The organism is Mesorhizobium sp. ISC15 (assembly GCF_037162615.1).
Lineage (GTDB): Bacteria > Pseudomonadota > Alphaproteobacteria > Rhizobiales > Rhizobiaceae > Mesorhizobium > Mesorhizobium mediterraneum.
On sequence record NZ_JAVSPX010000001.1, the window covers coordinates 4,839,580 to 4,896,050 of the forward strand.

Genomic DNA, 56,471 nt, shown 5'->3' on the forward strand with positions numbered 1-56,471 from the left:
ATTGCCCTCATCGCTTATATCGTGCTTGCCGGTGGCTGCTTGATGCGCGGCGCTTAAGCACTCAGATCTCAGGCAACTCGGAGCGCCCGGCCACAAGCCGGGCGCTTTTGATTTTGAGGGATGGTCTGTTAGACTCCATGGGCGGAAGGAAAGCTCATGCCCGCCGAGAGCGAAGACGGCAGCCGCCATGAAAATCCCGGCCTCGACCGGTTCGAGATGGTGCGGCGCGCGCCCGGCCCTCGGCTCCGGTGCGCGGTCACCGACATCTGCGGCTACCGCGAAACAATGCCCGGCCATTTCCGCAACGTCGAATATGCGTCGCTGACCGTCCCACTGGTTATCAGCTTTGCCGAACCCTTCGCCATCGGGCTCGGCAAGAACCCCGGCGACAATGATCGCTTCGCCAGTTTCGCCGCCGGCCTTTTTGCCGGTCCGGTGGTGATCGAGTCCTTCGGCGGCGCCTGCTGTGTACAGGTCAATTTCACACCGCTCGGCGCCCGCCGCTTCTTCGGCCTTCCGATGAGCGAACTGACCGACCGCATGGTCGGCCTCGACGATGTGCTTGGCCTCGAAGGCATCGCGCTGCGCGAAAGACTTGGCAATGCGCACGACTGGAGCGCACGCTTTGCCATCGTCGAGGCGTTCGTCGCCGCGCGACTGACTGAGGCGCGGGAAACGCAGTCCGAAATCGCCTGGGCCTATGAACGGATCATCGTCTCGGGCGGCCGCATTCGCGTGTCGTCGCTCGCCGACAGGATAGGCTGGAGCCGCAAGCATCTCGCAGGAAAGTTTTCCAACGCGATCGGCGTCGGCCCCAAGACGCTGTCGCGCATCGTCCGCTTCAACCGGGCGCTCGGGCTCTCAAGGCAGGACCAATCCGATTGGGCCGATATCGCCGCCGATTGCGGCTATGCAGACCAGGCGCATCTGGTTCGCGAATTCCGCGATCTTGCCGGCGAAACGCCGACGACGCTTGCCGCCCAGGCATAAACCACCCAGGTCCTTTGCAGGACACTCAGGTAACATTTCTTCAAGACGCCGCAACAGGCTTCGCCCAGACTGGGTTATCACCAACCCAACTGAAGGAAATCGCCATGACCATGTCCGTCGAACCGCCCAGACTCTATCCCACCTTGCGCTACCGCAATGCCGCGAAGATGATCGATTGGCTGGGCGAGGCCTTCGGCTTTGTCGTTCATGCCCGCTACGGCGAAGGCGATATCGTCCAACACGCCGAACTGACTTTAGGCTCCTCGATGATCATGCTGGGCACTGCACGCGACGACAAGTTCGGCCAGATAATCGGCGCACCGGGGCCAGGTGGCGGCAGATCGATCTATGTTGCCGTCGACGATGCCGATGCCGCCTATGCCAAAGCCAAGAAGGCCGGCGCCGAAATACTGGAAGAGCTGACTGACCGCGACTATGGCAGCCGCGAGTTCATCTGCCGCGATCCGGAGGGCAATGTCTGGTCCTTCGGCACCTACTGGCCGAAGGCCGCCGAGCCCGCCAGCTAACGGGCGAGGCCAAAAATCGCGTCGCAGTCGAGGTGGATCTCCAGCTCGGCTGCGACCTCGTCCAATGCCCGTTCTACCTCGGCGCGATAGTCGATGCCGCCGCCTTTGACGCCGAGGTTTTCCAGGAATTTCGCCCGAAAAGCGTCGGCGGAAAACAGCCCGTGCAGATAGGTGCCTGACACCTTGCCGTCGGCCGAGATGGCGCCGTCGTCAACGCCGTTGATCACCGCGGATGGACGCAGCGTGTCCGGACCGGTGGTGCGGCCGAGATGGATCTCGTAGCCTTCGAGCGGCAGGTCGAATTGCACCGAGCGCGCGCTGACATTGCGCACCGTCTTTTCCGGCTCCATCACCGTTTCGACGTCGAGCAGGCCAAGCCCTTCGGTCTCGGTAACGCTGCCCTCGATGCCGTCGGGGTCGCGCACGATACGGCCGAGCATCTGAAAGCCGCCGCAGATGCCGACCACATGCCCGCCGCGCTTGCGATGGGCGGCAAGATCACGGTCCCAGCCATTCTCGCGAAATCTCAGGAGATCGCCGATCGTCGACTTCGAGCCGGGAATGACCACCAGCCCAGAGTCCTCCGGCAAGCGCTGGCCGGGCGGCACGAAGACCACCTCGACTTCGCGTTCGGCCTTGAGCGGGTCGAGATCGTCGAAATTGGCGATACGCGAAAGCATCGGCACGGCGACCTTCAGCGCGCGCTTCTCGCCGGACGCGAGGCGCTCAAGCACAACCGAATCCTCCGAGGGCAACCGCGCCGCCGCCTTCAGCCACGGCACGACGCCAAAACAGTGCCAGCCGGTGAACCTCTCGATCGCCTTGATGCCGTCATCGAACAGCGAGACATCGCCGCGGAACTTGTTGATGAGGTAGCCGACGATCATGCGCCGGTCCTCTTCCGGCAGGATCAGATGGGTGCCGGCGATCGAGGCGATGACGCCGCCGCGGTCGATGTCGCCGACGAGGATCACCGGCACGTTGGCGCGCGTGGCAAAGCCCATATTGGCAATGTCGCGGCTCCTGAGATTGATCTCGGCCGGCGAGCCGGCGCCCTCGACGATGACGAGATCGGCGCCTTCGCCGACCTTCGCCCAGGAGTCCAGCACCGCATCCATCAGTTGGCCCTTCAGCGCCTGGTAGTCGCGCGCCCGCGCCTCGCCGAACACCTTGCCCTGCACCACCACTTGCGCACCGGTATCGGTCTGCGGCTTGAGCAGCACCGGGTTCATGTGGACGGAGGGCGCCGCGCCACAGGCGATCGCCTGCAGCCATTGGGCGCGGCCGATCTCGCCGCCGCCGGCACCCGGAATGTCGGCGACGGCTGCGTTGTTCGACATGTTCTGCGGCTTGAACGGCCGCACTTTCAGCCCACGTTTTTTCGCTGCGCGGCAGAGGCCCGCGACCAGCACCGTCTTGCCGACATCGGAGCCCGTGCCCTGCAGCATGATCGCCTTGGCCATCAGTCCCTGCCCCACGTCGTCGTTCCGGTGATCGTCGACTTGGCCGCCAGCGGCCCGCCGCGCCAGATGTAGAGCGCCAGCAGCGGCTCCTTGCCGGTGCGCATGGCGTGGCTGACGTCGGAGGCATGGTGGATCACCTCACCCGCCTCGCGCCTGCGAAATTCGCCTCCGCCCATGCGCCATTCGGCGCCGCCGGTCAGCGGAATGTAGATCTCCTCGGCGACGTGATGATGGTCGGGGTAGACGATATCAGGCCCGAGGATCAGCAGGCCGGCCGCAACCTCGTCGTTGACGAAATGGCCGCGCGTGCCGAATACTTCCAGCCACCCGTAATTGTCGATGAACGTCTTGCCGAAATCCGCCTCGCCGTAGGTCTGCCCCCAGTGCAGCTCCCCGCGACGCTCGGCGACCAGCCGCACCAATGGCTGGGCGTTCGCTGCAGCGAGCTCGACGATTCGGTCGAGCTGGCGCAGGCAAGCGAGCGGATGCGGCTCGAGCGGACGCGCCGGCATGGCCCAGCCGATCCGAGCCACGGCATCGCGCACCAGCGCATTATCGAACGTCTCGAGATAGGCATGGAAACGTTTGAGCAGCTCATCGAAATTTGTCGTCACGCCTTGCTCCAGACACGCATTAGCGCACACCCGCTTCACAGATGGTCGGCTTGCGCGGCGGCATCATTGGTCTAGATTGAGCGGCGCGCAAAGCCAAAAACGACAGGCCAGCAGGCCGGAAACATCAGGGAGCACGCTATGGACGCCGCTGTCGATGCGAGCACCAGCCAGTTCGAGCTCAACGAGGACCAGCGCGCCATCCAGGAGATGGCCGAGGCCTTCGCCGCCGACCGGGTCGCGCCGAATGCGCTCGACTGGGACCGCAACAAGCATTTTCCGGCAGATGTGATCCGCGAGACGGGCCCGCTCGGCCTTGGCGGCATCTATATCAGCGACGATGTCGGCGGCTCGGCCCTCGGCCGGCTCGACGCCGTGCTGATCTTCGAGGCGCTCTCGCGCGCCGATCCGGCATTTTCGTCCTTCATCTCGATCCACAACATGGTGGCGTCGATGATCGACCGCTTCGGCAGCAACGAGCAGCGCCAGCGCTTCCTGCCGAAGCTGACCTCGATGGAATGGCTGGCCAGCTATTGCCTGACCGAGCCGGGCTCGGGGTCGGATGCCGCGGCGCTGAAGACGCGCGCGGTGAAGGGCGGCGACTATGTGCTGAACGGCGTCAAGCAGTTCATCTCGGGCGCCGGCGACAGCGACATCTACATCGTCATGGCGCGCACCGGCGCCGACGGGCCGAAGGGCATTTCCACCTTCGTCGTGCCGAAGGATGCGCCCGGCCTGTCCTTCGGCGCCAACGAGCACAAGATGGGCTGGCACATGCAGTCGACCCGCCAGGTCATCTTCGAGGACTGCAAGGTGCCTGCGCAAAACCTGCTGTCAGTCGAAGGCGCCGGCTTCGGCATTGCCATGGCCGGGCTCGACGGCGGCCGGCTCAACATCGCCGCCTGTTCGCTGGGCGGCGCCCAATCGGCGCTCGACAAGGCGCTGGCCTACACCGCCGAGCGCAAGGCCTTCGGATCCAAGATCAACCAGTTCCAGGCGCTGCAATTCAAGCTCGCCGACATGGAGACCGAGCTGCAAGCAGCGCGCATCTTTCTCTACGCCGCCGCCTCGAAGCTCGACCGCAACGCGCCCGATGCCTCGAAATGGTCGGCGATGGCCAAGCGCTTCGTCACCGACATCGGCTTCAACGTCGCCAATGACGCCCTGCAACTGCATGGCGGTTATGGCTATTTGCACGATTATGGCATCGAGAAACTGGTCCGCGACCTGCGTGTCCACCAGATCCTCGAAGGCACCAACGAAATCATGCGCGTCATCATCGCGCGCGCCCTGATCGGCCGCTGAGCATTTTGCAGCCAAGTGGAATCACTTGGCGTCGCAGAAATGCGGCTAAACAAACAGATAGAGCGGGATATCTCTTCAATCCTGAACATCCCGCTCTGGCAAAACCGGGAGAAAAACGATGACCACCATCGCCTTTATCGGCCTCGGCAACATGGGCAATCCGATGGCCGCCAACCTCGTCAAGGCAGGACATACCGTGCACGGCTTCGATCTGATGCCGGAAAACCTCGTCATCGCCAGGGATCATGGCGTCGTCGTCATGGCCAATGCCATTGCCGCGGTGAAGGGCGCCGATGTGGTCATCACCATGCTGCCGGCCGGCAAGCACGTCCTGTCGGTCTACGAAGACATCGCGCCCAAGGCGAAAAAAGGCGCGCTGCTCATCGATTCCTCGACCATCGACGTCGAATCGGCGCGAAAGGCCCACGCGATCGCCGCAAGACATGAGCTTCTGTCGATCGACGCGCCGGTTTCCGGCGGCACCGGCGGCGCCACCGCCGGCACGCTGACCTTCATGGCCGGTGGCTCGAAGGACGCCTTCGCCAAAGCCGAGCCCGTCCTCAAGCCAATGGCCGGCCGTATCGTCCATTGCGGCGATGACGGCGCCGGACAGGCGGCAAAGATCTGCAACAACATGATGTTAGGCATTTCGATGATCGGCGTCGCCGAAGCCTTCGTTCTGGCGGAAAAGCTCGGTCTGTCGCATCAGGCGCTGTTCGACGTCGCCTCGACCTCCTCCGGCCAATGCTGGTCGCTGACCACCTACTGCCCGGTGCCTGGTCCGGTGCCGACATCGCCGGCCAACAATGGCTACAGGCCTGGGTTTGCCGCAGCATTGATGCTGAAGGACCTGAAATTGTCACAGGAAGCCGCGCAAAGCGTCGGCGCGGTGACGCCGCTGGGCGCCGAGGCCGCCCAGCTTTACGCGCTGTTCAACGCCCAGGGGCATGCCGGCGCCGATTTTTCCGGCATCATAAACTTTTTGCGCGGCACCCCGGAGTAAGCCTCGAACTCGACAGGGCTTTTTGATTTCCCGGCAAAAGAAACACCGCAAATTTAGATTTGCTTAAACTCTCGATAACCCCCCGGTAACGATGTGCCTGTAAAACGGAATGCGAGGCGGCATATCGCATCCGCCCGGCGCTCCGGATCAGGTCTCGCGTACCGGAGCCCGTACGTTTCGCAAGTGTTCCGTTAGCGAAGCGCCATGCGTATCTGGCAAAGCCGCGTTCCCGAGGGAGCGCGGTTTTTGCGTTTCGCATTCTTCAAGGACAGTGACACGATCGCCCCGGCGCGCCTCCAGATGATCGTCGGCCTGGTGGCGGCGATCCTGAGCTACGTCGACCCACAGGTGGAGCGCGAGGGTTCCGGTCGCTCGTCATGTTCGTTCCATGGCCTCGCGATCGAATCCCCCCGCCGCCGTGAGCACGATCTGAGATGACCTAGCTCCTGAAGCTCATTGGATCGAACATCATGAAACCTTCTCATTTTTAAGCCGTTATCGCCGGTATGTCCGAGGCTAAATTCAAGCCGAAATCGATCTCCAAATCGCGCGATGCCGAGAAGTCGCGCCAGGAGAAGCAATCGACTGTCGAAGTCGCGTCTGAGGTCGCCGGCGCGGCCCCGCCGCCGGACTTCATCGAACCCGATCCAGAGCTCACTCCTGAGGAGGCCGAGCAGGCACGCAAGAGATACTTGCTGAGGCGTTTCTGGATCAGCGCGCGCGGTTATTGGGGCCGCGGAGGCGATAGGCTCGCATGGCCGTTCACGATCGGGCTCTTGGTCCTGATCATCATCAATGTCGGCTTCCAGTATGGGATCAATGTCTGGAACCGCGCAATTTTCGACGCCCTTGAGCAACGCAATGCCCGCACCGTTTATATCCTGAGCGCCGTTTTCGTGCCGCTCGTGCTCGGAAGCGGCAGCCTTGTCGTTGCGCAAGTCTTCCTTCGCATGACGATTCAGCGCCGCTGGCGTTCCTGGCTCGCCACCGCGGTCATCGCGCGTTGGCTTGCAAGCGGCCGCTACTTTCAGTTGAACCTCGTCGGCGGCGATCACCAGAACCCCGAAGCCCGCATCACCGAGGATTTGCGGATTGCCACCGAATCTCCGGTCGATTTCATCGCCGGCGTCATCAACGCGTTTCTGTCGGCCTCGACCTTCATCGTGGTGCTCTGGACGATCGGTGGGGCCTTGACCCTGACGATCGCAGGTTCGACCGTGACCATTCCCGGCTTTCTCGTCATCACCGCGGTAACCTATGCCGCGATCACATCCACCTCGATGGCGGTCATTGGCCGCCACTTCGTCCGCCTCTCCGAGGAAAAAAATCAGGCGGAAGCCGAATTCCGCTACACGCTGACGCGGGTGCGGGAAAACGGCGAGAGTATAGCATTGCTCGGTGGCGAGGAGGAGGAGCGTAGCGGCATCGACAAGACGTTCGCCCATGTGCTCAAGCAATGGGCGCTTCTTACAGGCCAGCACATGCGCACAGCGCTGGTGTCGCAGGGGGCAAGTTTGTTTGCGCCTGTCGTGCCCGTTTTGCTTTGCGCTCCAAAGTTTCTCGAAGGCAGCATGACACTTGGACAGGTAATGCAGGCTGCCTCTGCCTTTGCCATCGTGCAGGGCGCGTTCGGATGGCTGGTCGACAACTACCCCCGTCTCGCCGATTGGAACGCCTGCGCACGGCGCATCGCCTCACTGATGATGTCACTCGACGGACTCGAGCGCGCGGAACAGAGCAACACACTGGGACGCATAAAGCGCGGCGAAACTGCAGGCGATGCGATGCTCAGCCTGAACAATCTGTCCGTGTCGCTCGACGACGGCACCGCCGTGGTCAAGGAAACTAGGGTCGTGATCGAACCAGGCGAGCGGGTGCTCGTTTCCGGCGAATCCGGCTCAGGCAAGAGTACGTTGGTGCGGGCCATCGCAGGTCTGTGGCCGTGGGGTGGCGGCAGCGTCAACATCCGCGCCGACAGACGGCTGTTCATGCTGCCGCAAAGGCCTTACGTACCTACCGGGACGCTTCGCCGCGCAGTCGCCTATCCAGGCGCCGCCGATCGCTGGACGCTGGGTAAGATCAAGGCTGCCCTCAACAAGGTCGGACTCGATTATCTGAACGACAAGATCGAGGACGACGCGCCATGGGACCAAACCTTGTCGGGTGGCGAAAAGCAGCGGCTCGCCTTCGCACGTCTTCTGCTGCACAGCCCCGATATCATCGTGCTGGATGAAGCAACGTCAGCACTCGATGAAAAGAGTCAGGACAAGATGATGGAGATGATCATTCACGAATTGCCGAAGGTCACCATCATAAGCGTAGCGCATCGCGCCGAGTTGGAAGCCTTCCATAGCCGCAAGATCACATTGGAGCGGCGCGAGGGCGGCGCAAAGCTTGTCAGCGACGTCGATCTTGTCCAGCGTAAGAGCAGACGGAACTTGCTTGTGCGATTTCTCGGGCGCCGGCGCGCCTACCGAAACGCAGCACGACATTGAGCAAAGCGGCGCTGCCCGAGACAAAAAGTGAAGTCCGCCGGGCGGGCCTGGGTCAAGGGCAGCAAGAAAGCAGCCCGCGCCGCGCGCACTGCGAACTAAGTCCGACGTCTGCTCGATGGCTTGGCGATGGCGGCTTGGCCGACAACTTCGGGCGCATCGCCGGCCCCGATGGCAGATGATCGTCGGCCTGGTGGCGGCGGTCCTGACCTACGTCGACGACCACCGCGTCAGCTGCACTATTTGCGTGCGAGCACGACGTGAGCCTCTTGGGGGAATGTCAGCTCCCCTCCAGTTGAATAGATTGCCAGCGAGGAACTTACATCCCCCATGATCGCTGCGATGACTACGTCCCGTTGTCCGGCATCCATTCCGCTGACCAGCCCAGCCTGCGGAGTCGCTGCCAGCTGTAGTCGCACATATTCCTTTGACGAGGGGAATCGAATGTTCTGTGTCGTCGTGTGGATGGTCACCTGACGAAATCCCGCCCCGGTCACCAATCGGTAAAGCTCGTCCGCGTCGGCGAGTGAATGCTCGGACCGTTTCGTCGCCGAAGCGCCTGGACCGAGATGCCGATCCAGGGCATCCGCCAGCGCCTTTGCCGCAGGAGTATGCTCAATAGCGCTGAAAACGCTTAAGGCCAGTCGGCCGTCAGCCACCAGAACCCGGAACATCCCACGCAGCGCACTCGATCGATCCGGAAAAAACTGCAGCCCGAGCTGGCAAAGAACCAGATCGAAGGTGGAGTCAGGGAACGGCATTTCGAGCGCGCTTCCCTCGTGCCAGTCAATACGCGGTCCAGCGCCGCTCGGGAGCGACCGAGCAACGACAAGCATGCCCGTGTTGATGTCGAGGCCGACGACATGCCCACTTCCCATACGCTCGGCCGCCGAGCGTGCCACCACGCCGGTGCCGCAAGCTACGTCCAGAACCCGCTCACCAGATCGAGGCGCAGCACGATCCACCAGGTCGGCAGCCCACAGGGCTGTGATTGCCGGAACCAGGTAGCGCTCGTAGAGTTCCGCGGCGCTACCTTCCAGCTGCCATTGCTCCTGCCGGGCCATAGCGTCCCTCCCGCACAATGAGCCGCTCCGACAACGGGCCCGATCGGCGCTTCAAGCAGCCATCATAAAGCGCCTATCTGTCACAGAGCAACCGGGCGATAGAAACAAGGATACCGAGCAGATCGTTAGGACGGTCCGCACACATTGCGAGCGTCGCTTGCTGGAGCTGCGTTAGTCAGTCGGAGGCTAATGGCGTTTTTAACGGAACGCTAATATAAATGGACGTTCGAACGAGCAGCGCCTGCCAAATCCCTGAGGGAATGCCATGCGAAGGTTCATCTTCACGGCAATGTGTATCGCCGCCGCAACGGCCGCTAACGCCCATGATTGGTACGAAGACAAGATTGATCCACAGACGAAATTCAGGTGTTGCGGTGGTTCTGATTGCCGCGCCATACCTCGGTCTTCGGTGCGGTCCAGGATAGACGGTGGTTACACTTATTTGCCGCATAATTTCACCATCCCACGGGACCGTGTACAGGAATCCCCGGACGGCCAATACCATATCTGTGAGAATACCTACGTCGTAACCAATCAGCTGTATTGGCGTTGCTTTTTCGCGCCTCGTGTCGATGTCTCTCTACTTCTCGCACGTTAAGGTAAATACGGCGCGTCGCGGCCGGAATCCTCGTAGTGACCCTTGGTGAGCGGCTGCTCCGGCTGGTACTCCTAAGACAAGGTGTCAGCCTGGGCAGGACCGACACGGCGCGCATCAGATTGATGTTGCGGTCGATGACCCTTCGAATGTTTCTGCAAGCTGACCTTCTTGGGGTTGTATTTCAGGGCGTAGGAGACCTGATTGCCGACCTCACGGCCGATCCTCGCCTGGCGAGATCTTCGGCAGATTGCGGTATTCAAACGCCGGGCGTCTGGCTGCAGGACGCCCGGCGATCGTTTTACCCTACCGCTTGCGCAAATCCGCTTGGGCCAGATCAAGCGCCTTGGCGATGCGGCCGCAAGCCATGTCGATTGTCTCGCGCGTCCAGATCAGCGGCGGCGACAGGATCATCGTGTCGCCGGTGGCGCGCAGCATCATGCCTTGGGCAATTGCGTGATCGCGGACAAGCACGGCCGCACTCCCGGCCGGCAGGAAGCGCTCCTTGGTCGCCTTGTCCCTAACAATCTCGATCGCCCCCATCAGCCCGATCGAGCGCACCTCGCCGACCAGATCGTGACCGCCGATGTGCTCCTGCAGCGCCTTGGCGAAATAGGGTCCGGTGTCGTTCTTGACCCGATCGACCAAACCTTCCCGCTCCATGATCTCGAGGTTCTTCAGCGCCACGGCGCAGGCCACGGGGTGGCCGGCATAAGTATAGCCGTGATTGAACTCGCCGCCCTTCTCGACAAGCGTCGCGGCGATGCGGTCACCAACCAGCAGTGCCGACAGCGGCTGATAACCGGAGGTCAGCGCTTTGGCGGTGGTGATGGTATCGGGCTCGATGTCGAAGGTCTGAGCTGCGAACCACTCGCCGGTGCGGCCATAGCCGGTGATGACCTCGTCCAACATCAGGAGGACATCGTATTTGCGGCAGATGCGCTGCACTTCCGGCCAATAGCTCATCGGCGGTATCTTCACGCCGCCTGCCCCCATCACCGGCTCGCCGATGAAGGCGGCGACCTTGTCGGCACCGGCTTCGAGTATGGCGTCCTCGACGGCCTTGGCCGCGCGCAGGCCGAAATCATGGTCGCTTTCACCGGGCAGAGCCAGCTCGTAGGCATACGGCATCATCACATGGACGATGTTGGGAACCGCGCCGTTGAGCTGCTTGTGCATCGGCTCCATGCCGCCCAGCGAAGCGCCGGCGATGGTCGAGCCGTGATAGGCGGTCTTGCGCGAGATGATGCGGTTCTTCTCCGGCTTGCCTTCCAATGCCCAATAGTGGCGGACAAGGCGCAGCGCCGTGTCATTGGCCTCCGAACCGGACGAGCCGTAGATGACCTGGTTGACGTGCTTCGGCGCCAGTTCCGCCAGCTTCTTGGCCAGCAGCACTGGCGTCGGTGTCGAGCATTTGAAGAAGGAATTGTAGTAGGGCAATTCCTTCATCTGGGCGTAAGCCGCGTCGGCCAGTTCGTCGCGGCCGTAACCGATGTTGACGCACCACAGCCCGGCCATGCCGTCGAGGATTTCCGTGCCTTCGGAATCGTAGATGAACGGACCGTTGGCGTGAGTGATGATGCGTGAGCCGGCCTCGCGCATCTCCTTGTGATCGGTGAACGGATGAAGGTGATGCGCAGCATCGATCTGCTGAAGCTGCTTCAGCGAATAATTCTGGTAAGTCATGTCTGATCTTTCCTCTTGAACCAATCCGGCGTTTTGCAGCCGGGGCGGATTCGTCAGAGGATGGCGGGCGGCGAATAGCCGATGCGGGCGCAAAGCCGCAAAAGCTCGGCGCGAAGCGTGCGCGGCGACGGCGTCACCGCCGCCCCGAATGCGCGACATGTCTTCATCCGAGCCATGCAGCACCTTATGCCGCCTGATGCGATCAGTTCAAGCCGTTCCGTTCAAGCGATGCTGGTCAGCGCACGTTGCAGGAAAACATACTTCATTGCGGCCTGTGCCGCTTGCGGCCGGCGATCACCGCGCCCGCCATGGCCGCCCTCGGTCTCCTCGAAGAACAGCGTCTTCGCATGGCCGGCAGCCTGCAGCCGCCCGGCCATCTTGCGCGCGTGGCCGGGGTGGACGCGGTCGTCGGCGGTCGACGTCGTCAGCAGCACCGGCGGATAGACCGCGTCGGTCTTCACATGCTGATAGGGTGAGTAAGCCGCCAGCCACGCGGCGTCTTCCGGCTTAGCCGGATCGCCATACTCGGCCATCCAGGATGCGCCAGGCGGCAGCTCGGTGTAGCGCAGCATGTCGAGCAGCGGCACGTCGATGATCACCGCACCGAAAAGCTCGGGATGCTGGGTCAGCGAAACGCCGGTCAGCAGGCCGCCATTCGAGCCGCCTTGGATGCCGAGCGTCGCCGGCGTGGCGATGCCGCGTTTCACGATGTCTTGCGCGACCGCGGCGAAGTCGTCGAAGGCCTTCTGGCGATTGGCCTTGAGCGCGGCCTGATGCCAGTTCGGGCCGAACTCGCCGCCGCCGCGGATATTGGCCTGAACATAGGCATTGCCCTTCTCCAGCCACAGCCTGCCGCGCACGCCGGCATAGCCGGGCAGCAGCGGCACTTCAAAGCCGCCATAGCCATAAAGCAATGTCGGCACCGGACCGTCCTGGTCGCGTTGCCTGACGACGAAGTAAGGGATCATGGTGCCGTCTTTCGAGCGGGCCTCGAACTGTTCCGACACAAGGGACGAAGCATCGAAACGCGCCGGCTGCGATTTCACTGTTGTCAGCGTCGCAGCATCGTCGTCCGACCAGATGATCGAGCTCGGCGTCAGGAAATCGGTGAAGGAGAAGGAGACGCTGGAGCCGAAATGTTCGGCATGGGCGATGCCGACATTGCCATTCTCCGGCAGCGCGACAGGCTTCATCGACCAGCGGCCGTCATCGCGCTCGCAGACGACGACCTTGCCGCGCACATTATCCATCAGGTTGATGAACAACCGGTCCTGCGTGCGGGCAATGCCCGCGATCGAAACCCGATGCGCCGGCTCGAGCACGGTATCGATGGATCCCAACGCATCGGTTTCGATCCAGCGCGCGAAATCCAGCGAATAGAGGCCGTCAGGCTGGCACAGCGTGCCATCCGGCGCCGTCCACGGGCTGCGCACCCCGAAGACGAACTGATCCCGGAACAGCGCCGTGTCGGTGACGTCGTCCGGCAGCGGGAAGCGCCTGTTCTCGCCGAAAGGCAGACGCAGAAAACTGTGCGAGGCAAAGAAGTCGAGCGTCCGGGTCAGGAACAGATGCCGCTTGTCGCCGTCGAACTCGAGGGAACCGCCGGCGGCGAGATCCTGCTTCTGCGCCTCGAAGATCGGCGTCGCATCCTCCAGCCTGGTGCCGCGCTGCCAAAGCTTGACCACGCGTGGATAACCGGACTGGGTTTTTTCGTCCTCCTCGAAGGCAGCCGAGACGATGACGGTGTCCTTGTCCAGCCAGGTGAAGCCCGACTTCGAGGCGGGCGCGCGAAAGCCGCCCTCGACAAAGGACTTGGTGTCGATGTCGAATTCACGCATCTCACTGGCGTCGCCACCATCCGGCGACAGGCTGAGCAGGCAGCGGCTGAAGTCGGGGTAAAGCCGGCTGGCGCCGCTGAACACCCATTTCACGCCCTCTTTGGCGGACAGATTATCGAAGTCGATGATCGTCTCCCAATCCGGCTTCTCGGTCTTGTAGGAAGCGACCGTCGTGCGCCGCCAGAGGCCGAGCACATTGGTCTTGTCCTGCCAGAAATTGTAGACATGGCCGCTGAGTGCAGACCCGACCGCAATGTTGTCTTCGGCCGTCATCAGGTCGAGCGCGGTCTGGAACGCGTCCTGGTAGGACGGATCGCCCTGCAATTCACCTGTTGTAACCGCGTTCTGACGGTGGACCCAGTCGAGTGCTTCCTTGCCTGTCCTGTCCTCCAGCCAGAGAAAGGGATCCTCGGTCTCGCCAACTGGACCCTGCTGCTTCTGTGCGATCGACTTTGTCATGTGGTCTCCGAAAAATTCGTCAAGTTCGGTGCCACAAACATCGGCGTGGCGCTATCGAGATTCAATTCAAACACGTAAAATGAACGGCCTCCGTATAGCTAGGCCTTCTGCGTGGGGTGAAGGAAACTTCATGCAACGTCTCTACATTGCGAATGAGAAGTTTGATCCGGTCAACGGCACAGGGTGGAAGGAGTACATTCAGTGGTCGGGCCTTACCCAGTTGACCGAGGTTGTCACGCTCGACGGGATGCTCTGCGCATTCGCACTACCAGAGACGAAGGACAGCCACTGGCCCCACATTGTTAACGAAGACAACATGCTCAACTTCTTTGTGGACCTGGACTTCCTTCTTTCGGAGTTGGCCGATACGAGCAATCTCAACGTCCTTGGCGTGATCCGAAGGCCATCAACGGACGTGCGCCACCTTGATTGGAATGGATTCACGTTCCTCGGCTATGACTTGCTGGACCAGGACGTTTCAACAAGCGCACTAACCAATTGCGGCGGCTTTCCGGAAGCATTCGCGAACTCGGAACTCTCCAGCGTCGGACTGATCCCAGACTTTAATCGCGCTGTTGAAATTCAAGGAACGCTGCGAAGCAAATACTATCCACCTGAACACCACGCCGATTGTGACCTCTGGGCTATTTTCAGACAGCAAGGCAATTAAGGCTACTCCGATACGTAGCTCACACGATCCGCCGCCGCATGACGGTTGTAACCGCCAGCGCCAGGCAAATCGCGCCGAGCGTGATCGGCAGGCCGCCTGCACCGAGAATATCCATGGCGCCGCCCGCCAGCGGCGGTACAGCGATGCCGCCAACGCCCCACATCAGCGAGAAGGCGGCGTTGCCGGCGACCAGCTCCGAGCCGGTGAAGCGCTCGCCGAGCTCGATGATCGACATCGTATAGATGCCGTAGGAAACCGCGCCCCAGATAAAGACGCACGGCCAGATCAGCGGCGTCTCGATGAGAACCGGCAACAGCACGCATCCGAGCACGGTCAGCGACACGCAGATAAACCGCACCAGACGCGCCGTCAGTCGTTCCGCCAGCAGGCCGAGCGGCACCTGCATGGCGATGTTGCCGGCGATCATCACCGACAGCAGCGCCGACATGCGGGCTTCGGCGATGCCGTAATAGGTCCCGTAGACCGGCAGCAGCGCCAGCACCGCCTGCTCAAAGCCGGCGGCGACGACGACCGCCGACAACAGCAGCCATGCCATCGGCATGAACCCCATCACCGAAACCCGGTGCCCGGCCTCATCGACCTTCGGCAGCCGTTGCAGCACCAGCGCCAGGCAGGCGCCGCAAAAAACGAATGCGGCGATGCCGACGAGAAACGGCGGCCATCCTTCGGTGCCGACGGCAAGCAGGCACAGCGGGCCGGCCGCGAAACCTGCCGAAATGACTGTGGAATAGATCCCCATCACGCGACCGCGGCGCGCCGGCGGCGCCAGTGCGATCACCCAGATCTCGCTCAGCACGTAGAGCGGATTGGTTACCACGCCGATCAGAAAGCGCAGCGGAAACCACAGATAGACATTCTGCGTCCAGCCGATCAGCGCCAGCATGATCGCGGAAAGTGCAGCGCAGGTGAGCGCCGTGCGCCCTGCCCCGAACCGGCGCGCCAGCGCTGGGATGAGCGGCGACGAGACGATGAAGCCGACCGGCGTCATCGCCGCAGACAGCCCGATCATCGCCGGCGAAATGCCTTGTCGCTGCAGGATGAAGCTCAGCAGCGGATAGGAGAGCCCTTGCGCGATGGCGAACACCGAGACGGTCGCGATTACCCCGGTGAGCGCCGCCCACTGCATTCTCGTTTCGTTGCCGCTGGCGCCGGTCGCAATCATTCTGCCATCCCTGCATTGGAGATCTGCTCGGCGAGTCACCCAGCTACCGGTCCGGTTCCGCGAAAGAAAGGGCCGGCCAGCAAAAACCATTTGCGCCAACGGATCGCCGGCTCAACGGTTCCGGCGTCCGGACGACCTGTAGAGCGCGAACGCGATCAGCAGCGCATCGAGGCCTGCGATCACCGCCGGCAGGCCGAGCGGACCGATCCCCTGCATCAGCGCGCCGGCGCCGGGCGGGCCGACAATGCCGCCAGCGCCCCACATCAGCGCGAAGGCTGCATTGCCGGCGACGAGTGCGGTTCCCTTGAACCGGCTGCCTAGCTCGACCAGCGCCATTGTATAGACGCCGTAGCCGACTGCGCCCATCACCACCAGCACGGGCCAGACCAACGGCGTCGTGATCAGGAGCGGCAGCGAGAGCGCGCAAGCGGCCGTCGCCAGCGCGCAAAAGACGATCATCGCCCGGCCGCCGAAGCGCTCGGCCATCAGCCCAAGCGGAATCTGCAGCAGGATATTGCCGGCCGACAGCGCCGTCACCAGAGCCGCCAGCGTCGCTTCCGGCAAGCCGTAGCCGGTGCCGAAGACTGGCATCAGCGCATAGGTGCTCTGCTGGACCGCGGCCGCAACCAGGACCGCCAGCAGCAGCGCCGGCGCCAGCTTGGCGAAGCCTACGATGCCGCCCGAGACCTGGCCGTCATCCTCGAAACCGGTCAATTTGGACGAGACGGCGCGCAGGATCAGCGCACAGAGCGCAAAGCCTGATATCGCCGCGACGAAGGGAGGCCATCCCGATGTGCCGACCGTGATCAGGATCAGCGGCCCCGCCGCGTAGCCGGCGCCCAGCAGCGTATTGAACACCCCCATCACCCGGCCGCGGCGCGTCGGCGGCGCCAGCGACAGCGCCCACACCTCACCAAGCACATAGAGCGGATTGATGACCACGCCGACGAGAAAGCGGATGATGAACCACGCCACCCAATCCTGCAGATAGCCGATCGTCAGGAAGCAGAGCGCGCCGGCCAGCGAACAGCCGACGGCGAGGTTGCGCGCGCCGACCAGGCGGACGGCCGCCGGCACGAACGCAGCCGACAGGATGAGGCCAACCGGCATCATCGCCGCGGAAAGACCGATCAGCGCCGGAGACATGCCTTGCCGCTGCATCAACAGCGTAAACAGCGGATAGCTAAGCCCCTGCGCGGCGCCGAACATGGCCAAAGCGGCAGTGACGCCGGCAAGCGCTGCCCACTGCGTTGCCGCCTCGCCATCGCTCGAACCGGTCGCGACCATCCGCCATCCCTGTGAATCGCCCACCCTCGGGGGGTCGGCAAGCTAACCGGCTAGCGGTTCGGTTTGGGAAAAGGAAGGGCCGCCCGGGCAAATCTGCTGCGCCACGTCATCCGCTCCGTGCGTGTGCCCAACGATCGGTCAGCTGCCCTTCCGACATGTCGCTTCCCTCGTCCTAGTGGTCGCCGCCTCCGCAATGGCGGGACAGCCGGCGGTCCATTATGCCGCCGCACTGTCGCAGCGTACGAGGCTTGTCATGACCGCCGCCCTTCATCCCGCCGAACCGGCATTGGCAAACGATCGCGCCCGTCGCGGCGGCCGCGCGGGCAAACGTGCCGGCGCAGCGGCGGCGTTCGAGCAGCCGCCTTTCCGTCAGCTGAAAATCCCGCTGACGCCGACGAAGCTGGTCTCGGACGACGAGTTGGAATCGATCCACCTCGCCTCGTTGCGCGTGCTGCGGGAAATCGGCGTCGACGTGCTGCACGACGAAGCAAGGCGCATCATGAAGGCACATGGCGCGGATGTCCGCGAAGGCAGCGAGCGAGTGCGCTTCGACAGCGACATGATCCTCGAACTGGTTTCGCATTGTCCGTCGGAGTTCACCATCCACGCCCGCAATCCGGCGCACAATGTCCGCTTCGGCGGCGACAATCTGATCATCTCGATGATGGCGTCGGCGCCCAATTGTTCCGACGTCGACCGCGGCCGCCGGCCGGGCAACCAGCAGGACTACCGCAACTTCCTCAAGCTCGCGCAGATGCACAACATCCTGAACTGCACAGGCGGTTATCCGGTCGAGCCGATCGACATCCATCCGTCCGTCCGGCACCTCGAATGCATCCGCGATCTGAGCGTGCTCACCGACAAGGTGTTCCACATCTATTCGCTCGGCAAGGAGCGCAATGTCGACGGCATCGAGATCACCAGGATCGCGCGCGGCATCAGCCACGAGCAACTGCTCGAAGAGCCGTCGGTGTTCACCATCATCAACACCAATTCGCCGCTCAAGCTCGATGTGCCGATGATGGAAGGCATTATCCAGATGTCGAGCAAGGGCCAGGTCGTCATCGTGACGCCGTTCACCCTGTCGGGCGCCATGGCGCCGGTGACGATAGCCGGCGCGCTGGTGCAGCAGAATGCCGAAGCGCTGTCCGGCATTGCATTCGCCCAGATGGTGCGCAAAGGCGCGCCCGTCGGCTATGGCGGCTTCACCTCGAATGTCGACATGAAGTCCGGCGCGCCGGCCTTCGGCACGCCGGAATACATGAAGGCGCAATTGGTCGGCGGCCAGCTCGCCCGCCGCTACAACATCCCCTACCGCACCTCCAACACCTGCGCCGCCAACACGGTCGACGCGCAGGCCGCCTATGAGAGCGTGTTTTCGCTATGGGGCGCCATCCAGGGCGGCGGCAATCTGATTATGCATGCGGCCGGCTGGCTGGAAGGCGGCCTGCGCTGCTCCTACGAGAAGACCATTCTGGACATCGATCTGCTGCAGATGATGGCGGAATTCCTGACCCCGCTCGACCTCTCCGAGGAGGCTCTCGGCTTCGACGCTATCCAGTCCGTCGGTCCGGGCGGCCATTTCTTCGGCACCCAGCACACCCAGGACCGCTACAAGACCGCCTTCTATTCGCCTATCATCTCCGACTGGCGCAATTTCGAGACCTGGGCGGAAGCCGGATCGCCGACGGCTATCGAAAAAGCCAATCGGGTCTGGAAGGAGCGGCTGGCCTCTTATGAAGAGCCGTATATGGATCCGGCTATCCGAGAGGAACTCAACGCCTTCGTCGAGAAACGCCGGTCCGAAGGCGGCGCGCCGACCGATTTTTGATGATTGTGTCGTTGATGAACTGATCATTTGTATGGATTTGATGAACGGTCGATCCCCACTCCGTCGAGCTACGCTCGACACCTCTCCCCCGATCGACGGGGGAGAGGAAGGGCGCGAAGCGATTCCGGCTGGCACCCTTCCTCTCCCTCCGGAGGGGGGAGAGGTGGCGCCGCGAAGCGGCGACGGAGTGGGGGAAGCCGTTCATGAAACGCGCAGTCGCCGCAAAACAGGGACAACGAAGCGAGCGCGTAGCCTTCGGCAAGCGGGCAATCAGGCGGAAGCACTGCTTTGGCTTGAACTAAAGGCGCGCAAGCTTGGCGGCTACCACTTTACGCGTCAGTTCTCCATCGGCCCCTTTTTTGCAGACTTTGCTTGCCGCGAAAAATGGCTTGTCGTTGAAGTCGATGGACACCAACATGCCGGCAGTTCATATGACCGCCGCCGTGACGATTTCATGCGCGCCCAAGGCTATTCGATCCTGCGTGTTTGGAACCATGACGTCCTGAAACATCGTACTTCCGTCTGTGAAACCATCCTTGCCGCGCTTGATGGCAGGCTGGCCGAAGACATCGCTGTATCCGACCTCCGCCTTGTTTTCACGCCCCGCTCACTCGATTCAATCTCTTCAAAAACGGAACTATCTTCATGAAATCTCATGCAAAAGCGGTTGTCATCGGCGGCGGCGTCGTCGGCTGCTCGGTGCTCTATCATCTGGCCAAGGCCGGCTGGACCGACATCATGCTGATCGAGCGTTCGGAGCTCACCTCCGGCTCGTCCTGGCACGCAGCGGGCGGCTTCCATACGCTCAATGGCGATCCCAACGTCGCCAAGCTGCAGGCCTATACGGTGCAGCTCTACAGGGAGATCGAAGAGCTTTCCGGCCAGTCCTGCTCGTTGCACCTGACCGGCGGCGTGATGATGGCCGACACCCCCGAGCGCATGGACTTTTTGCGCCTTGCCCACGCCAAGGGCCGCTATCTCGGAATGGACACCGAGCTGATCACGCCGTCGGAGGCCAAGGCGATGTTCCCGCTGATGGACGAGACGAATTTCGTCGGCGCCATGTGGGATCCGGTCGAAGGCCATCTCGATCCTTCCGGAACCACCCACGCCTATGCCAAGGCGGCCAGGAAGCTCGGCGCTGAGATCGTGCTGCGCAACCGGGTCGTCGAGCTGACGCAGGAAGTCGACGGCACCTGGAACGTCGTCACCGAGCAAGGCACGGTCAAGGCCGAGCATGTCGTCAATTGCGGCGGCCTGTGGGCGCGCGAGATCGGCCGCATGGTCGGTGTCGAGCTGCCGCTGCTGGCCATGGAGCATATGTACCTTTTGACCGAGCCGATGCCGGAGGTCGAGGAATTCAACAAGTCGACCGGCCGCGAGATGATCGGCGTGATGGACTTCAAGGGCGAGATCTACACCCGCCAGGAACGCAACGGCATCCTGCTCGGCACCTATGAAAAGGCCTGCAAGCCGTGGTCGCCGGTCAACACGCCATGGGATTTCGGCCACGAGCTGCTGCAGCCCGACATCGACCGCATCGCGCCGTCGCTCGAAATCGGCTTCAAGCATTTCCCCGGCATCGAGAAGGCCGGCATCAAGCAGATCATCAATGGCCCCTTCACCTTCGCGCTGGACGGCAACCCGCTGGTCGGCCCGGTGCAGGGCCTGACCAACTTCTGGTGCGCCTGCGCCGTCATGGCCGGTTTCTCGCAGGGCGGCGGCGTCGGGCTGGCGCTGTCGAACTGGATGGTCAATGGCGACCCCGGCTTCGACGTCTGGGGCATGGACGTCGCTCGCTTCGGCGAATGGGCGAGCCTGCGCTACACCAATGCCAAGGTGCGCGAAAACTATTCGCGCCGCTTTTCCATACGCTTTCCCAACGAGGAATTGCCGGCTGCTCGCCCGGCTCAGACGACGCCGCTCTACGACACGATGCTGGCCAACAATGCCGTCATGGGCGATTCGTGGGGCCTCGAAACGCCACTCTGGTTCGCGCCGAAAGGCACGGAGCCGAAGGATATCGTTTCGTTCCACCGTTCCAACGATTTCGGGCCGATCGGCGAGGAAGTGCGTGCGACCCGCGAAAGGGTCGGCGTCACCGAGATCGCCAACTTCGCCAAATACGAAGTGTCCGGGCCGGGATCGGAAGATTTCCTCAACCGGCTGATGACCAACCGCATGCCGAAGATCGGCCGCATCGTGCTGACCCCGATGCTGAACGAGTTCGGCAGGCTGATCGGCGACTTCACCATCGCCAAGGCTGGTGAAGAGCGCTTCATGATCTGGAGCTCGTCGGCGGCGCAGAAATATCATATGCGCTGGTTCGAGAAGCACCTGCCGAGGGATGGTAGCGTCCGCATCCACCGCTTCGACCAGACGCTTGTCGGCCTCTCGATCGCCGGGCCGAGATCGCGCGATCTGCTGCAGAAGCTTGTTGACGTGGATGTCTCGACCAAGGCTTTCCGCTTCATGGATTTCCGTGAGATGGCGGTTGGCGGCGCGCCCTGCATGGTCAATCGCATCACCTATACCGGCGATCTCGGCTACGAGATCTGGATGGCGCCGGCCTACCAGCGCCTGGTCTACAAGGCGATCAAGGATGCCGGCGAAGAGTTTGGTCTTGTCGATTTCGGCATGCGGGCGCTGCTGTCGATGCGCCTGGAAAAGAATTTTCCGACGTGGTTCCGCGAGCTGCGCCCGATCTACGGGCCGTTCGAAGGGGCAATGGATCGTTTCATCAAGCTCGAGAAGAACGACTTCATCGGGCGCGAAGCGGCGGCCAAGGAACAGAGAGAAGGGCCGAAACTGCGCCGTGTCTCCTTCATCGTAGATGCCGCGGATGCTGACGTGATGGGCGACGAGCCGATCTGGGCCAAGGTCTGCGGCAAGGATTTTGGCACGGTCGAAAAGCCGCACGGCTATGGCGCGCCACGCTTCGATATATCAGGCAAGGAAGTGCGCGGCTCCAGGGCCGCGGAAGGCGCCTCGGCCGTGCGCGGCATCGTCGACGGCGACTGGAGCGTGGTCGGCTGGATCACCTCCGGCGGCTATGCGCATTACGTCCAGAAATCGATGGCGCAGGGCTATGTGCCGGCCGCCTTGGCCGAGAACGAGAGCGCCGGACTGTTCGAGATTGAAATCCTCGGACACCGGCGGCCGGCCCGCATCAATGTCGAGCCGCCCTTCGACCCGAGTGGCGAGAAGATGCGGGCGTAGGCGGTCAGGGTTGCTGCCCAAGGCCGCCGCCTACTGCTGCCCACCCCAAGGCTGCTACAACATTGTGCGGGGCACGGTCTCATGCTAGCGCAGCCGGTGCAACTGGCACGGGCGATGAGAACTCCTTGAAGTATTCGATGAAATGGGCCGAATGGCTTGCCGAGGGCAGGATCGGCCCTTTCCCCGCGGCGATCGTGTTGGTCGCGCTTTATTGCTGCACACAGGTCGTCGTGCTGTCGCTGGCGAGCCTGTGGGCGGGAACCGGGGTCGGTGTCGATGACTCCGAACAGCTGATGTATATGCGGTTTTTGTGGGCCGGCTATGGCGGCTCGCAGCCACCGCTTTACTCCTGGCTCGGCTGGTTGACGTCGTCGGTTTTCGGAACCAACATCTTCGCGCTTAAACTACTGAAGTATTCCCTGATTTTCGTGGCCTTGACGTCGGTCTTCGTCGCGGTGCGCAAACTCGGCTATTCCCAGCGCACCGCAGTTGCCTCCATTCTAGGTCTGTTGCTGTTTCCTCAGCTGGTCTGGGAAATGCAGCACACCTTATCGCATACCGTTGCCGCCTTTTGTTTTTCGGGGCTGCTGCTGCTTGCGCTCGTCGAGCTTCTGCAGCGCAAATCGCTGCTGACCTATGCCTTGTTCGGCCTGGCGATCGGTGCGGCTGTGCTGGCGAAATACAATCTTTTCATCCTGATTGCCGCGATGCTGGCGGCGACCTTATCGCTGCGCGAGACCCGCCAGGTCATCCTGCGTCCGCAAATCATGATCAGCATGGCCGTGGCGCTGCTGGTCTGCCTGCCGACATTGTATTGGACCGCCACGCATCCGAGCGAATTGCTGGCGCGCAGCTACAAGTTCGGCATCAATGAAGGCGACGGTGCTTTCCTCGTCGCGTTGAAAGGCATCATCGGCTTTGGCGATGCCGTAATGAATTTTGCCATCTTGCCGGTCGTGATTTTCGCAGTGGCGATGCTGGCGGGACGGGTCAGTCCATCGACGCTCCGCCTACGGCTTCCAGATTCGGAAAAACTATTGTGGCGCATTCTCGGCTTCGGGCTCTGCATCACCATTGTCCTGGTGATCGCCAGCGGCGCCACAACGTTCAAGGCGCGCTGGTTGTTGCCGGTCCTGCTTTTTTTGCCTGCCGCCTTCGCCGCCCGCATGGACTCCCTCGGCGACAAAGGCAGGACGGCGCAAAACCTCACCATCACCGTTGCAGCCACACTGGCCATACTGATCTTGCCGGCAACATGGGCTTATCAGGTCTATGGTGGAAAGGGCCAGGGACGCGTCGTCCGTCTGGACTACCCGACGCTATATCGTGATCTGACCGCAGATGGCGCAGTCAAGACGGTCATGTCGGACTGGCACTGGGTGGGCAATCTCAGGCTCGTCGATCCAGACCTTGTCGTCCTCGGAGAAGAGGTGCCGGGTTTCGCCGCGTTGCTGCAGGAGCCCGCTGTTCTGATCTGGCTCGACCGGCCTAGCCCGGAACCGGAAATCCTGGACCGCATCAGCCAGGCGGGTTTCGTCCTGGACAGTGAACGCCGCAGCCTCAGGGTTCCCGAATTTCTCGGTTCGAGCGACGGCAGGCTTGTGACCGTCGTCAAGTTGAAAAAGCGGGATGCCAATGCTCCTGCCACCAATTGAGATCGGGAGTATAGGAAAGTGAGCGAGCCAGGCGTCGAGCGACGCTTCGGTCGCCACCGCAAGATCATGCCGTTCGAGCCGGACGAAGCGGGCTCTATCGACGCGTTGCGCCTGAAGTCGCGGCAGAAGGCCGCTGAACTCAACCAGCATCTGCTTGGCTACGGTGCATTGGCGGAAGCCGAGTGGCAAGCCGCCGGCGTTGCTGCTCCCGACCTACCCACCATGCGTCGGTACCGGCTCGACCGCATCCGCGCCGAGCTGAAGCGCCGCGACTATGCGGGAGCCCTGCTCTACGATCCGATCAACATCCGCTATGCGACCGACTCGACCAACATGCAGCTCTGGGTCGCGCACAATCCGACAAGGCATTGTTTCGTTGCCACCGAAGGCCCGGTGGTGCTGTTCGACTATTTCTCCTGCGAGCACCTTTCCGACCACTCCGGCGTCGTCGACGAGGTGCGGCCGGCTGTGTCGTGGATGTATCTCTATAGCGGCGAGCTGACCGAGCAAAAGACCCGCCGCTGGGCGGCCGGCATAGCCGATCTGGTGAGGGAACATGGCGGCGGTATCAGCCGCATCGCCGTCGATCACATCAATCCTGAGGGAGTCGAGGAACTCGCCCGCCTCGGCATCTCCATCGGCAATGGAGAAGCGCTGATGGAAAATGCGCGCCTGATCAAATCGCCCGACGAAATCCTGGCCATGCGCCGGTCGATCGTCGCTTGCGAGGCGGCTATGGGCGAGATGGAAGCAGCGTTGCGGCCAGGAATTTCCGAGAACGAATTATGGGCCGAACTCCACCGCGGCAACATTGCGCGTGGCGGCGAATGGGTCGAGACCCGGCTCTTGACGTCCGGCCCGCGCACCAATCCGTGGTTCCAGGAATGCTCGTCGCGAATGATCGAAGCCGGCGATCTCGTCGCTTTCGATACCGATCTGATCGGCCCTTACGGCTTCTGCGCCGACCTGTCGCGCACCTGGCTCTGCGGCGAAACCGAGCCGTCCACCGAGCAAGGCGACCTGTTTCGCACCGCCGCCGACCAGATCGCCCACAACATTGGCCTGATGCAGCCGGGCACTTCATTCCGCGACCTAGTCGAGCGATCGGCGGTGCCGCCTGGTGATTGCTTCCCGACGCGCTACGGCGTGCTCTATCACGGCGTCGGCCTGGCCGACGAATACCCGACGCTGCCGCATGCGATCGACTGGACCGACGACACGCCCGACGGCGTGCTTGTGTCAGGCATGGTGCTTTGCGTCGAGAGCTACATCGGCCGGCTCGGCGGACGCGAAGGCGTCAAGATCGAGGACCAGATCCTGATCACCGAAACCGGCAACGAGCAGCTTTCAAGCTACCCGCTCGACGAGCGGCTGCTCGGCGGCTGACGGGCGGAAAGCTCAGTAGCCGCAGTCGATTTTGCGCCTGGCCTTGTCGAAAACGCGGTCGAACCGCGCTCGATTGGAGTTCCGATCCTTGGCCGGAAAGGCTTGCAGGAGCGTATCCTTGTCGGCGCCCATGCCGGCCAACGTGTTGATCGCCAAGTCGCCATAGCTGGCATGCAGCGGGATGATCCCCGCCCGGATACGCTCCAGCAATGGCTCGATGGCGGGAGCGCCTCGCTCGCCGAGGCGGCAGAGGCCTTGCACTCCTGCCAGATAGGAATGCTGCCAGAAATTGCCCTTGTCGAGCGGCTGCAGCGCCGCGTCGTCGATCAGATAGAGCATCGTCGGGATGGCATCGGCGCCGAACACGGAAAGCCTGGTCAAAGCCTGAAAAGCGGCGACGCGCCGGGGCGTATCCTTTGCCAGCCTTTCGAGGTCGGCACGATGCTCCGGGATCACTTGATCGGGCAGGGACTGGATAGCTATGGCCAGGCGCCCAGCTTGCGGTGCTTCGATGTTGCCGAATTTGCTTACCTTGATATCGATTTCGAAAAGCCGCGCGAAAAGCGCGTCGGCAAGCCGCGCCATGCTCTCGGGCGCCACGTCCTTCGCATATTTCGCTGCTGCGAAGACGCTGTCTGGAACGCCCAGCCGGCGCTCGTTCAGGGCTGCTATGGCGAGGTCGACATCGGGCTGCGACGCAGTCTGCCTACCGCGCAGCCTGTCAAAGAAATCATTGGCAAGCGAGTTGGTGACGGCGTCGATGGGGCCCGGCTGACTGAGCTTTGCGGCAAGGACCGCGGCCGCATCGTTCGAGTCGTCGACTGCTGGCAGCGTAAGCTCCATGCCGAGCGTGCCGGTTACGAATGCGCTCCAATCGGGCCGGTCGGCGAACTGGACGATGTGGGTAAGGTCGAGCGTTCTCGGGAAGCCGATGCGAATATCGAACTGATAGCCGGTCACATAGCTTGGCAAAAGCAGCGGCAGCAGCCGGTAGGAAGCAACGCCGGTCCATCGGTAGACCTCGGAGAAGGTTGCTCCGTCCTTGTTGTGCACAGAGATGCGGTAGACCGCGATTGTATCGGCGGTCGGATTGAGCCCTGCCTGGTAGTCGTTCACCCCACGCTTGATCTGCCCGGCGCTGACCACCGTGTCAGCTTCGGCAAGTGGCGCCTCGGATTCGATCAGGCAATTGCCCTTGGCGATCTCAAGCCGCATGCGCTCCGAAGCCTTGGGTGCGTTCCGCGCCGTGGGACTCTTTTCGAGATCAAGGAGGCGGACATCGGCAAGCTCGACTGGCGGACATGACGCCCGGCGCTCCATGTGGAAGGTCCGGGCGATGGAGGAAAAGTCCGGCTCCGGCATCTCCGCGGGATAGCTCATTACCATGATACGCCGGGCGCTGCGTGTCAGCAGCGCACGCATGCAGAAATCGTCACAGCGGGTCTGGGTCTTTGTCCAGAAGGCTGTCCGATCGGAGCGAACCGCCAGCGTCTCGGCCCGGAACGGCCGCACGATCCGGTCGTTGTCGCCCGATACCAGCGCCATCGTGGTCCGGTCCATTGACCTGTTGATCAGGAAAGGCGGCACCGCAAGCAGTGCCACCGCGATCAGCGGGCTCGTCAACCAGTTTAATCGGCCCGGGACCCCGAAGCTGATTGCCCATGTCAACAGCAGGAACAGGAACACCGGCGGGATCAGCGCCATCAGCAGGGCGAACGGGATGCCGACGATGCTGATCGCCGCGACGATGGCTATCTGCGGCAAGAGCAGACATGGCAGTGCCGCCAGCCCCAGGACCAGCAGCACGGTCCGAAATGTCCATCTCTGAATGGTTGCCACCGCCATGGTGCTGTCCCCGCGAAGTCACGCGCAGGTTGCGCGCACATGGTGACGGTCGCGTAAAGATCAGCCCAGGCCCGGATCTATTGCCAATCAGAGTTAGCGAACGGTTGTGCCGACGGCTCCGAGAGAGATCAGCAGGTCGACGAGGATGTTCTTGACCGGCTCCGGTGTCGTTCTGGCGGTGATGAAGGGCAGGCCTTTTCGCCTTCCCGTCCAGCCAACGACCTTCACCGCTTGCGCCGCTGGCTCGAAGCGTTGCGCCAGCGCCCAGCTCTTGCAGTCGATGGCCGCGACATCGGCACTGCCCTCGGCGATGGCGACGATCGAGGCACGGTGGCCGCCGCTTTCGCTGCGCGCCGTAAAGATGTCCAGGCTTTCGCCCATTGCTTCCAGGTCGCGCGTTAGCCCGATGAAGCCGGACATCGAATCGAGGCTGTTGAAGGTAAAGTGCTTGCCACGCAGGATATCGAGCGGGATGAGAGGGCTGCCTTCGGACGGTGAACCAACCGATGGCGCTTCACCTGCCCGCATCACGAGCGCGCTCGAATAGAGTTCGCCCTGCCCGCCCTCGAAGGCATCGTAATTCGGCTGGCCGATCACCTGGACATGCGTCGACAGGCCGAGTTCCATCGGCCCCCAGCAGGTCTGCGCGAACAGCAGCGCCGGATGCAGCCAGAGGCCGTGAAAATCCAGTTCGTCCGGCGGCAGCGTCGCCGGATCGGGCGCGATAACCTTTCCGGCGGCGTCGCGGATGCCGCCTTCTACAGGCCGCAGATCGGCATTGACGCGAGCGATGGTCTGCGGCGCGCCGATGCCTTTTTGCCGGAAGGCATCACGCAGCCGTGCCCATTGGGCATCGACCTCGCTCCGCATTTCGGGCCAGTCATACATCGGCAAGGCGGCAACGAAATCGCTCATGCCGGGACTTTGATCGTTACGCTGAGAAACTGACGAGACCATTGACGCGCACCTGGCTATCGCCGCGGCGATGCCGCAAAATTCATTCTTTCGGCGGCTCGGCCGGCACCGGCGCGCTGCCAAGGCCATTGAGGCTGCGCGCCCTGACGCGCGGCTTGAACGCCCGGCCTGGTTCCGGCGCGCGCCGCAGCACGGGGTGAACGATCGGCTCCTTAGCCCTGAACGCATAAGCCTTGAGCAGCGCGAAATAGTTCGGATAGGCATAGCCATTGTTCATCCGCAGCCACTCGTCACGGCGGTCGGCAAACAACTTCGGCAACCGGTACCAGGCCACCGTCGGGCTCTTGTGATGGACGAAATGCAAATTGTTGTTGAGGAACAGGAAGGACAGCGGCGAACGCTCGACGATCACCGTGCGGCCTTCCGGATGCTCCGACCACTGGTGCTCGGCGAAAGTGCGGATCGAAATCAGCGACTGGCCGAGCCACACCGGCACCAGGATGTAGAGCCACAACGGGATGCCGAAGCCGAACTGCACGACCGGCAACACGACGGCTAGGCCGATCGCGTGCAGCAACCACGCCTTGCGGATCACCTTGTCGCCGGCAAGCATCTGCTTGGCATCGTCGATGAAGAAGCCGATGCAGGAGAGCCACGGGCCAAGCACGAAGCGGCCGACCATGGTGTTGTTGATCTTCAGCAGAAATTTCATCGCCGGCGGCAACTCGTCATGGTGCCACAGCGCCTTGTAGTAGCTTTCGGGGTCGTCCAGCGGATCGGTCAGCCGTTCGTCGGCATGGTGGTGCAGGTGAATGGTCTTGAACCGGCGGAACGGCCAGACGAGGCCTATCGGCAGGAAGACGAAAACTTCGTTGAGCTGTGCATTGCGGGTCGGATGGCCGTGCAGGACTTCGTGAGCCAACGAGGATTGCAGTGCGGCGACCAACGCCAGAACGGCGAGCGCCAACAGCGGGTACGATGGCCAGAAGAGCGAGCCGGCGACGAGCCAGGTGCCGTAACAGAAAAACGCCAGAAACACGGTCGGCCATTCGATGGCCGGTGCATTGCGTCGTCTGTTATTCGTGCTCGTCATGGATCGACCACTGCCCTTCCAGTCGCCGGAATCATTTTTGATTCCTGACAGCATTGTGTCAGGAGCGTTGAATCGCTGCAACGCGACAAAGCGCACAAGATGTTGCGATTGCGCATTTTCAGCCGCATATGTTATATTTTGTGAACAAGCTGGAGGATTCATTTACGCCTAAGGTGCCGCTTCGGTGGCTTCGGCGGATTTTTTTCCTCCCAATGGCCGGAATGACGATATGGACAAACGCGACCTGTCGACGATCTTTCGGGAGCGCCTGAAAATGCTCTTGACACGGTCCGACTTGAACCAGTCCGCCTTCGCGACGGCGGTGGGCATCGACCGTTCGGCGCTTTCGCAGTTGCTGTCCGGCGCCTCGACACGCCTTCCTCGCGCCGAAACGCTGCTCAACATCGCCGCCGAATTCAAGGTATCGCTCGACTGGCTGCTCGGCCTCAGCCAGGACGAAGGCGTCACCGGTGAAATCCGCGAGAGCCTGGAGATCGAAGAAGCGCCCGATGGCTTTGACCGCACGCTGCTGGCAAGGTGGCATGCCGAGGCCGCAGGCACGAAAATCCGTTACGTGCCGGCCGGCATTCCCGATCTTCTGCGCACCGAGGCGCTTGTCGACTACGAGGCGGGCATCGCCAACAAGAGCCGCGAGGCGCAGGCCGGTGAGACGCAGTACCGTATCGACTACAACCGGCGGCCGGAAACCGACATGGAGGTCTGCATGCCGCGCCACACGCTGGAGATCTTTGCGCGGGGCCTAGGCGTGTGGGACCGTTTCCCGGAGGCCGACCGCCACCAGCAGCTTCTCCACATGGCGACGCTGCTCGACGATCTCTATCCCACTTTCCGCCTGTTTCTCTATGATGGGCGGATGCGCTATTCGATCCCCTACACCATCTTCGGACCCTATCGCGCCGCCATCTATGTCGGCGACATGTATCTGGTGCTGAATGCGACCCAGCCGGTCCGCACGCTGACCAGCCATTTCGACAATCTGATCCGCGCCGCCGACATCAACGCGCATGAGGCGGCCAGCTTCACACAAAGGCTGGCGGAAATGCGATTTTGATGGCCTGTTTCCTGCGTCGACATTGACGCCATATAAAGAGTTCTTTATATCCTTATCTCGACAAAGAGTTCCCCGGAAGGCGTATTTCCAATGACCAACCCGATTGACGCGCTGCTTGCCGAAAAGGGCGTTCTGCTCGCCGATGGCGCCACCGGCACCAATCTGTTCGCCATGGGGCTCGAGGCCGGCGAGGCTCCAGAGTTGCTGAACGAGACCGCGGCGGACACCATCACCAGCCTGCACCAGAACTTTGTCGATGCCGGCGCCGACATCATCCTCACCAACTCCTTCGGCGGCACCCGTCACCGGCTGAAGCTGCACCATGCGCAGGACCGCGTGCATGCGCTGAACAAGCGCGCCGCCGAGATCGCCCGCGCCGTCGCCGATAAAGCCGGCCGCAAGGTCATCGTGGCGGGCTCGGTCGGCCCGACCGGCGAGTTGCTGGTGCCGCTCGGCGCCATGACCTATGACGAGGCAGTCGAGGCCTTTGCCGAACAGATCGAGGGCCTGAAGGCCGGCGGCGCCGAAGTCGCCTGGATCGAGACCATGTCGGCGCCGGACGAAATCCGCGCCGCCGCCGAAGCCGCCATCCGCGTCGGCCTGCCCTATACCTATACCGGCTCCTTCGACACCGCCGGCCGCACCATGATGGGGCTGTTGCCGAAGGACATCCATGGCGTCGCCGATGGACTGTCGCAGGCGCCGCTCGGTGTCGGCGCCAATTGCGGTGTCGGCGCCTCCGACATCCTCGCTTCGCTGCTCGACATGACCGAGGCGAAGCCGGAGGCGACGGTGATCGTCAAGGGCAATTGCGGCATTCCGGAATTCCGTGGCGCCGAAATCCACTATTCCGGCACGCCCGAACTGATGGCCGACTATGTCAGGCTCGCCGTCGATGCCGGCGCCAAGATCGTCGGCGGTTGCTGCGGCACCTCGTTCGCTCACCTAGCCGCCATGCGCAAGGCGCTCGACGCACACACCAAATCGGATCGCCCGACCGTCGAGAAAATCGTCGAGCGCATCGGCCCGATGCGCAACAAGCAGGCGACGGTCAACGCCACCGAGACCAGCGAAGCCCGCCGCGAGCGTCGGCGCAGCCGCGCCTGACGCTTTCGGCTACCCGGCACTTTCGTCGAGGCGTCACGACCAATGTCGGAATTACAATGCTGAAAAAGGCCGGCAAGGTTTCCCCTGCCGGCCCGCCTCACCCGCCCGTGGGTCGGTTATCCCGTATCAGAATGATCCCATCTGAAGAAAACCGGCCATCATCGCCACTACCGATTGCTGCCCAGCGCCGAGGCAAGGCGCACAAGCGAGAGGAACTCGGAGCGGTACCCAAACGGGTCGGCTCCCCGGGCGGCAGTGGCAATCTCCACGATCTTGTCGTAGCCGAACTTCGCGGTCGCATCCTCGTCGCGCAGCTTCTGGCCGAACGCCGCGACGGCAACCGAGAACCGCTGGTCGGTGCTGGCCTGGTTGAAATCAGCCACTTCGTTGGCTGATGTCACCGGCGTGGTGATCAGCTTCGAGGCATCCTCGTTCGGCAGCTTGTAGCGGATCTTCACGAAGGCATATTCGTCGGCGTTGGCGACGCCGCCATTGTTCACCGACGCCTGGCCGTAGCGCAGCGGATCGATCTTCTCGCCGCCGTTGCCCTTCGGCGTGATCTCGTAAATCGCGGTGACCGAATGGCCGGACCCGATCTCGCCGGCATCGACGCGGTCGTTGTTGAAATCCTCGCGGTTCAAGGCGCGCGTCTCATAGCCGATCAGCCGGTATTCCGAGACCTTGTTCGGGTTGAACTCGACCTGGATCTTCACGTCCTTGGCGATGGTGAACAGCGTCGAGGACGCATCCTCGACCAGCACCTTCTCGGCCTCCGCCAAAGTGTCGATATAGGCAGCGGTGCCATTGCCGTTCTGGGCAATGGTCTGCATCATTTGGTCGTTGAGATTGCCGCGGCCAAAACCGAACACCGACAGGAACACGCCGGTCTTGCGTTCCTGCTCGATCAGCCGCTTCAAATCGTCATCGTTGGTCTGGCCGACATTGAAGTCGCCGTCCGTGGCCAGCATCACTCGGTTGACCCCGTCCTTGACGAAGGATTTCTGCGCCAGCCGGTAAGCTTCCTTGATGCCCGCCTCGCCGGCCGTCGAGCCGCCGGGCGTCAATGTGTCGATGGCATTGAGGATCTTGTCCTTCTCCGAGACCTTGGTCGGCTCCAGGACAGTGCCGGCGTCACCCGCGTAAGTGACGATCGAGACTGTGTCGTCGGGCCTCAACTTGCTGACCAGAAGCCGGAAGGCCGACTGCAGGAGCCGCAGCTTGTCCTGCTCGTTCATCGAGCCCGACACGTCGATCAGGAACACCAGATTGGCCTTGGGCTGCTCGGCCGGCTTGGCGTCGAAACCCTTGATGGCGACATGCATCAGCCTGGTATGCTCGTTCCATGGCGTCGGCATGACGCTGACGGTCGAGTTGAACGGCGTCGAGGCAGTGTCCGGTCCTTTCCAGTCATAAGGGAAGTAGTTGATCATCTCCTCGACGCGGACCGTGTCGGCCTGCGGCACAACACTTTCCCTGAGCGAACGCCGCACGAAGGAATAGGAGGCCGTGTCGACATCGATCGAGAAGGTCGAGACCGGGTCTTCGCGCGCCGTACGCACCGGATTGGTCTTGAAATCCTCGACGCGGTCGCGGTTTTGCTCCGGCAGCAGCATCTGGTCGGCTGGTGCGGTCGAAGGCTGAGCCATCAACCTGGATTGGGCGACAGTACCGGGCACACGGCCAATCTGCGCGGCGCCATCGGCTGCAGGAGCCGTGGTACTTGAACCGCCAGCCAGCGCCTCGCGAGGCGAGGGCTCGGGCGCATTGCGAGCCAGCATATCCTGCTCCACCAGGCCACCCAGCGCATTCGATTGGGGCTTCGGCGGCGATGCCGGCGCAAGCGCCTCGGCCGCGGCGCGGCTTTCGGCGTCGACATCAGCTTTCTTCTGTTTGTCGGCCTCGGCCACGGTGAGCGGCCTCACCGTGGCCGGCGCTTTAGCCGCTGGTTTGTCGGCCAGCGTTTCGGTGATCTTCTCGTCCCCGCCGGAATGGAACGGCTGCTCCTGCAGCATATAGATGGTGGCGTATCCGGCGATCGGCAGGGCGACGAGCCCGGCAATGGCCGGCGTGGCGAAGAGTTTCTTTTGCATGATTTCGCTCCAGAGCTTTTGTGCTCGCTCTATGAGACGAAGCCCGTTCGCCGATCCTTGGGTGGCAGGTGAAGTTTTTTCGTCCAGGTCGTAGGCGCGCATGGCAGCCTCGAAGGCACGCGCCTTTGCGTCGGCACCCGGTGCCGGTGCTGCGATATCGCGCAGCCTCTTGAGTTCGTTGTCGTCGACCATGATCACACTTCCCCGGTTGAACGCACGAGCGTCTGCAACCGTTTCTTCGCTTCATGGATGTGCCAGGAAACCGTCGTCTCCGAGATCCCCATCGCCTCGGCAGCGGCTGCGTGGCTCAGCCCTTCACCATAGACGAGCAGCACCGCGTCGCGCTGCTTGCCCGGCAGCATCCGCACTGCCGCCCAAAGCGCCTCGGTCGGATCTTCAGGCTCGGCTTCTCCCGAGATCAGTGCGTAAGCGCCGTAGGCGTCGGTCTTGACCGTCTCGCGGGCGGTCTTGCGCATCACGTCGCGTGCCGCATTCAGCGTCATGGTGTAGAGCCAGGTGGTGAAGGCGCCGCTGCCATGATAATCGCGGATCGCCCGGCCAAGCCGGATGCAGACTTCCTGGGCGACATCCTCGGCGTCGGCCTTTTTCCCGCACCAGCGATAGGCGGCGCGATAGACGAAGTCATAGTGCCTTTCGAGCAATTTGCCGAAAGCCCCCCTGTCTCCGTCCTTCGCCCGCCCGATCAACTCGGCGTCGGAGGCTTCGCTTTCATCCAGCATCATCGCCATCATTGCCTGTTGGACGAAGGCTAATGGCGATTCCTTGGGATGATGGAAGAAATTTTTTGGGAGGCGGTCACTTGAAGACCATCTGCGCCCTACCCGAGCGTCTCCGCGAACAGCGTCGTCAGCCGCTTCCAGTGGCGCTCAGCGCCGGTTGCATCGAAGGCGCTGTGGTCCGGCGCGCACCAGCCATGCGCCATGCCGGCATAGTTTTCGATGACGTGGTCGACCTCGGCCGTGCGCAGCGCTTCGGCCAGCCGCGCCGACTGTTCGGGTGGGAAGCTGCGGTCCACACCAGCCGTGCCGACATAGACCCGCGCCTTGATCGACGCAGCCTTCCGATGCGGGCTGTCGGCAGCATCGCTCGCCAGATTGCCGCCATGGAAACTGGCGGCGGCAACGATGCGGTCGGGATAGGCCGCGGCTGCATTCAGCGCCCGCGCTCCGCCCATGCAATAGCCGACGGCGCCGACTGGTCCGGCCACGCCTTCGGCATCGAGCGCATCGAGGAAAGCGCCGCTGTCGCGGATGGTCATGTCCTGGGTCGTGCCGCTGAGAAGACCCGTGATGACGGCCTTGCGCTTCTCGTCGCTGAATGCGGTCTTGGCCTCGAAAGGGCCGTAGGGCGCGTTGCGGTAGAAAAGGTCCGGGACCAATACCGCGTAATTGTCGCCTGCAAGCCGTTCCGCCATTTGGTCGAGCGCCGGCCGCGGGCCAAAAGCGTCCATATAGAGGATGATAGCCGCCTTGGCCGGGGCTGCCGAGCGGAACAGACCGGCTTTTGCCAAGCCGTCGCTGGTTTTGATCTGAATGTCCCGCTTCGCCATCACCACTCCTTTGACTTGTCGTGCGATAGATATCCGCGCAGTCCGTCAGGGCAAGTCGTAATGAGGCAACCGCATTCAAGATTCCGTGCGGCATTCGGCGATGCTAAAGACGCGCAAACGCCGCCATGTGAAAAGCTTGAGCCTCTGGGGGATAGCGATAGGCCGTGCCATAGGGACAGGCGTTGCGATCGAGACAACCGCCGGTTCGGCAAGGCGCGCCGTTTTGCCCACGCACATGCGCCAGACACGTTTCATGCGCGAAACCATCCGCAGAATACGCGTCGACCGGACAGGATTTCAGGCAAGGTTTTTCCAGACATGCATCGCAAAGGTGAATCACGTCGCGAGGTTCTTGGAGCGCAATCTCGTCCTCGAACAGCAGCGCGCCGCGATAGGCGTGCCAGAGCCCGTATTGCGGATGCATGAGGATGCCGAGCGGCGACGGCTTCAGTCCCTCCGCCCGCTTCGCCCATTGCTGGAACGGCAGATACGGCCTGTCGGACGGTGACACGGCACGCGCGCCGAATTTCTTCGCCACCGCGCCGATCACTTCACGCGACCACGTATCGAGCGGATTGGCGATGGTTTGCGGTTGGCTTCCTTTCCAGCGCAGGAAATGCGGCCACGGCGCAGCGCCCGCCTGCCCCACCAACAGCACGGATCTGGCGGCAGCGCCAGAGAGACCGGAAGGTGCTTGCTCGCCGTCCGTAAAATTGAAGCCGCCACGAAGCATGAGACCGTGAGCGGAAAGCGCAGCCGCGACGGTTTCGACCATGCTGCGCTCAAGGAACTCTGTCACCCTTCGATCCTTGAAAACGGGATTACTCCCCTTTTCTCAAGCGTCTCACGCAAATTGTCGGCGTAGCGATGCGCAAACGCCTCTACTTCACCTTTGGGCCGGGCAAAATAGCGGTCATAAAGTGTTGAGTAGTCCTCACCTTGGGCGAACGGCGCTTCCACTTTTCCAAGCCAATCAACCCAGTGACCGATCTCATGCAGAAGCGTGCGATAGAGCTGCGTGGCTCGCACGGAATCGAGTGAGGTGGAAACGAGATGCTTCTTCCCAACCCGGCTGACTTTGTGACCATCCAAACGAAGTCTGTCCAACTCTGCCGCATCCTCAGGGTCCAGCGATGTGGACCATTCGATGGTGTCGCCAACGTTACAGGCTTCCAAAAATAAGGCCGGACCACTTTTTTCGATGGAGGATCCGCGAAAACCAAGATCGGCATAATAAAACATTCGCCCCCACGCCGGTCTGAGTACGCGCGCTTTTCGCGTCGGTTGGCGCAAGACAAATGTTTCCAGCCCGGCCCAGTCAGCGAGAGGAACATGAGAGAGAAGGAAGACCACATCTTCGACCGAGCATGCGTGAACACACCCACCGCTCGTCTTTTCGACAATGAGTGTTACGTCCCTGCCATTCACCGTCCTGCGCAGCATCTGGCCAGGATTGAGCTGCGCCGCACACCATCCAGCGGATATCCACGGTCGGGGAACGATCATGCGGTTGTTTTGCCCATGGCCCTGCTTCGGCGTGCCAATATTCCGGTTTCGCCTGACTGGATTGAAAGGCATCCGCACCCGTCCCCCGATAAATCGCTCATCCATCAAAGGTGAACGCCTTCAGCTAGGCGAGCGGAATAGCACGGGATCGCGGTGGCCACCAACATGCTGGCTGCCGGTCGCTGAGCGGATTGATCACGGTCGTCCCCCGCCAACGCAGGAAATGCGGCCATGGCGCGGCGCCCGCCTGCCCCACCAGCAAGACGGATCTGGCGGCAGCGCCAGAGGGGCTAGGTGGAGGCGCTTCACATACTGCGAAATTGAACCCACCGCGAAGCATGAGACCGTGAGCGGCCAAGGCCTTGCCAACGCCTTCATAACGAGGTCGCGACCCGTGAGATTGCAACCCAAAGGACGTCACATCGGACATAGTCGCCTTATGAAGCTCGTAAGCTGCGTGACTCTCGTTTCGGATCGTGAGGGCGGGAACACCCCGAGACCATATGGCTCCAAGCCTTCCCCCGATCATCGACGATCGTCAACCAGCACCTAAACCCGTTTTCGTCATCCGAGCAGACAGGGGCATCAATGATATTCCGAGACAGGTCAAACTCCACCTCGATCGAACAAGTTTGAAGTTTCAAGCCGCGAACCGCGGCTTGGGCCTCAATCATGGAACGATACCGTCCTATCATCGAAGCGAAGGCTGGCAATGTCGCGGAAGACTCTTCTGACAGGTCTATTCGAATTTTGGACGTCGAATTTTCTTGTGCCAATGAATGGAGTTTGCCAACGCCCCAGTAGCCATTAACGTCGTTGTTACGGCTCACGAACGACTGGCGATATCGATCGCAACACCCTTGAAAACCTTCCTTCGAGCCATATCGGTCTCCGGGCAAGCGATGTCCGAAGACGTCGGAGGGGCGGACTCAAATCATCCCTTTCGGTCCGGGTCGGAGAAGGCGCTCCGCCAGACTTCCTTGTGGATGATGTTGGCGACTTTAGCCCCGCCTGACTCGGGCTCCTTTCAGGTGAAGGCGTCGGCCATTGACGCCTTTTTCCTGCCGATGAAATCCTTCAGCCCGTCGTCGATGCCCGGATCGAGATACGGCGCCTCGTAGCTTTCCAACCAGCGGCGGGCGAGTTCGTTGGCGCGCTGCGGCGCGGTCTTTTCGCCTTCGGCCAACCACTGCTCGTAGGAATTGTTATCGGCGATGTTGGAACGGTAGAAGGCGGTCTGGAAATTGGCCTGGGTGTGGTCACAGCCGAGATAATGGCTGCCTGGACCCACCTGGCGGATGGCATCCATCGCCTGGCCGTTTTCCGACAGGTCGACGCCTTCCGAGAACTTCTGCGTCATGCCGAGCTGGTCGATGTCCATCATGAACTTTTCGTAGCAGGAGGCGAGCCCGCCCTCGAGCCAGCCGGCCGAATGCAGCACGAAATTGGTGCCGGCAAGGATCGTCGAGTTCAGCGTGTTGGCGCTCTCGTACGCCGCCTGCGCGTCCGGGACTTTCGAGGCGCACAGCGAACCACCGGTGCGGAACGGCAAGCCGAGCCGGCGCGCGAGCTGCGCCGCGCCATAGGAAACCAGCGACGGCTCCGGCGTGCCGAAGGTCGGCGCGCCCGACTGCATCGAGATCGACGAGGCGAAGGTGCCGAACAGCACCGGTGCGCCCGGCCGGATCAGCTGCGTGAACGACGCGCCGGCCAGCACTTCGGCCAGAACCTGGGTCAGCGTGCCGGCGACCGTCACCGGGCTCATCGCGCCGGCGAGGATGAACGGCGTGACAATGCAGGCCTGGTTGTGGCGCGAATAGACCTTCAGCGCCCCCAGCATGGTCTCGTCGAACACCATCGGCGAATTGGCGTTGATCAGGCTGGTCAGCACCGTGTTGTTCTCGACGAAATCGTCGCCGAACACGATTTTTGCCATCGCCACCGTGTCCTCGGCGCGCTCCGGCGCGGTGACCGAGCCCATGAACGGCTTGTCCGAATATTTGATATGACTGTAGATCATGTCGAGATGGCGCTTGTTGACCGGCACGTCGACCGGCTCGCATACCGTGCCGCCCGAATGGTGGATCGACGGCGCCATATAGGCGAGCTTCACGAAATTGCGGAAATCCTCGATCGTTGCATAGCGCCTGACGCCGTCGAGGTCGCGCACGAAGGGTGGTCCGTAGACCGGCGCGAAGACGGTGGCGTTGCCACCGATCTGCACTGAGCGCTCGGCATTGCGGGCGTGCTGGGTATAGACGGACGGCGCTGTCTTCAACAGCGAGCGGCAGAGGCCTTTCGGGAAATGCACGCGCTCGCCCTTGACGTCGGCGCCGGCCTCTTTCCACAGCTGCAGCGCCTCGGCGTCGTCGCGAAAGATGATGCCGATCTCTTCGAGCACCGTGTCGGTGTTTTTCTCGATCAGCGCCAGCCCTTCCTCGTCCAGCACCTCATAGACGTTGATCTTGCGCTTGATGTAGGTGAGCTGGGTGCCGGGGCCGCCACCCGAGCGCGCTGCCCGCCGGGCAGCGGCACCACCGCTGGCGGCACGTCCGCGCCGCGCGTTTGACGCTTCCTGGTCGACCGGCGCGTTCTCACTCATGATCGTTCTTCCCTGACTTTTGTTCTGGCGTAATTGTTACGGCCGCATATTGCGCCTTCTGGCCGGATCGTAGCCATGCACCCTATTCGAAACGGCCCGCCAGCGCCAACGCCTGTCGCAAAATCGACAAGAATTCCAATAGATTTGCGGTCGCTTTCCTTTTGCGGGAAGTCGCAAATCAGCTATGGACGCAAGGCTGTAGCGGGTTAGGTATTGACGTGATATTTGAGGCCCCGCAACTGTATCCGTGCGGCAAGGAGCTGGATTAAAAATGGCCGACGACGAGATCATCCTTTCCGAGCTTTCCGACGACGAGCTCGTGCAGCAGATGCACGACGACCTTTATGACGGGCTGAAGGAAGAGATCGAGGAAGGCACCAATATCCTTCTCGAGCGCGGCTGGGCGCCTTACAAGGTGCTGACCGAGGCACTGGTCGAAGGCATGCGCATCGTCGGCGAGGATTTTCGCGACGGCATCCTGTTCGTGCCGGAAGTGCTGTTGTCCGCCAACGCGATGAAAGCCGGCATGTTCATCCTGCGTCCGCTGCTCGCCGCCACCGGCGCGCCTAAGCAGGGCAAGATGGTGATCGGCACCGTCAAGGGCGACATCCACGACATCGGCAAGAACCTTGTCGGCATGATGATGGAAGGCGCCGGCTTCGACGTCATCGACCTCGGCATCAACAATGCGGTGGAAAAATATCTCGACGCCATCGAGCAGCACCAGCCCGACATCATCGGCATGTCAGCGCTGCTGACGACGACCATGCCCTACATGAAGGTCGTCATCGACACGATGAAGGAAAAGGGCATCCGCGACGACTATGTCGTGCTGGTTGGCGGCGCGCCGCTCAACGAGGAGTTCGGCAAGGCCGTCGGCGCCGACGCCTATTGCCGCGACGCCGCCGTGGCGGTCGAGACCGCCAAGGACTTCATGAAGCGCAAGCACAACGTCCGCGCTTCGGCCTGAGCTGGCGAGGAGAAGACAGGAGCATCAGTACGGAAGCCCGTACTGATGCTATGATAAAGGCCGATGCGGCGCGTAACGCTGGCATGTCAAAACATTTAGTAAGCGACAGCGATCCGCGTAGCGAACATACCCGATGAAACCATTAAACGGGACGTTGAGCGCGGCAAGCCTTGCTCGGGGCGTTCGGGCGGGTTGAAACGCCTATTCTGACTCTTTCGCCTCTTCCTTTTTCAGGACCGGCGTGTCGGCAGTTGTCGTATTTGCAATGCTTGCGACTTTGGTTTGCTGATCTACGCTTGCAGCTTTGGTTTGCTGATCTACGGAAGCCGTCGTTTTGGTGTGGCCAACACATTCCGCTGCGGCGCCGGACACAGAAAGGCCCAGAGCGGCGACAACTAAGAGAGCGGTCTTCATCGTAAGGCTCCTAGTTTCGTTGTTAAGGGTACTAGAAAAGGGTAACGGCATATCCCCTGCTCGAAAAGTCAAATTTTCGTGCCTGCCCCCGAAGAAAACAATTGCAACAGGCGGACACGACGTCCGCGCCTCGGCCCGATCTCGGCGAATTCGGCATGCACACTAAACCGAGTCGCGCCTTGCAGCGCGACTTTGCTGTTCCCAGATGTTACAAGGACTTAACGCGCATCGCTTGAACTACGTTGATCGCGATGCGCGTTGATGAGATTGCGGATCAGGGATTCTCGACGGTGTCCTCAACCGCGTTTGCTGTCGATTTGACGTCCTTGCCGACGCCGCGGACGGTGTTGGCGCAGGCCGAAAGTGCCAGGGCGCAAGCGAGAATGGCAATGGGTGTAAGGCGCAACAGTTTCATGGACGGTGTCTCCCTCGTTCGATAGATTCGAAACAAATAGCAACGAAACCCGGTTCTATGAGCGCCGTGCAAAAACTACAACCCGATCAAGGCGACAGGCTGCTCGTCATCGCCTGCGGGATGATTGCGCGCGAAGTTCTGGCCGTCAAGGAGCAGCTGGGGCTCGACCATCTCGACCTGACCTGCCTGCCGGCGGAGTTCCATTTCTACCCGGACCGCATCGCGCCGGCCATGGACAAGGCAATCGAGAAGGCCAAGGCGGATGGCTATAGAAACATCTTCGTCGGCTACGCCGATTGCGGCACCGGCGGCCTGCTCGACCGCGTCTGCGAGAAGCATGGCGTCAAACGCATGGCCGGGCCGCATTGCTTTGCCTTCTACCAGGGCATGGACGCCTATGCGAAGGTCGCCGATGACGACATGATGTCGTTCTACATGACCGACTTCCTGTGCCGCCAGTTCGACGCCTTCTTCATGAAGCCGCTCGGCCTCGACAGGCATCCGGAGCTGATCAAGGACTATTTCGGCAATTACGAGAAGCTGATCTATATCGCCCAGACCGACGATCCGGAACTCGACAAGGTCGCCGAGAAGGCCGCGAAAATGCTCGGCCTCGCTTATGAGCGCCGCTCGACCGGTTATGGCGACCTGACGGCGGAGCTGGCCAGCGCCGCACACGGCTGACCGTTCGATCAGGCGGTCCCTTCTTCCGCTGCAAGCGCGGCGAGCACATCGGCAAAGCTCGTCTTGCAGACGAAGCCCAGCCTGTCCCTCGCCCGCGAGGCGTCGTAGACACGGTCGATCGAGGAAAACATCGTCCAGCCTTTCCGCGCATAGAGTGCCGGAAATTCCGGAAAATAGCGCGCCACGACGGACGGTGCGTCGGCGATCAATGCCTCGCAATCGTCGGGTCGGAACGGCGTTGGCGCTGAGACGATGACGATGTCGAAGCCTAGCTGTGGCGCCTTCTCCAGCGCCGCGGCATGAGCCTCGGCGGCATCTTCCACGGTCAGCCGGCGAAACAACAGCTCATTGGCCTTGATGTTGGCGTCCGACTGCTCGATCGCATGCCCCATGTCGTCTGCTTCGGGAAAAAACCTTGCGGTGCGCAGCACGATCACCGGCAGTCCGGACTGAATGTGATAGAGGCGGCAAAGATGTTCGGCCGAAAGCTTGGTGACGCCGTAGATGTTGCGCGGCTCGGGCGACATGTCTTCCGTCAACCAGGCGGCCTTGCGCGCACCGCCGGTCAAGCCGGCGCGTATGGCTTTCGAGATCATCAGCGAGGTCGTCGACGTGAAGACGAAGCGCTGAATGCCTGATGCCACCGCCGCGTCGAGCAGGTTGAGCGTGCCGCGCACATTCGTCTCGATGAAATCCTCATTACGTTGGTGTTCGATGTCAGGCTTGTGCAGCGCGCCGCTGTGGATGATCGCCTCGATGTGATTTTTGCTGACCGTCCGCATGACCAGATCACGGTCGGCGACCGAGCCGATCACCTGCGTTTGCACCGACGGGACGGGATCGAGGCCGACGAGGTCATGGCCAAGGGCCCGCAGGCGCGGCGCCAGCGCGCTGCCCAGCCAGCCTGACGATCCCGTAAGCAAGATCCGCATCGGCGAAACCACGAATTTTAACCTGGCCGCTGTTAAGCACGGATGACAGGCCTCCGCGAACGGGTAAGTTATGTGCCAAACGAGAAAACAGGCTGTTCCAGCCATCGACCGGGAAACGCACCGATGATTGCTCGCCTCTTGATTGCCGCCGCGGCGTTGTCTGCTTCGCCCTGCCCGCGCTCGCCGATGGCGAGGTGCAGAAGCTGATCACGCCCGCCGACAAGGTGAGGCTCGACAAATATGATGAGACGCGTAAGGCCGCCCTTGATGAAGCCAAGGCCGGCGACGCCGCCGAGGTCAAGCAGCTCGACGCCTTGCTGGCAAAGCCGCTGGTCTCGTTTTCCGACAAGGACCTGACCGGCAACTGGCAATGCCGCACCATCAAGGCTGGCGGACTAAGCCCGCTCGTCATCTATGGCTGGTTCAAGTGCAAGGTGAGCGACGATGGTTCGGGCTGGATGCTGGAAAAAATCACCGGCTCGCACCGCACCAAGGGCCGTTTCTTCGACGACGGCGAAAAGCGCTCGATCTATCTCGGCTCCTTCTCCGTCAACAACGATCCCGCGAAACCCTATGGCAGCGGCCCACAAAGCGATCAGGTCGGCTACGCCTTTCGCAACAGCGTCAACGAATGGCGCATCGAGTTCCCGGCGCCCTATCACGAATCGAAGCTCGACATCCTTGAATTCAAGCGCTGAGCCTGCGGCCCTGGTTCCGATCACCAAGGATTAACCCGGCCGGCCTAGCATCTCGCCCGCTGAGAGCAGGTCTTTTCGGGGCGGCACAAACATGGAACCGTTGAAATCAAATCCGCGGCCGATCGTCGTCGTCACCGAAGGCGGTCCGCATATCTGGGCCATCGTCAACGCCATCTCTGACCGACTCGGGCCGGTGAGCGTCATCCTCGAAAGCCCTGAATCCAAAAAGCAATTGCTGCTCGGGCGCGCCCGGCGCCAAGGCTGGCTACAGGCCATCGGGCAGCTCGGCACAATGGTGCTGACGCGGCTCGGCAAGCGGTTTTTCGCCGGGCATGCAGCCCGCATCATCGCCGAACAGAAGCTGCAGACGGAATCAAAGCCCGGACAAGCGATCATCCACGTTCCCTCAGCCAATGCGCCGGAGTGCCTGCAGGCGATCAGGGAAATCCAGCCCGGCGTCGTGCTGCTCGCTGGCTGCCGCCTGCTGTCGAGGCAGACACTTGCCAGAATTCCTTGCCCGGTCCTCAATTACCATGCCGGCATCGCTCCGAAGTATCGCGGCATGAATGGCGGCTACTGGGCGTTGGCCTCCGGCGATGCGGAGAACTTCGGCACCACCGTGCATTTGGTCGACGCCGGCGTCGACACCGGCGGCGTGCTGCGGCAGGTGCGCGGCAAGCCTGAGGCAGGCGATACGATTTCAAGCTATGCGCTGCGGCAGGCGGCATTCTCACGCGACATCTGCGTCGAGGCGGTCAGGGATGCGCTGGCCGACAAGCTTGCCACCTCAGATCCCGGCCTGCCTTCCAAACAATGGTATCATCCGACGATCTGGTTCTACCTCTGGACCGGCGTAAAAACCGGCGTCTGGTAAGGAGCGCCGATTTACCGGACAGCGCCTCGGCGATAAGCTTGCAGGCATGAGCGAAATCGACCACCGCACCATTATCGCCGGTCTGTCGGTCGAGGATCGTCGCGACCTCACCGCCAAGCTGGATAGGCCCGGCATTGTCCGGCTGGCTGTCCATGGCGGACTGGTTGTCGTGCTGGGCGCGATGATCACCGCCCGCATCCCATTCTGGCCCATTATCATGCTGCCGCAGGGGATCCTGATCGTCTTCTTCTTCACGCTGTTGCACGAGACCATCCACGAAACCGCTTTCAGGACAGCGTGGCTCAATCGCGCCATCGCCACCGTGACCGGCTTCCTGATCCTGCTGCCGCCGGTCTGGTTCCGCTATTTCCATTTCGCGCACCACCGACACACGCACGATCCGGACAATGATCCCGAACTCATGAGCCCGAAACCGGAGACCATCGCCCAGTATTTGCGCTATCTCTCCGGCCTCCCCTATTGGATCGGCATGGCGCGCGTGACTGTCGTCAACGCCGCCGGCCGCAACCGCGACGGCTTCGTGCCGGAAAAGGGCCGCGACAAGGTGATTTCGGAAGCACGTTGGTTCCTGATCGCCTATGCGGTGCTGCTGGTGGCCTCGCTGGTCGCGCAGTCGGCGCTGCTGCTGTGGGTCTGGATTGTGCCGGTGCTCGTCGGCCAACCCTTTTTGCGGGCCTATCTGCTGGCCGAGCACGCACTGTGCCCGCATGTCGCCAACATGCTCGAAAACACCCGCACCACCTTTACCACAAGGCTTGTGCGCTTCGTGGCGTGGAACATGCCTTACCATTCAGAGCATCACTGTTATCCGGCCGTTCCCTTTCACCGCCTGCCGCGCTTCCACCAGATCGTCGCCGAGCATCTGCGCACGACCGAGCGAGGCTACGTTCGCTTCCACAGGAAGCTCGTCGGCAGCTTCGATCGTCGCGGCGGCTGATCCAAACCAAGCCAAGCATCGAAAATTTCCACCTTTCCTTTTGCGCCCTGCGATTGCGTCGCTTTTGAATGCGCGCGCGTCGTCCCATAACAAGCAGCCCAACAGCGCTTCCGGCAATGCTCGGAACACGAGGAGTAAGAAATTCATGGCCGATCTGATCGTCGTCTACTGGCGCGACATCCCCGCGCAGGTCATCGTCAAGAAGGGCCGGCAGAACGCCAAGCGCGAACTGCCGCTGCGCTTCACCGAGGCGATCGACATGTGTGCGATGCGCACCGGCGCCGGCGGTACCGACGACTACCTGGCCGAATGGCGCAAGGCCGACCCCGTGCCGGTCAGCGACGATCTTGAAGGCGAGGCTGAAAAAGCCTTTCAGGATATCGACGCGAAATACGACCGCGAGCGGCTGGTCGCTCTGGTCAAGGCGGGCGGAAAAGAAGATGCCTGAACCAACCCCGGCGGTTACCCAGGCCACTTTGGTCAAGAAGGCGGCGCCGAAATCCGACTACAAGCCGGCCGACGTGTCGCCGCAGCGGCGCGTGCAGCGCTCGTTCGCGGTCAGGCTGTGGTCCGTGCGGCATTCGCGATTGCTCGAATGGTTCTACGCCAGGTTCGCCGACATGTTCTTGACTCTCCACCCGCTGTGGAAGGGCATCGGTTACGGCCGCGTCGAAGCCCCGATCAAATTCGTCGAAAAACGCGTCAAGGGTTTTATGTTCGATTGCCGCATGTGCGGCCAGTGCATCCTTTCCTCCACTGGCATGTCGTGCCCGATGAATTGCCCCAAGCAATTGCGCAACGGCCCTTGCGGCGGCGTGCGTGCCAACGGCAATTGCGAGGTCGAGCCTGATATGCCCTGCGTCTGGGTCAAGGCCTGGGAAGGCTCACGCAACATGAAGCATGGCGACAAGATCCTCGACGTGCAGAAGCCGGTCGACCAGTCGCTGCGCGAGACCTCGGCATGGCTGCGGGTGACCGCGCAGGCCGCAGCCGCGCGCGAAGCCGCCCGTAACGCTCCGAAGACCGGGGCACCGACATGATCGGCCGCCAGCGCGACGAGAACCCGGCCGGCATTCATCTGCCGCTTGAGCCCCTGCCCGGCCACACGTCGCGCGGACGCTTGGAGCGCGTCCTGAGGCGCGGTGAGTTCGCGGTGACCACCGAGCTCAACCCGCCCGACAGCGCCGATCCGGAAGATGTCTACAACCGCGCCAAAATCTTCGACGGCTGGGTTGACGCCATCAACGCCGTCGACGCGTCGGGCGCCAACTGCCACATGTCCTCGGTCGGGATCTGTGCGCTGCTGACCCGCATGGGCTATGCCCCGATCATGCAGATCGCCTGCCGCGACAGGAACCGCATCGCCATCCAGGGCGACGTGCTGGGCGGGGCGGCGATGGGCGTCGCCAACATGCTGTGCCTGACAGGCGACGGGGTCCAGGCCGGCGACCAGCCCGGCGCCAAGCCGGTGTTCGATCTCGACTGCATGTCATTGCTGGAAACCTGCCGCATCATGCGCGACAACGGCAAATTCCTGTCCGGCCGCAAGCTGACGACGCCGCCGCAGCTTTTCCTCGGTGCGGCGATCAACCCGTTCGCGCCGCCGATCGATTTCCGCCCCTACCGGCTGGGCAAGAAGATCGCGGCGGGCGCGCAATTTGTGCAAAGCCAATACTGTTTCGACGTGCCGATGTTTCGCACCTACATGCAGCAGATCCGGGATCTCGGTTTTACGGAAAAATGCTTCATCCTGTGCGGCGTCGGACCGCTGGCCTCGGCCAAGACCGCCAAATGGATCCGCTCCAACGTGCCGGGCATTCATATCCCCGATCAGATCGTCAAGCGGCTGGAAGGCGCCCAGGATCAGAAGAAGGAAGGCAAGCAGCTCTGCATCGACATCATCAACGAGGTGAAGGAAATTCCCGGCGTCTCCGGCGTCCATGTGATGGCCTACCGCCATGAGGAATATGTCGCCGAGATCGTCGATGAATCGGGTGTGCTGAAGGGTCGCCAGCCCTGGAAACGCGAAATCCGCCGCGACGACCAGCTCGTCGCCGACCGTCTAGACCACATATTGCACGACGAGATCACCGAAACGCAGGTCGACATGGTCAAGACTGCGCATTGATGGCGCGGACGGTCACCATTCGCTTGATCGAGATCAGAAACGATATAAAGAAGTCTTTATATCACGACGGAGAGATTTCATGACCCGGACGATCGTCGCCTCGGCGACACGAGAAATCATTATCGGCTTTGACCAGCCCTTCTGCGTGATCGGCGAACGCATCAATCCGACCGGGCGCAAGAAGCTCGCCGCCGAGATGATCGCGGGCAATTTCGACACTGTCATCAGGGACGCGCTGGAACAGGCCGCCTGCGGCGCGACCATGCTCGACGTCAATGCAGGCGTGACCTCTGTCAATCCGAACGAGACCGAACCCGGCCTGCTGGTGCAGACGCTGGAGATCGTGCAGGGACTGGTCGACCTGCCGCTGTCGATCGACAGTTCGGTGACCGCCGCGATCGAGGCGGCGCTCAAGGTCGCCAAGGGCCGGCCGCTGGTCAACTCCGTCACCGGCGAGGAAGAAAAGCTCGAAGCCATCTTGCCGCTGGTCAAGAAATACAACGTTCCGGTGGTCGCCATCTCCAACGACGAGACCGGCATTTCGATGGATCCGGACGTGCGCTTCGCCGTCGCCAAGAAGATCGTCGAGCGCTGCGCCGATTTTGGCATTCCAGCGCATGATGTGGTCGTCGACCCGCTGGTCATGCCGATCGGCGCGCTGGGCGATGCCGGCCGCCAGGTCTTTGCCCTGCTGCGCCGCCTGCGTGAAGAGCTCAAGGTGAACACCACCTGCGGCCTCTCTAACATCTCGTTCGGCCTGCCGCACCGCCACGGCATCAACGCCGCCTTCATCCCGATGGTGATCGGCGCCGGCATGACCTCGGCGATCATGAACCCGGTGCGACCGCAGGAGATGGAAGCGGTACGCGGCGCCAACGTGCTGAACGGCACCGACGAGAACTGCACCAACTGGATCAGGACATACAAGGACTACAAGCCGGCCGAAGGCGGCCAGGCGATCGCAGCGCCGACGCAAGTCAACGCGCCGGGCGAAGGCAATGGCAATGGCGGCCGCCGGCGCGGTGGCCGTGAAGCCCGTATGGCCCGAGGATAAGCGCGCAATCGTGAACTCTCCTGCCAACATCACCGATCCGCTCGTGCTGTTCATGCCGTCCGGCAAGCGCGGGCGGTTTCCGGTCGGCACGCCGGTGCTCGACGCCGCACGCCAGCTCGGCGTCTATGTCGAGAGCGTGTGCGGCGGACGCGCCACTTGCGGACGCTGCCAGGTCGAGGTGCAGGAAGGCAACTTCGCCAAGCACAAGATCGTTTCCTCCAATGACCACATCTCGCCCAAGGGCGCCAAGGAAGAGCGCTACGAACGCGTGCGCGGCCTGCCCGAACGGCGCCGCCTGTCCTGCTCGGCGCAGATCCTCGGCGATCTCGTCGTCGACGTGCCGCAGGACACGGTCATCAACGCGCAGACCATCCGCAAGGACGCCGACACCAGGGTCATCGCCCGCGATTCGGCAATCCACATGTGCTATGTCGAGATTGAAGAGCCCGACATGCACAATCCTTCAGGCGATCTCGATCGCCTGAAGATCGCGCTGATGAAGGACTGGGGGCTCAAGAGCCTCGATTTCGACTTCCATCTGTTGCCGCAGGTCCAAGGCATCTTGCGCAAAGGCAACTGGACCGCGACCGCCGCGATCCACAAGGATGCCGACAGCGAGACCGCGCGGGTCATCTCTTTGTGGCCCGGTCTCAAGAACGAGGCCTACGGGCTCGCCTGCGATATCGGCTCGACCACCATCGCCATGCATCTGGTGTCGCTGCTGTCGGGCCGCGTCGCCGCCTCGTCTGGCACGTCGAACCCGCAGATTCGCTTCGGCGAGGATCTGATGAGCCGCGTCTCCTATGTGATGATGAACCCGGACGGCCGCGAGGGCATGACGGTCGCTGTGCGCGAGGCGATCTCGGGTCTCGTCGACAAGGTCTGCGCGGAGGGCAACGTCCAGCGCAACGACATCCTGGATTCCGTCTTCGTCGGCAATCCGATCATGCATCACCTGTTCCTCGGCATCGACCCGACCGAACTCGGCGGCGCGCCCTTCGCGCTGGCCGTCTCGGGCGCCGTGCACATCAAGGCGTCGGATATCGGCCTGAAGCTCAATCAGGGCGCCAGGCTCTATATGCTGCCTTGCATCGCCGGCCATGTCGGCGCCGACGCGGCTGCGGTGACGCTGTCGGAGGGTCCGCACCGGCAGGATGAGATGATGCTGATCGTCGACGTCGGCACCAATGCCGAGATCGTGCTCGGCAATCGCCAGCGGGTCGTGGCGGCCTCCTCGCCCACCGGCCCCGCCTTCGAGGGCGCGGAAATCTCCGGCGGTCAGCGCGCCGCGCCCGGCGCCATCGAGCGCGTCCGCATCGATCCCGACACGCTGGAGCCGAAATACCGCGTCATCGGCTCGGAACTGTGGTCCGACGAGCCCGGCTTCCTCGACAGCGTGCAGGCGACCGGCGTCACTGGCATCTGCGGCTCCGGCATCATCGAGGTGGTTGCCGAGATGTATCTGGCCGGCATCATCTCCGAGGACGGTGTCGTCGACGGCAGCCTCTCCGCCCGCTCGCCGCGCGTCACTGCCAGTGGCCGCACCTTCTCCTATGTGCTGAAGGAAGGCGAGCCGAGGATCACCATCACCCAGACCGATGTGCGCGCCATCCAACTCGCCAAGGCCGCCCTTTATGCCGGCACCAAGCTGTTGATGGAAAAGCAGCACACTGATCATGTCGACCGCATCCATTTCGCCGGCGCCTTCGGCTCCTTTATCGATCCGAAATACGCCATGGTGCTGGGACTGATCCCCGATTGCGATCTCGACAAGGTCTCGGCCGTCGGCAATGCCGCCGGCGCCGGTGCGCGCATGGCGCTGCTCAATCGCGGCTATCGCCGCGAGATCGAGGAAACAGTGAGCCAGATCGAGAAGATCGAGACCGCGCTGGAGCCGAAATTCCAGGAACATTTCGTCTACGCCATGGCGCTGCCGAACAAGGTCGACCCGTTCCCGAAACTGTCGGCGGCGGTGAAGCTGCCACCGCGCAAGACGGTCAGCGAGGACGGCATTGCCGGCGATGCCGCCCCGCGGCGACGTTCGCGCGAAGGCCACGCGGCACGGCGCGGCCGGGGGTAACATCCCGCCGGCGAAAGCTGCATTTCGCCCTCATTATTCTCGTTTGCATGCAAATGTTTCCGGATCAGCCCAAACTGAAACAAGGCGCTGTTTTCGTGTAATCCACCAGATACATGTGCGGCGCATTTAACCGGCATCGAACGGCAGGCAGGAAATAACTTTCGGCCGCCGCAGCACTCCAAAGGAGATGAAGATGTCGATGTTCGAAAGCCTCGGCCGCTATGGTATGGCCATCAGGAATGCACACAAAAGAAACAGGTCCGTCCGGGCGCTGAACAGCCTGCCGCCCGAAATTCAGAGGGACATCGGCTGGCCCGTGTCGCCGCGCGAAGACCCGCAGGTCACCTTCTCGGCTCTGCTCCTGGGTTCGGCGCGCTGATGACCTTCGCCGACAAATGCAAGCTGCTGGCCAAGCGCCGGAGCCGTCATGCGGCTCCGGCGGCAAGCGACCGTCGACTGCGCGCCGCACTGCTGCCCCGGCGCTGAGCATTGCAGCGAGCCAGACTGGACGCTGGCCTTGATTGCCAGCCAGATCACACCGCCGTGTTAAGACTGCGCAAATCTTGACATTTTGGGCGAAGGCACGATCTTCGATAGCGAGGGGTTCTCTTAGTCGGCTCAGCCGAAGTCCGTGTGTCCGCATGCCAAGTCTCAAAAGCCACGTCGTGTCCTTCGTGCTCAGGCATAGCCGCAAGCAGGCCTTTTCCAGCCCGGAAAACCTGCAGCGCTGGATCGCGTATGCGCGCAAGACGGAGAATCATCAGCCGCCCGCACCGCTGCGATCGCGTTTCGAGATCACGACGCGCAGCGTGGTCGGCTTTCCCGTCTACGAGATCGCGCCGAAGGCCGGTGTGCGAAAGCGGATTCTCTACCTGCATGGCGGCGCCTATGTCTTTCAAATCACGTCCTATCATTGGGGGCTGATCGCCGATATGGCCGACCGGCTGGGCTTCGGCATTACCGTGCCGATCTATCCCATTGCTCCCGAACACGATTTCCACGCCATGTTCGGCATGGTCGGCGAGGTCTACCGTCAGCTGCTCGACGAAACGGAAGCGCAGGATATCGTCTTCATGGGTGATTCCGCCGGCGGCAACATGGCCGTGGTGCTGACCATGATGGCCGCAGAAGACGACCGGCCCTTACCGTCGCGCCATGTGCTGATTTCGCCCGGCCTCGACTTGTCGCTCGCCAACCCCGAAGTGTTCGAGGCGGAACGCTACGATCCGTGGCTGGGAATTCCGGGCGGGCTGGAGGCGGTCCGGCTCTACAGTGCCGGCATAAATCCCAGTGACTGGCGCATCAGCCCGCTTTACGGCGACCTCTCGGTGTTGCCGAAAACGCTGCTTCTGACCGGTTCGCGCGATATGCTAACCCCCGACAACCTGATCTTCGCGCAAAAGGCCCGTGCCGCCGGTGTCGAGATAGAGGTCGTGCACGAGCAAGGCATGTTCCATGTCTGGCCACTGATCGACATGCCAGAAGCGCGGCGCGCGCGGGACAGCATCGTGACGTTCCTGACCAGCGACACCGAAAGCTATCACGCCAAAGCCGGCGAATTGGCACTGCAAAGGACAGGTCGTGGCGACCCCGCTCACGACTTGGCTGCGCCGTTGAGGTCGTAGCTAGAGCATTTTGCAGCCAAACGTCTTCGTTTGGCGTCCGACAAAATGCGTTAAAACAAAGACTTGGAGCGCGGTTTTGGTTCCACCAAAACGCAAAGCGCTCTAAGTCAGAACTTGCCGGTTTCCCTGAACACCTCGAAGGTCGCACGGATGTGGTCGGCGACCGCCTTCACCGGCGCGCTGGCGTCCGGCGCCACGACCATGGCCAGATTGTAGGTGCCGATATCCGGCATGCCGTCCTTCGGGCAAAGCTCAACCATCTCGCTGCCGAGGAACGATTTCGGCAGCGGTGCCACCGCGAGATCGGACATGATCGCAGCGCGCTGGCCGGCCGTATGCGCGCTCATATAGGCGACGCGATAGTTGCGGCCCTCACGGCCGAGCGCTTCGAGTGCCCCGGCCCGCCAGGCGCAACCCTCTTCCCACAATGACACCGGCAACGGCTCGCGCAGATGCGCGCAACCGCCCTTGGCGCCGGCCCACACGATCGGTTCGGTGAGCAGCACCTCGGCGCCGAGCGCGCTGGTCTTATAGGAATTGGTGAGTAGCGTGATGTCGAGCGCCCGGTCGTCCATGCGGCGGCGCAGATTGATACTCTGGTCGATGGTGACGTCGACCGCGATCGAGGGGTGCGACTGCGCAAAACGCTTCAGCACATGCGGCAGCACGCGCTCGCCATAGTCATCCGGCGAGCCGAGCCGCACCACCCCGACAATATCGGGGATGATGAACTTGGACACCACCTCGCGGTTGATCGACAACAGCCGGCGGGCGTAGCCGAGCAGCATCTCGCCATCAGTGGTCAGCGTCACCGAGCGCGCGTCGCGCGCGAACACAGAGCGACCAAGAATGTCCTCAAGCTTCTTGATCTGCATGGAAACAGCCGATGGCGTGCGGAAGACGGCATTGGCCGCCGTGGTGAAACTGCCGGTCTCGGCGATCGCTACGAAGGTGCGCAAAACGTCGAGATCGAGCAGCGGCAACGGATGATTGAGTGGGGCGTTCATCGGGATCGACCTTCAATTTTTCTGATGCAAACCATCATTCCATTTCGTTTGATTGAACATCACTTTGGGAGGATAGTCAACTCCATCGAAGGCAGACGTACCGAAGGCCGCCTTGAAACGACTGTGACATTGATCTGCAATCGACACGAAATGAAGCTGAAACAAACCTGAAGTAGCTCTCATACGGGGCAAACTTCCGGCCCAACGCAAAGGAGAATGAAATGTCCATCCTGTCATCCATCGGCCGCATCGCGACCGAATTCAGCGCGGCCCGCGCCCGCTACCAGACCGAACGCGCCATCCGCTCTCTGCCGATCGAACTGCAGAAGGATATCGGCTGGCCCGAAGCCGCCGACACCAAGACCAGCACGCGCTATGGCGTCGGATCCTGGGCTGGTGGAGCAAAATAGATCGTGTGTATTCAAAGCTGAAGGCCTGCCGCGCAGACGCTGTCCGGCAGGCCTTTTTATTTGTAGTCAAATGACTTTCCGAGCCATGTCGCCGCTGCATGGCGCATATGAACGGGCTGCATAGCAGCCGACATTTCGAACTAACGCCTTGTAAGTGATCATAAATCTTGGGCGGAATGCCCAAATATGTCGCATTCCGTGTCGCTTTTCATATCAAGTGCTTCGCTTTTGCGATTTAGTTTCCCCTCACGTAAGCCTATATCAACGCCAGCAAACGAGCTGCCCCACTCCATCAAGCGAAGGCGACCCGTCTGAGCAACCGAATGGAGATGATCATGAAGCTTTTTGCCCGCCTTTTCGCTCGCCGTGAAATGAACCTGACGACCGCGCTCGAGCGCCAGCGCCTTGCCAACACCATGCCCGGCCAGACCGGCGCCATGGCCGCCGCGCGTCTTGGTTTCGTCGCCTGATCTGACAAGCTTGCGAGCAGCGCTTCTTTCTGCTGCTTCGAAATTGATCACAGCGCCGCTTCGGTCCTGCCGAGGCGGCGTTTTGTCGTGCGCCGACCACATCCGGCATATGTGCTCAATCCGGCAGCATGTTGGATCCGTCACCGCATAGCGATTGCCCATTTGCGACCCATGTCGCAAATAAAGTCTTTCCGTTGCCGCCTAGCCAATTGACAGGAAAGGTTTTTCCTGATGTCGCTATGCTGATCGCGACATCCTGTTCGCGCCATTGCAGCGTGAGGGCTACCCTGTGAACGTCGTAAATCATCCGATCAAGCGATCGTTTGTGTTCTTCCTGGTCCCCGATTTTACCATGATCGCTTTTGCGACGGCGCTCGACCCGTTGCGTTCGGCCAACAGGATGCTCGGCTACGAGGCCTATCGCTGGCGACTCGCCAGCATCGACGGCAAGCCGGTGCGCGCCTCGAACGGCGTCGAATGCGCCGTCAACACCTCGCTGGAGGACGAGCGCAAGAAGATGTCTGGCCCCGAACGGCCGAACATGGCGGTCGTCTGCAGCGGCATCAATGTCGAGCGCTACCAGAACAAATCGGCCTTTGCCTGGCTGCGCGAGGAATACAACCGCGGCGTCGCCCTCGGCGGCCTGTGCACCGGCGCACATATATTGGCCGCCGCCGGCCTGTTGTCCAATAAGCGCTGCGCCATTCATTGGGAGAACCTGCCGGGCTTTTCCGAGGCGTTCCCGAAGGCCAATGTCTTTGCCGACCTCTTCGAGATCGACCAGAACATCTACACCTGCGCCGGCGGCACTGCGGCGCTCGACATGATGCTGAAGCTGATCGGCGACGATTTCGACGACAATCTCGTCAACCGGGTGTGCGAGCAGGTGTTGACCGACCGCGTGCGCAGCCCGACCGATCGTCAGCGCCTGCCTTTGCGCGCGCGCCTTGGCGTGCAGAACTCCAAAGTGCTGACCATCATCGAATTGATGGAAGCAAACCTGTCCGAGCCGCTGTCGCTGATCGAGATCGCCGATCATGTCGACCTGTCGCGCCGGCAGATCGAGCGCCTGTTCCGCACCGAGATGGGCAGATCCCCTGCCCGCTACTATCTGGAAATCCGGCTCGATCGGGCCCGGCACTTGCTGATCCAGTCATCGATGCCGGTGGTCGAGGTGGCGGTCGCTTGCGGCTTTGTCTCTGCCTCGCATTTCTCCAAATGCTACCGCGAGCTCTATGCGCGCTCGCCGCAGCAGGAGCGCGTCGACCGCAAGCAGTTGCTGGCCGCGTAAACAGCCAACATCTTGCACGCGTAGCCTCTGGCGGGGAGCGCTTGAAATCTAGAGCAATTCCAGGAAAAGTGCGAACCGGTTTTCCGTCCGGAATTGCGCAAAAACAAAGAGATAGAGCGGTTCGGCGTTTCCGTGAAACGATGAAGCGCTCTAGCGGCTGTCGTACATCCAGCTTCGGTCGCGCCACATTTTCTCGCCGACCTGGCAATCGGTGGCCGGCTTGTCTTGCGCCAGCACCACCGGCGGATGCGCGACTTCGTCCGCCGCCCATTGCGGTGAGGCAGACCCGGCAAGCTCGAGCACCAGCTTGCGGCGGATCGCTTCGGGAAACTGCGTCCACTCATTGACCGGGATCATGAACGCGCCGGGCCCACCGATGACGCAGTCGGTGTAGTAGCGGTCGAGATAGTTGACGTCGTAGACGCTGGTGAAGCCGCTTCGGGTCATCAGCGGCAGGCCATTGATGGTGATGCCTTGCTTGACCAACCCGTCACGAACCACGTCGACGGGAGCACCTTGATTGTTGGGGCCGTCGCCTGAAATGTCGATGACGCGCTTGACGCCCCGAAAGCCGCTTTCGGCGAAGAGATCGCTGCCGAACTGCAGGGCACCGGAAATCGAGGTGCGCCGGGCGCTGTTGGGCGCATGGGCGGAGAGCTGCTCGACCACCCGCTCGGCGTCGGCACGATTGGCGATCACCGTCCACGGCACGATGACATGCTGCCAGGTCGTGCCGGCCCATTCGACATAGGTGACGGCGATCTTGCCATAGGCGCCATCGGCTATCGCCTGCAGCACCGTGTCGTGCGTCAGCGCCGCCACATAGCCGCGACGCTGGATTTCGAGCTCGGCCGGCGACATCGAAAGCGAAACGTCAACGGCAAGAACCAGCTCGACGTCGACCGGCTCAGCGGCGCGGGATTGCGGCGTCAGCCAGGGGACCAGCGTCAGCGCAGCGGCAGCAGAGAGGAGATGTCTTGCGCGGGGAAAAGCAGACATGCCGCAAGGTAAGCGAGAATCGTCGCGTCACAAAGCGAAAAGCCCAGCGCTGGGCTGGGCTCTTGCGTTCACGTTTTTGCGAGGCCACCCCATTGTAGCGGCCCGGCAAGTCATCATCGCTCAGCTGCGCGGATTGAGATTCTCCGGATCGTAGAGCGGCTTGTAGCCGACAGCGGCCACCTCGACCGGGTATGTCTCGCCGAAATACTCGACATTCAGCTTGCGGCCCTCCTGGCAATACGCCCAGGGCAGATAGGCGAGCGCAATGTTCTTGCCGATGGTCGGACCATAGGCGATCGAGGTCGTGAAGGACCGGCGGCCGAGTTCGTCGACCAGCGTCTCGCCCGTTTGCGGGTCCATCACCGGCATCGTGCCGACCGGATAGCGGGCAACCCCCT

The 56,471-nt window shown here is 62.1% G+C and carries 52 protein-coding genes and 1 pseudogene (2 of these 53 only partly in view); 29 read left to right on the top strand and 24 right to left on the bottom strand.

Annotation, left to right across the window (positions count from 1 at the left end):
* The 3 genes from RPG13_RS23275 to RPG13_RS23285 all read left to right on the top strand — a co-directional run.
* Positions 1–57: the 3' portion of a hypothetical protein gene (locus tag RPG13_RS23275; protein ID WP_095486751.1), read on the top strand. The gene continues 114 nt to the left of window position 1, outside the view; 57 of the gene's 171 nt are visible here — the last part of the coding sequence; its start codon lies off the left edge, out of view; the stop codon is at positions 55–57.
* A gap of 99 nt (positions 58–156) precedes the next feature.
* Positions 157–990, top strand: coding sequence for a helix-turn-helix domain-containing protein (locus RPG13_RS23280; RefSeq protein WP_095486674.1), 834 nt, complete (start codon positions 157–159; stop codon positions 988–990).
* A gap of 104 nt (positions 991–1,094) precedes the next feature.
* A complete protein-coding gene (locus RPG13_RS23285) occupies positions 1,095–1,517 on the top strand; it encodes a VOC family protein (RefSeq protein ID WP_095486675.1) in 423 nt (140 codons plus the stop codon).
* Here RPG13_RS23285 and RPG13_RS23290 read toward each other — a convergent pair.
* Both RPG13_RS23290 and RPG13_RS23295 read right to left on the bottom strand, forming a co-directional pair.
* Positions 1,514–2,980: a cobyric acid synthase gene (locus tag RPG13_RS23290; RefSeq protein WP_095486676.1), complete on the bottom strand. Its 1,467-nt coding sequence runs from the start codon at positions 2,978–2,980 to the stop codon at positions 1,514–1,516. The two genes, RPG13_RS23285 and RPG13_RS23290, sit on opposite strands and share 4 nt — an antisense overlap.
* A complete protein-coding gene (locus tag RPG13_RS23295; RefSeq protein ID WP_127204675.1) occupies positions 2,980–3,594 on the bottom strand; it encodes a dimethylsulfonioproprionate lyase family protein in 615 nt (204 codons plus the stop codon). The genes RPG13_RS23290 and RPG13_RS23295 overlap by 1 nt, the downstream gene beginning before the upstream one ends.
* Before the next feature lie 138 nt (positions 3,595–3,732).
* Here RPG13_RS23295 and RPG13_RS23300 point away from each other — a divergent pair, with 138 nt between their 5' ends.
* From RPG13_RS23300 to RPG13_RS23315, 4 genes and pseudogenes are all read left to right on the top strand, one after another.
* Positions 3,733–4,896: an isobutyryl-CoA dehydrogenase gene (locus RPG13_RS23300; RefSeq protein WP_127204676.1), complete on the top strand. Its 1,164-nt coding sequence runs from the start codon at positions 3,733–3,735 to the stop codon at positions 4,894–4,896.
* Between the two features lie 118 nt (positions 4,897–5,014).
* On the top strand, positions 5,015–5,899 hold the full coding sequence (gene mmsB, locus RPG13_RS23305) for a 3-hydroxyisobutyrate dehydrogenase (protein WP_095486679.1): 885 nt from the start codon (positions 5,015–5,017) through the stop codon (positions 5,897–5,899).
* Positions 5,900–6,103: 204 nt separating this feature from the next.
* Positions 6,104–6,337, top strand: a complete 234-nt coding sequence (locus tag RPG13_RS23310) for a hypothetical protein (RefSeq protein ID WP_095486680.1) — start codon at positions 6,104–6,106, stop codon at positions 6,335–6,337.
* A gap of 68 nt (positions 6,338–6,405) precedes the next feature.
* Positions 6,406–8,414 (top strand): annotated as a pseudogene (locus tag RPG13_RS23315) (ABC transporter ATP-binding protein/permease); the annotation flags it as partial.
* Positions 8,415–8,630: 216 nt separating this feature from the next.
* On the opposite strand, the gene RPG13_RS23320 reads toward RPG13_RS23315, so the two are convergent.
* The 4 genes from RPG13_RS23320 to RPG13_RS23335 form a co-directional block, all read right to left on the bottom strand.
* The gene (locus RPG13_RS23320; protein WP_337126093.1) at positions 8,631–9,455 is read right to left on the bottom strand and encodes a class I SAM-dependent methyltransferase; all 825 of its coding nucleotides are present in this window, start codon (positions 9,453–9,455) and stop codon (positions 8,631–8,633) included.
* A 901-nt stretch (positions 9,456–10,356) separates the two neighbouring features.
* Positions 10,357–11,736 (bottom strand): aspartate aminotransferase family protein, encoded by a 1,380-nt coding sequence (locus RPG13_RS23325; protein WP_128284456.1) that lies wholly within the window; start codon positions 11,734–11,736, stop codon positions 10,357–10,359.
* Positions 11,737–11,789: 53 nt separating this feature from the next.
* Positions 11,790–11,903: a capsid protein gene (locus RPG13_RS23330; RefSeq protein ID WP_245467628.1), complete on the bottom strand. Its 114-nt coding sequence runs from the start codon at positions 11,901–11,903 to the stop codon at positions 11,790–11,792.
* A 54-nt stretch (positions 11,904–11,957) separates the two neighbouring features.
* Positions 11,958–14,033, bottom strand: a complete 2,076-nt coding sequence (locus RPG13_RS23335; protein ID WP_337126094.1) for a prolyl oligopeptidase family serine peptidase — start codon at positions 14,031–14,033, stop codon at positions 11,958–11,960.
* 130 nt (positions 14,034–14,163) lie between these two features.
* Between RPG13_RS23335 and RPG13_RS23340 the strand changes: the two genes are divergently transcribed.
* On the top strand, positions 14,164–14,703 hold the full coding sequence (locus tag RPG13_RS23340; RefSeq protein WP_128284453.1) for a hypothetical protein: 540 nt from the start codon (positions 14,164–14,166) through the stop codon (positions 14,701–14,703).
* A 19-nt stretch (positions 14,704–14,722) separates the two neighbouring features.
* Here the strand turns inward: RPG13_RS23340 and RPG13_RS23345 are convergent, their stop codons facing one another.
* Together RPG13_RS23345 and RPG13_RS23350 are read right to left on the bottom strand one after the other, a co-directional pair.
* Positions 14,723–15,886, bottom strand: a complete 1,164-nt coding sequence (locus RPG13_RS23345) for an MFS transporter (protein WP_337126095.1) — start codon at positions 15,884–15,886, stop codon at positions 14,723–14,725.
* Between the two features lie 111 nt (positions 15,887–15,997).
* Positions 15,998–17,173, bottom strand: a complete 1,176-nt coding sequence (locus RPG13_RS23350) for an MFS transporter (protein WP_126106119.1) — start codon at positions 17,171–17,173, stop codon at positions 15,998–16,000.
* A 253-nt stretch (positions 17,174–17,426) separates the two neighbouring features.
* Here RPG13_RS23350 and RPG13_RS23355 point away from each other — a divergent pair, with 253 nt between their 5' ends.
* From RPG13_RS23355 to RPG13_RS23375, 5 genes are all read left to right on the top strand, one after another.
* Positions 17,427–19,004, top strand: a complete 1,578-nt coding sequence (locus tag RPG13_RS23355; RefSeq protein ID WP_127294410.1) for a trimethylamine methyltransferase family protein — start codon at positions 17,427–17,429, stop codon at positions 19,002–19,004.
* 187 nt (positions 19,005–19,191) lie between these two features.
* Positions 19,192–19,653, top strand: a complete 462-nt coding sequence (locus RPG13_RS23360; RefSeq protein WP_245465662.1) for an endonuclease domain-containing protein — start codon at positions 19,192–19,194, stop codon at positions 19,651–19,653.
* Positions 19,650–22,223, top strand: coding sequence for a GcvT family protein (locus RPG13_RS23365; RefSeq protein WP_337126096.1), 2,574 nt, complete (start codon positions 19,650–19,652; stop codon positions 22,221–22,223). The genes RPG13_RS23360 and RPG13_RS23365 overlap by 4 nt, the downstream gene beginning before the upstream one ends.
* Before the next feature lie 125 nt (positions 22,224–22,348).
* Positions 22,349–23,878 carry a glycosyltransferase family 39 protein gene (locus RPG13_RS23370; RefSeq protein ID WP_337126097.1) on the top strand — a complete coding sequence of 510 codons (1,530 nt, stop codon included), beginning with the start codon at positions 22,349–22,351 and terminating at the stop codon, positions 23,876–23,878.
* A gap of 66 nt (positions 23,879–23,944) precedes the next feature.
* On the top strand, positions 23,945–25,264 hold the full coding sequence (locus RPG13_RS23375) for a M24 family metallopeptidase (protein ID WP_292714662.1): 1,320 nt from the start codon (positions 23,945–23,947) through the stop codon (positions 25,262–25,264).
* 12 nt (positions 25,265–25,276) lie between these two features.
* On the opposite strand, the gene RPG13_RS23380 is transcribed toward RPG13_RS23375, so the two are convergent.
* From RPG13_RS23380 to RPG13_RS23390, 3 genes are all read right to left on the bottom strand, one after another.
* On the bottom strand, positions 25,277–27,109 hold the full coding sequence (locus RPG13_RS23380) for a hypothetical protein (RefSeq protein ID WP_337126098.1): 1,833 nt from the start codon (positions 27,107–27,109) through the stop codon (positions 25,277–25,279).
* A gap of 93 nt (positions 27,110–27,202) precedes the next feature.
* Positions 27,203–28,024 (bottom strand): phosphate/phosphite/phosphonate ABC transporter substrate-binding protein, encoded by an 822-nt coding sequence (locus tag RPG13_RS23385; protein WP_292714542.1) that lies wholly within the window; start codon positions 28,022–28,024, stop codon positions 27,203–27,205.
* A gap of 82 nt (positions 28,025–28,106) precedes the next feature.
* Positions 28,107–29,117: a fatty acid desaturase gene (locus RPG13_RS23390; RefSeq protein WP_164897892.1), complete on the bottom strand. Its 1,011-nt coding sequence runs from the start codon at positions 29,115–29,117 to the stop codon at positions 28,107–28,109.
* A 229-nt stretch (positions 29,118–29,346) separates the two neighbouring features.
* Between RPG13_RS23390 and RPG13_RS23395 the strand changes: the two genes are divergently transcribed.
* Both RPG13_RS23395 and bmt read left to right on the top strand, forming a co-directional pair.
* On the top strand, positions 29,347–30,189 hold the full coding sequence (locus tag RPG13_RS23395; protein ID WP_029351899.1) for a helix-turn-helix domain-containing protein: 843 nt from the start codon (positions 29,347–29,349) through the stop codon (positions 30,187–30,189).
* Positions 30,190–30,279: 90 nt separating this feature from the next.
* A complete protein-coding gene (gene bmt / locus RPG13_RS23400; protein ID WP_127294402.1) occupies positions 30,280–31,296 on the top strand; it encodes a betaine--homocysteine S-methyltransferase in 1,017 nt (338 codons plus the stop codon).
* A gap of 167 nt (positions 31,297–31,463) precedes the next feature.
* Here bmt and RPG13_RS23405 read toward each other — a convergent pair whose 3' ends face one another.
* From RPG13_RS23405 to RPG13_RS23430, 6 genes are all read right to left on the bottom strand, one after another.
* Complete coding sequence (locus RPG13_RS23405; protein ID WP_337126101.1) at positions 31,464–33,578, bottom strand: vWA domain-containing protein; 2,115 nt, start codon at positions 33,576–33,578, stop codon at positions 31,464–31,466.
* A gap of 2 nt (positions 33,579–33,580) precedes the next feature.
* On the bottom strand, positions 33,581–34,135 hold the full coding sequence (locus RPG13_RS23410) for an RNA polymerase sigma factor (RefSeq protein ID WP_127206407.1): 555 nt from the start codon (positions 34,133–34,135) through the stop codon (positions 33,581–33,583).
* Positions 34,136–34,224: 89 nt separating this feature from the next.
* The gene (locus tag RPG13_RS23415) at positions 34,225–34,956 is read right to left on the bottom strand and encodes a dienelactone hydrolase family protein (RefSeq protein WP_095486696.1); all 732 of its coding nucleotides are present in this window, start codon (positions 34,954–34,956) and stop codon (positions 34,225–34,227) included.
* Between the two features lie 103 nt (positions 34,957–35,059).
* Complete coding sequence (locus RPG13_RS23420; RefSeq protein ID WP_095486697.1) at positions 35,060–35,731, bottom strand: hypothetical protein; 672 nt, start codon at positions 35,729–35,731, stop codon at positions 35,060–35,062.
* Between the two features lie 20 nt (positions 35,732–35,751).
* The gene (locus tag RPG13_RS23425; protein ID WP_128284445.1) at positions 35,752–36,567 is read right to left on the bottom strand and encodes a hypothetical protein; all 816 of its coding nucleotides are present in this window, start codon (positions 36,565–36,567) and stop codon (positions 35,752–35,754) included.
* A 922-nt stretch (positions 36,568–37,489) separates the two neighbouring features.
* Positions 37,490–39,064, bottom strand: coding sequence for a trimethylamine methyltransferase family protein (locus tag RPG13_RS23430; RefSeq protein WP_095486699.1), 1,575 nt, complete (start codon positions 39,062–39,064; stop codon positions 37,490–37,492).
* 271 nt (positions 39,065–39,335) lie between these two features.
* Here RPG13_RS23430 and RPG13_RS23435 point away from each other — a divergent pair, with 271 nt between their 5' ends.
* Positions 39,336–40,034 carry a corrinoid protein gene (locus RPG13_RS23435; RefSeq protein WP_095486700.1) on the top strand — a complete coding sequence of 233 codons (699 nt, stop codon included), beginning with the start codon at positions 39,336–39,338 and terminating at the stop codon, positions 40,032–40,034.
* 201 nt (positions 40,035–40,235) lie between these two features.
* Here RPG13_RS23435 and RPG13_RS23440 read toward each other — a convergent pair whose 3' ends face one another.
* Together RPG13_RS23440 and RPG13_RS23445 are read right to left on the bottom strand one after the other, a co-directional pair.
* Complete coding sequence (locus RPG13_RS23440; RefSeq protein WP_095486756.1) at positions 40,236–40,448, bottom strand: hypothetical protein; 213 nt, start codon at positions 40,446–40,448, stop codon at positions 40,236–40,238.
* Positions 40,449–40,722: 274 nt separating this feature from the next.
* Positions 40,723–40,863 carry an entericidin A/B family lipoprotein gene (locus RPG13_RS23445; RefSeq protein ID WP_095486701.1) on the bottom strand — a complete coding sequence of 47 codons (141 nt, stop codon included), beginning with the start codon at positions 40,861–40,863 and terminating at the stop codon, positions 40,723–40,725.
* A gap of 57 nt (positions 40,864–40,920) precedes the next feature.
* On the opposite strand from RPG13_RS23445, the gene RPG13_RS23450 reads away from it, so the two are divergent.
* Positions 40,921–41,547, top strand: a complete 627-nt coding sequence (locus tag RPG13_RS23450; RefSeq protein WP_095486702.1) for a DUF1638 domain-containing protein — start codon at positions 40,921–40,923, stop codon at positions 41,545–41,547.
* Positions 41,548–41,555: 8 nt separating this feature from the next.
* On the opposite strand, the gene RPG13_RS23455 is transcribed toward RPG13_RS23450, so the two are convergent.
* The gene (locus RPG13_RS23455) at positions 41,556–42,479 is read right to left on the bottom strand and encodes an NAD-dependent epimerase/dehydratase family protein (RefSeq protein ID WP_095486703.1); all 924 of its coding nucleotides are present in this window, start codon (positions 42,477–42,479) and stop codon (positions 41,556–41,558) included.
* A gap of 194 nt (positions 42,480–42,673) precedes the next feature.
* On the opposite strand from RPG13_RS23455, the gene RPG13_RS23460 reads away from it, so the two are divergent.
* The 10 genes from RPG13_RS23460 (at position 42,674) to RPG13_RS23505 (ending at position 51,896) form a co-directional block, all read left to right on the top strand.
* Positions 42,674–43,177 (top strand): DUF4893 domain-containing protein, encoded by a 504-nt coding sequence (locus tag RPG13_RS23460; protein ID WP_337126105.1) that lies wholly within the window; start codon positions 42,674–42,676, stop codon positions 43,175–43,177.
* 91 nt (positions 43,178–43,268) lie between these two features.
* Positions 43,269–44,051 carry a formyl transferase gene (locus RPG13_RS23465; protein ID WP_095486705.1) on the top strand — a complete coding sequence of 261 codons (783 nt, stop codon included), beginning with the start codon at positions 43,269–43,271 and terminating at the stop codon, positions 44,049–44,051.
* Positions 44,052–44,097: 46 nt separating this feature from the next.
* Positions 44,098–45,009 carry a fatty acid desaturase gene (locus RPG13_RS23470; protein ID WP_245329949.1) on the top strand — a complete coding sequence of 304 codons (912 nt, stop codon included), beginning with the start codon at positions 44,098–44,100 and terminating at the stop codon, positions 45,007–45,009.
* Positions 45,010–45,154: 145 nt separating this feature from the next.
* A complete protein-coding gene (locus RPG13_RS23475) occupies positions 45,155–45,457 on the top strand; it encodes a virulence factor (RefSeq protein WP_095486706.1) in 303 nt (100 codons plus the stop codon).
* A complete protein-coding gene (locus RPG13_RS23480) occupies positions 45,450–46,049 on the top strand; it encodes a methylenetetrahydrofolate reductase C-terminal domain-containing protein (RefSeq protein WP_095486707.1) in 600 nt (199 codons plus the stop codon). Before RPG13_RS23475 ends, RPG13_RS23480 begins: the two co-directional genes overlap by 8 nt.
* Positions 46,046–47,137, top strand: a complete 1,092-nt coding sequence (locus tag RPG13_RS23485) for a methylenetetrahydrofolate reductase (RefSeq protein WP_337126109.1) — start codon at positions 46,046–46,048, stop codon at positions 47,135–47,137. The genes RPG13_RS23480 and RPG13_RS23485 overlap by 4 nt, the downstream gene beginning before the upstream one ends.
* A gap of 79 nt (positions 47,138–47,216) precedes the next feature.
* On the top strand, positions 47,217–48,191 hold the full coding sequence (locus RPG13_RS23490) for a methyltetrahydrofolate cobalamin methyltransferase (protein WP_077383680.1): 975 nt from the start codon (positions 47,217–47,219) through the stop codon (positions 48,189–48,191).
* Positions 48,142–50,271 (top strand): ASKHA domain-containing protein, encoded by a 2,130-nt coding sequence (locus RPG13_RS23495; protein ID WP_126107443.1) that lies wholly within the window; start codon positions 48,142–48,144, stop codon positions 50,269–50,271. The genes RPG13_RS23490 and RPG13_RS23495 overlap by 50 nt, the downstream gene beginning before the upstream one ends.
* Before the next feature lie 193 nt (positions 50,272–50,464).
* Positions 50,465–50,650 carry a hypothetical protein gene (locus tag RPG13_RS23500; RefSeq protein ID WP_095486758.1) on the top strand — a complete coding sequence of 62 codons (186 nt, stop codon included), beginning with the start codon at positions 50,465–50,467 and terminating at the stop codon, positions 50,648–50,650.
* A 262-nt stretch (positions 50,651–50,912) separates the two neighbouring features.
* On the top strand, positions 50,913–51,896 hold the full coding sequence (locus tag RPG13_RS23505) for an alpha/beta hydrolase (protein WP_337126110.1): 984 nt from the start codon (positions 50,913–50,915) through the stop codon (positions 51,894–51,896).
* Positions 51,897–52,003: 107 nt separating this feature from the next.
* Here RPG13_RS23505 and RPG13_RS23510 read toward each other — a convergent pair whose 3' ends face one another.
* Complete coding sequence (locus RPG13_RS23510) at positions 52,004–52,903, bottom strand: LysR substrate-binding domain-containing protein (RefSeq protein WP_095486712.1); 900 nt, start codon at positions 52,901–52,903, stop codon at positions 52,004–52,006.
* A gap of 221 nt (positions 52,904–53,124) precedes the next feature.
* Between RPG13_RS23510 and RPG13_RS23515 the strand changes: the two genes are divergently transcribed.
* Entirely contained in the window at positions 53,125–53,313 is a 189-nt protein-coding gene (locus RPG13_RS23515) for a hypothetical protein (protein WP_127294378.1), read from the top strand.
* 158 nt (positions 53,314–53,471) lie between these two features.
* Here RPG13_RS23515 and RPG13_RS23520 read toward each other — a convergent pair whose 3' ends face one another.
* Positions 53,472–53,945, bottom strand: a complete 474-nt coding sequence (locus tag RPG13_RS23520; protein ID WP_337127101.1) for a hypothetical protein — start codon at positions 53,943–53,945, stop codon at positions 53,472–53,474.
* A 190-nt stretch (positions 53,946–54,135) separates the two neighbouring features.
* Here RPG13_RS23520 and RPG13_RS23525 point away from each other — a divergent pair, with 190 nt between their 5' ends.
* Positions 54,136–55,074: a GlxA family transcriptional regulator gene (locus RPG13_RS23525; RefSeq protein ID WP_348627380.1), complete on the top strand. Its 939-nt coding sequence runs from the start codon at positions 54,136–54,138 to the stop codon at positions 55,072–55,074.
* A gap of 150 nt (positions 55,075–55,224) precedes the next feature.
* On the opposite strand, the gene RPG13_RS23530 is transcribed toward RPG13_RS23525, so the two are convergent.
* Entirely contained in the window at positions 55,225–56,073 is an 849-nt protein-coding gene (locus RPG13_RS23530) for a DUF1194 domain-containing protein (protein ID WP_337126111.1), read from the bottom strand.
* Positions 56,074–56,193: 120 nt separating this feature from the next.
* Positions 56,194–56,471 carry the 3' portion of a GcvT family protein gene (locus RPG13_RS23535; protein ID WP_337126113.1) on the bottom strand. Its footprint extends 2,284 nt past the window's final position, so 278 of the gene's 2,562 nt are visible here — the last part of the coding sequence; its start codon lies off the right edge, out of view; it ends in the stop codon at positions 56,194–56,196.

What these genes read in the sequence shown, in the direction of transcription:
- RPG13_RS23320 (WP_337126093.1), bottom strand. Translation starts at nt 9,455, where the DNA reads ATGGCCCGGCAGGAGCAATGGCAGCTGGAAGGTAGCGCCGCGGAACTC.
- RPG13_RS23345 (WP_337126095.1), bottom strand. Translation starts at nt 15,886, where the DNA reads ATGATTGCGACCGGCGCCAGCGGCAACGAAACGAGAATGCAGTGGGCG.
- RPG13_RS23425 (WP_128284445.1), bottom strand. Translation starts at nt 36,567, where the DNA reads ATGGATGAGCGATTTATCGGGGGACGGGTGCGGATGCCTTTCAATCCA.
- RPG13_RS23465 (WP_095486705.1), top strand. Translation starts at nt 43,269, where the DNA reads ATGGAACCGTTGAAATCAAATCCGCGGCCGATCGTCGTCGTCACCGAA.
- RPG13_RS23420 (WP_095486697.1), bottom strand. Translation starts at nt 35,731, where the DNA reads ATGGTCGAAACCGTCGCGGCTGCGCTTTCCGCTCACGGTCTCATGCTT.
- RPG13_RS23285 (WP_095486675.1), top strand. Translation starts at nt 1,095, where the DNA reads ATGACCATGTCCGTCGAACCGCCCAGACTCTATCCCACCTTGCGCTAC.
- RPG13_RS23510 (WP_095486712.1), bottom strand. Translation starts at nt 52,903, where the DNA reads ATGAACGCCCCACTCAATCATCCGTTGCCGCTGCTCGATCTCGACGTT.
- RPG13_RS23415 (WP_095486696.1), bottom strand. Translation starts at nt 34,956, where the DNA reads ATGGCGAAGCGGGACATTCAGATCAAAACCAGCGACGGCTTGGCAAAA.
- RPG13_RS23435 (WP_095486700.1), top strand. Translation starts at nt 39,336, where the DNA reads ATGGCCGACGACGAGATCATCCTTTCCGAGCTTTCCGACGACGAGCTC.
- RPG13_RS23410 (WP_127206407.1), bottom strand. Translation starts at nt 34,135, where the DNA reads ATGGCGATGATGCTGGATGAAAGCGAAGCCTCCGACGCCGAGTTGATC.
- RPG13_RS23430 (WP_095486699.1), bottom strand. Translation starts at nt 39,064, where the DNA reads ATGAGTGAGAACGCGCCGGTCGACCAGGAAGCGTCAAACGCGCGGCGC.
- RPG13_RS23525 (WP_348627380.1), top strand. Translation starts at nt 54,136, where the DNA reads ATGATCGCTTTTGCGACGGCGCTCGACCCGTTGCGTTCGGCCAACAGG.
- RPG13_RS23325 (WP_128284456.1), bottom strand. Translation starts at nt 11,736, where the DNA reads ATGACTTACCAGAATTATTCGCTGAAGCAGCTTCAGCAGATCGATGCT.
- RPG13_RS23280 (WP_095486674.1), top strand. Translation starts at nt 157, where the DNA reads ATGCCCGCCGAGAGCGAAGACGGCAGCCGCCATGAAAATCCCGGCCTC.
- RPG13_RS23480 (WP_095486707.1), top strand. Translation starts at nt 45,450, where the DNA reads ATGCCTGAACCAACCCCGGCGGTTACCCAGGCCACTTTGGTCAAGAAG.
- bmt (WP_127294402.1), top strand. Translation starts at nt 30,280, where the DNA reads ATGACCAACCCGATTGACGCGCTGCTTGCCGAAAAGGGCGTTCTGCTC.
- RPG13_RS23330 (WP_245467628.1), bottom strand. Translation starts at nt 11,903, where the DNA reads ATGAAGACATGTCGCGCATTCGGGGCGGCGGTGACGCCGTCGCCGCGC.
- RPG13_RS23485 (WP_337126109.1), top strand. Translation starts at nt 46,046, where the DNA reads ATGATCGGCCGCCAGCGCGACGAGAACCCGGCCGGCATTCATCTGCCG.
- RPG13_RS23375 (WP_292714662.1), top strand. Translation starts at nt 23,945, where the DNA reads ATGCCGTTCGAGCCGGACGAAGCGGGCTCTATCGACGCGTTGCGCCTG.
- RPG13_RS23365 (WP_337126096.1), top strand. Translation starts at nt 19,650, where the DNA reads ATGAAATCTCATGCAAAAGCGGTTGTCATCGGCGGCGGCGTCGTCGGC.
- RPG13_RS23300 (WP_127204676.1), top strand. Translation starts at nt 3,733, where the DNA reads ATGGACGCCGCTGTCGATGCGAGCACCAGCCAGTTCGAGCTCAACGAG.
- RPG13_RS23450 (WP_095486702.1), top strand. Translation starts at nt 40,921, where the DNA reads ATGAGCGCCGTGCAAAAACTACAACCCGATCAAGGCGACAGGCTGCTC.
- RPG13_RS23385 (WP_292714542.1), bottom strand. Translation starts at nt 28,024, where the DNA reads ATGAGCGATTTCGTTGCCGCCTTGCCGATGTATGACTGGCCCGAAATG.
- RPG13_RS23475 (WP_095486706.1), top strand. Translation starts at nt 45,155, where the DNA reads ATGGCCGATCTGATCGTCGTCTACTGGCGCGACATCCCCGCGCAGGTC.
- RPG13_RS23340 (WP_128284453.1), top strand. Translation starts at nt 14,164, where the DNA reads ATGCAACGTCTCTACATTGCGAATGAGAAGTTTGATCCGGTCAACGGC.
- RPG13_RS23335 (WP_337126094.1), bottom strand. Translation starts at nt 14,033, where the DNA reads ATGACAAAGTCGATCGCACAGAAGCAGCAGGGTCCAGTTGGCGAGACC.
- RPG13_RS23445 (WP_095486701.1), bottom strand. Translation starts at nt 40,863, where the DNA reads ATGAAACTGTTGCGCCTTACACCCATTGCCATTCTCGCTTGCGCCCTG.
- RPG13_RS23395 (WP_029351899.1), top strand. Translation starts at nt 29,347, where the DNA reads ATGGACAAACGCGACCTGTCGACGATCTTTCGGGAGCGCCTGAAAATG.
- RPG13_RS23500 (WP_095486758.1), top strand. Translation starts at nt 50,465, where the DNA reads ATGTCGATGTTCGAAAGCCTCGGCCGCTATGGTATGGCCATCAGGAAT.
- RPG13_RS23470 (WP_245329949.1), top strand. Translation starts at nt 44,098, where the DNA reads ATGAGCGAAATCGACCACCGCACCATTATCGCCGGTCTGTCGGTCGAG.
- RPG13_RS23515 (WP_127294378.1), top strand. Translation starts at nt 53,125, where the DNA reads ATGTCCATCCTGTCATCCATCGGCCGCATCGCGACCGAATTCAGCGCG.
- mmsB (WP_095486679.1), top strand. Translation starts at nt 5,015, where the DNA reads ATGACCACCATCGCCTTTATCGGCCTCGGCAACATGGGCAATCCGATG.
- RPG13_RS23520 (WP_337127101.1), bottom strand. Translation starts at nt 53,945, where the DNA reads ATGGGCAATCGCTATGCGGTGACGGATCCAACATGCTGCCGGATTGAG.
- RPG13_RS23530 (WP_337126111.1), bottom strand. Translation starts at nt 56,073, where the DNA reads ATGTCTGCTTTTCCCCGCGCAAGACATCTCCTCTCTGCTGCCGCTGCG.
- RPG13_RS23310 (WP_095486680.1), top strand. Translation starts at nt 6,104, where the DNA reads ATGCGTATCTGGCAAAGCCGCGTTCCCGAGGGAGCGCGGTTTTTGCGT.
- RPG13_RS23290 (WP_095486676.1), bottom strand. Translation starts at nt 2,980, where the DNA reads ATGGCCAAGGCGATCATGCTGCAGGGCACGGGCTCCGATGTCGGCAAG.
- RPG13_RS23440 (WP_095486756.1), bottom strand. Translation starts at nt 40,448, where the DNA reads ATGAAGACCGCTCTCTTAGTTGTCGCCGCTCTGGGCCTTTCTGTGTCC.
- RPG13_RS23390 (WP_164897892.1), bottom strand. Translation starts at nt 29,117, where the DNA reads ATGACGAGCACGAATAACAGACGACGCAATGCACCGGCCATCGAATGG.
- RPG13_RS23355 (WP_127294410.1), top strand. Translation starts at nt 17,427, where the DNA reads ATGACCGCCGCCCTTCATCCCGCCGAACCGGCATTGGCAAACGATCGC.
- RPG13_RS23380 (WP_337126098.1), bottom strand. Translation starts at nt 27,109, where the DNA reads ATGGCGGTGGCAACCATTCAGAGATGGACATTTCGGACCGTGCTGCTG.
- RPG13_RS23490 (WP_077383680.1), top strand. Translation starts at nt 47,217, where the DNA reads ATGACCCGGACGATCGTCGCCTCGGCGACACGAGAAATCATTATCGGC.
- RPG13_RS23350 (WP_126106119.1), bottom strand. Translation starts at nt 17,173, where the DNA reads ATGGTCGCGACCGGTTCGAGCGATGGCGAGGCGGCAACGCAGTGGGCA.
- RPG13_RS23505 (WP_337126110.1), top strand. Translation starts at nt 50,913, where the DNA reads ATGCCAAGTCTCAAAAGCCACGTCGTGTCCTTCGTGCTCAGGCATAGC.
- RPG13_RS23455 (WP_095486703.1), bottom strand. Translation starts at nt 42,479, where the DNA reads ATGCGGATCTTGCTTACGGGATCGTCAGGCTGGCTGGGCAGCGCGCTG.
- RPG13_RS23405 (WP_337126101.1), bottom strand. Translation starts at nt 33,578, where the DNA reads ATGGTCGACGACAACGAACTCAAGAGGCTGCGCGATATCGCAGCACCG.
- RPG13_RS23495 (WP_126107443.1), top strand. Translation starts at nt 48,142, where the DNA reads ATGGCGGCCGCCGGCGCGGTGGCCGTGAAGCCCGTATGGCCCGAGGAT.